The following is a 55909-nucleotide window of genomic DNA, read 5'->3' as shown; positions in this document are numbered from 1 at the left end:
TTGACCTTCCTTCTCCTTCTCCTGCTGCTCGGCCCGCACACGCAGGTTCTCCTCCACCTCGACGTGCCACTTCTCGTTGGCGGCAGTCGTGTCGACCTCGACCTCGAAGCGATCGACCATGTCGGGCGTCACGTCGGCGGCGTCGACGTAGAACTGCTGGTACCAACGGCGCATCTGGTAGACCGCGCCGTCCTCCTCGACCAACAGCGGGTTGTCGATGCGGGTCTTGTGCTTCCAGATCTCGACGTCCTGCAGGAAGCCCTTGCTGACGCCCTCGGTGAAGACACGCGCCAACTTGTCGGTGGTCTTCTCGTCGAGACCCTTGGGCTTCTCGACCATGACCCCCCACTGCAGCACGAACGAGTTCTGGCTGACCGGGTAGTGGCAGTTGATCAGGATCGACTCGGCCTTGAAGCCGCCGTAGTTGTTGTGCAGCCAGTTGATCATGAACGACGGGCCGAAGTACGACGCCTCGGAGTCGAGGTGCGCCTCGCCGTAGGTGGTGCCCATGTCGTTGATGTCGGGACGGCCCACGTTGTGCAGGTACTGGCTGGCGATGTGTCCCTCGAAGACGTTCTTGAAGAACGTCGGCAACCCGTAGTGGATGTAGAAGAAGTGCGCCATGTCGGTGACGTTGTCGATGATCTCGCGGCAGTTGGAGCCCTCGATCAGCATCGTGTTCCAGCGCCAGTCGGTCCAGTCGTCGTTCTCGAACTCGGGGATCTCGGGGATGCGGACCTCGGGCTGCGGCGGGTTGCCCTCGACGTCGTGCCAGACGAACAGGAGGCCGCCGCGCACGTCGGTGTCCCACGCGCGCGTGCGCGCCAGGCGAGGCGTCCGCTTGGCGTAGGGGACCAGCTTGCACTTGCCGTCACCACCCCACCGCCAATCGTGGAACGGGCAGGCGACCTCGTCGCCCTTGATGGTGCCCTGGGAGAGGTTGCCGCCCATGTGCCGGCAGTAGCCGTCCAGCACCTTCAGCTCACCCTGGGAGTCGGCGAAGACCACCAGCATCGTGCCGAAGATCTCGATGCCGTGGGGCTTGCCGTCCAGGTAGTCCTGCACGGGCCCCAGGCAGTGCCAGCCGCGCGCGTACCGGTCCGGCAGCGCGCCTGTGTCGATCTCTCTGACTCCGACGGCGCCGGTGGGTTCACTACTCACGGTGGGCCTCCCGTTTCTGTGGTTCTAACTAGAACACGTTACAGTTTTTGCCCCCGGTAGCGCAATGTGCGCAGTTCACCGAACGCTCTGGCCATTGCACTGAGGTATAACCACTCCATGCCGCTGTACTCGTTCGAAGGCCGATCGCCCGTGATCGACACCAGTGCCTTCGTCGCACCGACCGCCACGCTCATCGGGGACGTGCACGTCGAGGCGGGTGCGTCGGTCTGGTTCAACGCGGTCCTGCGCGCCGACTTCGCACCGATCATCATCCGGCAGGGCGCGAACGTGCAGGACTGCAGCGTGCTGCACGCCCCGCCGGGGATCCCCACCGACATCGGGCCCGGCGCCACGGTGGCGCACAGCTGCGTCGTGCACGGTGTCCACCTCGGCCCGGAGGCCGTGATCGCCAACCACGCGACCGTGCTCGACGGCGCCGTGATCGGCCGACGGAGTCTCATCGCCGCGCACTCGCTGGTGATCGGCGGCACGAAGATCCCCGACGAGGTGTTCGTCACCGGCTCACCTGCCAAGGTCCGCGGCCCCATCTCGGGGACGGGCGCGGAGCGATGGGTGAACATGACGCCCGCCACCTACCAGGCCCTGGCGGAGCGGTACCGCGCGGGCCTCGGCGAGATCCAGCAGCTGGGCGGGATCCAGCAGGTCTAGGCGGGCTTGTCGGCCGCCACCACCCACATCGAGTAGTACTGCGAACCGCCGCCGTACGCGTGGCCGAGTGCCTTGCGGGCGCCCTCGACCTGGTGCTCGCCGGCCTTGCCCATCACCTGGATGGCCGACTCGGCGAACCGGATCATGCCCGACGCGCCGATCGGATTGCTCGACAGGACCCCGCCGGACGGGTTGAACGGGATCCGGCCGCCGATCGCGGTCTCGCCCGCCTCGGTGAGCTTCCAGCCCTCGCCCTCGGCCGCGAATCCCAGGTTCTCCAACCACATCGGCTCGAACCAGGAGAACGGCACGTACACCTCCGCGACGTCGATCTCGTCGATCGGTGAGGTGATGCCGGCGTCGCGCCACAGCGCAGCGGACGCGTCGCGGCCGGCCTGCGGGTTCACCTGGTCCCGGCCGGAGTACGCGAGCGGCTCGGTCCGCAGGGCGGTCGCGTGGATCCAGGCCACCGGATTCCCGTCGGCGACACGGGCGTCCGCGATCTCCTCGTTGCCGATCACCATCGCGCACGCACCGTCCGAGGACGGGCAGGTCTCGTCGAACCGGATCGGGTCCCACAGCATCTGCGACGCCATCACCTTCTCCAGCGTGATGTCGGGCTGGTGCAGGTGCGCCAGCGGGTTCTTCGCCCCGTTGAGCCGATCCTTGACGGCGACCATCGCGCCGATGTGCGTCGGCGCACCCGACCGGCGGATGTAGGAGCGCACGTGGGGCGCGAAGTAGCCGCCCGCGCCCGCGCCGACGGGCTTGGTGAACGGCACCGGAATGCTCAGCGCCCACATGGCGTTCGACTCCGACTGCTTCTCCCACGCCATCGTGAGCACGCGCCGGTACTTGCCGGACTGCACCAGGCTCGCGGCGACGATCGCGGTGGATCCGCCGACCGAGCCGGCGGTGTGCACGCGGATGAGCGGCTTGCCCGTCGCGCCCACGGCGTCGGCCATGAACAGCTCGGGCATCATGACGCCCTCGAAGAAGTCGGGCGCCTTGCCGACCACCACGGCGTCGATGTCGTCGAACGTCGAGCCGGAGTCCTCCAGCGCCTTGTCGATGGCCTCGCGGACGAGGCCGTTCATCGAGACGTCCTTGCGCTTGGCGACGTACTTGGTCTGCCCGGTGCCCAGCACTGCGGCGTTCTGTCCTGCCATGAGTTACTTCCCCTCCAAGACTGCGACCAGGTTCTGCTGCAGCGCAGCCCCGCTGGTGGCGTGGGCCAGTACGCGAGACGCCGAGCCGTCGAAGACGTGCCGTGCGGCGAAGCCGATCCGCTCCAGTCCGGTCGAGAACATCGGGTTGGCGGCCAGCGCGCCGCCGGACGGGTTGATCCTCGTCGAGTCGCCCAGTCCGATCGCCTCGGTCAGGATCAACTGCTGGTGGGTGAACGGCGCGTACAGCTCGGCCACGTCGATGGAGCCGGTGTCACCACCGGTCGCGGCGGCCGCTGACGCGGCCGTCGACGGCGAGGTCGTCAGGTCGCGGGCGCCCAACACCGGTGTCTCGACGCGATGTTCGATGCCGGTGATCCACGCCGGTCGTTCGCGCATCTCCCTCGCGCGGTCGCCCGACGCGAGTACGATGGCCGATGCGCCGTCGGTGATCGGTGCGATGTCGTGACGGCGCAACGGATCTGCGAAGAACGGCCGGGACAGCAGCTCGTCGATGCTGGCGGCGGGCTGCTCCGAGTCGGTGCGACCGCCGGCGTTCATCGAGTCCAGCGCGACCTGGGCCATCTGCTCGGCGGTCCACTTGCCGGAGTCCAGACCGAACCGGGCCTGCAGGCCGGCCGTCGACACGGCGTCGGGCACCAGCGGCGCGACGGTGTAGGGGTCGGTCTGCATCGCGAGTACGCGGCGCAGTACGCCCGCCGACGACTTGCCGAAGCCGTACACCAGCGCGGTGTCGACGGCGCCGGTGAGGATCTTGATGTAGGCCTCGTAGAGCGCCCACGCGGCGTCCATCTCCACGTGCGACTCGTTGATCGGCGGCACCGCGCCGATCGAGTCGATCGCGGACAGGAACGAGAACGCGCGTCCGGCAAGGTAATCCGACGAGCCCGAGCACCAGAAGCCGATGTCGGTCTGCTCGATCCCGAGGTCGGCGTACAGCTCGGCGAAGCACGGCATCAGCATCTCGACGCCGTTGGTGGTGCCCTCCGTGCGGCGCACGTGCGGGGCGTGTGCGAAGCCGACCACGGCAACGTCACGAAAGGTCATAGGGGTGTCTCCTCATCGAGCATGCGCGCGTCGGCCGTGGAACTCACTGGTGATGCTTGTAGGTCTCGTAGTCCGCGTCGGGCTCACCCGTCGGCCGGAAGTAGTCGATGTTGTCGATGCCGAGACCCCACTCCTCCCGGGGCTTCCACACCGCCTCGACGCGCATGCCCATCCGGACGTCGGTGGCGTCGATCTCGGTGACCAGGTGCAGGAACGGGATGTCCGCGCCGTCGAGCAGGATGTACGCCGCGACGTAGGGGGGTTGGATGCGCTGGCCCGCGAACGGGATGTTGATGATGGCGAACGTCGTGACGGTGCCCTTGTCGGGCAGCTCGACGAACTCGGTCAGCTGCTGCCCGGTCGCCGGATCCGCCTCGCGCGCCGGGAAGTAGACCTTGCCGCCCTCGCCGGTGCGGGCGCCGACCAGCTTGCCCTCCTCGAGCGCGCGCAGGAACGTGCTCTCCGGCAGCGAGGCGGTGTGCTGGATCTCGATGGACGTCGGCACGACGAGCAGTGTCACCGGATCGCGGTCGTCGGCGACGTCCTCGACGGGCTCCTCGGAGTCACCCAGTTCGAAGTACGCGATGTCGGTGATCGAGCCGACGGGCTCGTCGGCCCAGTGCACGTGCACCCGCGCACCGGTTTCGATCGCGTCCGACCTGCCGGCGTCGACGGCGTGCAGCAGGGGAGTGTCGGCGCCGTCGAGTTTCACCAGCGCCCACGCGAACGGACGCTGAAGGGGCTGCCCCTCCAGAGGGCTCGGCTGCCACGTCCACGACAGCACGGTTCCGACGCTGGCCACCGGTACGATCTCCGTCAGCCGCTCGTAGGTGACGGGGTCGAACTCGGCAGGCGGCACCAGCACCCGACCGTCCGAACCGCGCACGCCGACGACGTGTCGTCCGCGCAGTTCCGTGAAGAACCGACCGAGGACCGGACCTACTGAACGGGTGTAGTCGAATGACAGTTTCAGCGGAGCCGAAAGAGGCGGCTCGTGCTCATCGATACTGGCCGGGCTGCTTTGGCTGGCGCTCACGGCATCGAGTAGAACAGGTTCTAACAATCGTCGCAAGGACGGGCCCGCGGGTCCGAGGAAGTTGGCGGAAATGAAGTTGGGTCTCCAACTCGGCTACTGGGGCGCGCAGGCGCCGACGAACCACGCGGAACTCGTCGCCACGGCCGAGGAGGCGGGATTCGACACCGTCTTCACCGCCGAGGCGTGGGGCTCGGACGCCTACACCCCGCTGGCGTGGTGGGGTCGGGAGACCACCCGGATGCGGCTGGGCACGTCGGTGCTGCAGCTCTCGGCCCGCACCCCCACTGCCCTGGGGATGGCGGCGCTGACGTTGGACCACCTGTCCGGGGGGCGGCACATCGTCGGCCTCGGCGTCTCCGGCCCACAGGTCGTCGAGGGCTGGTACGGCGCTACGTTCCCCAAGCCGCTGGCCCGCACCCGTGAGTACGTCGACATCCTCCGTCAGGTGTGGGCGCGTGAGGCGCCCGTGCGCAGCGACGGCCCGCACTATCCGCTCCCGCTGACCGGCGAGGGCACCACCGGCCTCGGCAAGAACCTCAAGCCCATCACCCACCCGCTGCGCGCGGACATCCCGGTGATGCTCGGCGCCGAGGGGCCCAAGAACGTCGCGCTGGCCGCCGAGATCTGCGACGGCTGGCTGCCCATCTTCTACTCGCCGCGCATCGGCGCCATGTACAACGAGTGGCTGGACGAGGGCTTCGCCCGGCCGGGTGCCCGCCGTACGCGCGAGACGTTCGAGATCTGTGCGACCGCGCAGGTGGTCGTCACCGACGACCGGCCGGAGGTCATGGAACTGATGAAGCCCCACCTCGCGCTCTACATGGGCGGAATGGGCGCCGAGGACACCAACTTCCACGCCGACGTCTACAGGCGCATGGGCTACTCCGAGGTCGTCGACGACGTCACCAAGCTGTTCCGCGCCGACCGCAAGGACGAGGCCGCCAAGGTCATCCCCGACGAGCTGGTCGACGACTCCGCGATCGTGGGCAACCTCGACTACGTGCGCGAGCAGATCACGGCGTGGGAGGCGTCGGGCGTCACGATGATGGTCGTCGGCGCGCGGTCGCCCGAGCAGATTCGCGACCTCGCCGCCCTCGTCTAGGGTCACCTTTCCTCGCGAGCAGACGCGAACTCCCCTGTTCGAGCGAGGATCAGGGGAGTTGACGTCTGCTCGCGGGTAGACACTTTCTTGCCATGTGTCTACTCCAGGTTCTAGCCTGGCCGCGTGACCGACGCCACACAACCCAGCTCCCATACCGTCGCCGGCGCCGTGGTGACGATGCCGGTACGGATCCGCCGCGCCACCCAGCACATGGCGATGTTCTCGGTGGACGCCGACGCCGCGCAACGGATGATCGACCACAGCGGCCTCACGGTGTGCCGGTACCGGCCCAACCGCGCCGTCGTCGTCCTGATGCTGATGCACTACGTCGACGGAGACCTCGGCAAGTACCTCGAGTACGGCACCAACGTCATGGTCAACCCGCCGGGGTCGAACGCGACCGGGGTGCGCGCGTTGCAGTCGGCGGGCGCGTTCATCCACCACCTGCCCGTCGACCAGGCGTTCACACTGGAGGCCGGCCGCAACATCTGGGGATACCCGAAGGTCATGGCGGACTTCGTAATTCGCGACGGCCACCGGTTCGGCTTCGACGTGACGATCGACGGGGAGTTCGCCGTCGGCATGGACTTCGCGCCGGGGTTCCGCGTCCCGTCCCGGTTCACCGGCGCACCGCAGACGCACCCGACCTACTCGCACCTCGACGGCGTCACCCGTGTTACCGACGGCGAGATGACGATGTCGGGCGTCCGCTACCGGCCCGGCGGCGCGACCGTTCGACTCGGTAACCATCCGTACGCGCGTGAACTCGCCGCACTCGGTTTCCCGAAGCGCGCCATGATCTCGAGTTCGGCCGATAACGTCGAAATGACCTTCGCTGACGCACAGGAGCTTCCGTGACCAGTCTGATCTCCACCCCCACGCCGACCGAGCGGCCCGACGTCGACCTCGCGGACGGCAACTTCTACGCCGACGGCCGCGCCCGCGACGCCTACCGGTGGATGCGTGCGAACCAGCCCGTCTTCCGCGACCGCAACGGGCTGGCCGCGGCGGCGAGCTATCAGGCCGTGCTGGACGCCGAGCGCAACCCCGAGCTGTTCAGCTCAACCGGTGGCATCCGGCCCGACCAGCCGGGCATGCCGTACATGATCGACATGGACGACCCGTCACACCTGTTGCGCCGCAAGCTCGTCAACGCGGGCTTCACCCGCAAGCGCGTCATGGACAAGGTGCCGTCCATCGAGCGGCTGTGCGACACGCTGATCGACGCCGTGTGCGAGCGCGGCGAGTGCGACTTCGTCCGCGACATCGCCGCGCCGCTGCCGATGGCGGTGATCGGCGACATGCTCGGCGTGCTGCCCGAGGAGCGCGACAAGCTGCTCCAGTGGTCCGACGACCTGGTGTGCGGCCTGAGTTCGACCGTCGACGAGGCGACCATCCAGAAGCTGATGGACACCTTCGCCGCCTACACGGCGTTCACGATGGAGACCATCGCGAAGCGCCGCGCCGAGCCGACCGACGACCTGTTCAGCATCCTCGTCAATAGCGAGGTCGAGGGCCAGCGGATGAGCGACGACGAGATCGTCTTCGAGACGCTCCTCATCCTCATCGGCGGCGACGAGACCACCCGGCACACGCTGTCCGGTGGCGCCGAACAACTGCTTCGCCACCGCGATCAGTGGGAGGCGCTGGTCGCCGACCCCGAGCTGATGCCCGGCGCCATCGAGGAGATGCTGCGCTGGACGTCGCCGGTGAAGAACATGTGCCGCACGCTGACGGCCGACACCGAGTTCCACGGCACCGAGCTGTTCAGCGGCGAGAAGATCATGCTGATGTTCGAGTCGGCCAACTTCGACGAGGGCGTGTTCGGCGACCCGGAGGACTTCCGCATCGACCGCAGCCCGAACAGCCACCTCGCGTTCGGGTTCGGTACGCACTTCTGCCTGGGCAACCAGTTGGCCCGCCTCGAACTGCGGCTGATGATCACCCGCATCCTGCAGCGGCTGCCCGACCTACGCCTGGCCGACGGCGCACGTGTACCGCTGCGGGCGGCGAACTTCGTCAGCGGTCCCGAGGGCATGCCGGTGGTGTTCACCCCGACGAAGCGGGTGCTCGACTAGCAAGTCGCCGAGTGTGAATCTGACGACGGAAGTGCAGGAAATCCGTCGCCAGATTCACACTCGCGACGTGAGCGGGCGCTACTTCATCTGGAAGTTCGGCGCGCGCTTCTCCTTGAAGGCCAGCGGGCCCTCCTTGGCGTCGGCGCTGAGGAACACGGGGATGCCGTTGGCGGTGTCGGGCTTGAACGCCTCCTCCTCGTGCAGGCCCTCCGCCTCGCGGATGGTCTTGAGGATCGCCTGGACGGCCAGTGGCCCGTTGTTGTTGATGACGTCGGCGATCTCGAGGGCCTTCTCGAGTGCGGTGCCGTCGGGCACGACGTAGCCGATCAGCCCGTACTGCAGCGCTTCGGCGGCGGTGATGTGACGGCCGGTCAACAGCAGGTCGCACGCGATCGTGTACGGGATCTGGCGCGGCAGCCGGACGGCGGAGCCGCCCATCGGGTACAGGCTCCACTTCGCCTCGGAGATGCCGAACTTGGCGCTCTCACCGGCGATGCGGATGTCGGTGCCCTGCAGGATCTCGGTGCCGCCGGCGATGGCCGGGCCCTCGACCGCGGCGATCAGCGGCTTGGTCAGTCGCCGGCCCTTCAGCAGGCCGTCGATGCGGGTGGGGTCGAATGCGCCGCTCTTGAACGAGTCGCCGGGGGGCGCCTTGGTGGCGTTCTTGAGGTCCATGCCCGCGCAGAAGTAGCCGCCGGCGCCGGTGAGGATGCAGGTGCGGATCTCCGGATCGCAGTCGACGCGGTCCCACGCCTCCACCATGATCGCGAGCATCTCGGTGGACAGCGCGTTGCGCGCCTCCGGCCGGTTGAGCGTCACGATGAGGGTGTGTCCGCGCTGCTCGATCAGGGCGTCGGGACTCTTGTCCGGCTCGGTCACGGGTAACTCGCCTTTCACCACTTGTCCAGGAGACTTGTCTGGAAATGTAACACGTTCTAGTTTAGGTGCTGTGGCCCTGAACATCGCCGATCTTGCCGAGCACGCCATAGACGCCGTGCCTGACCGTGTCGCCCTCATCTCGGGGGGCGAGAAGCTCACCTATGCCCAGTTGGAGGAGAAGGCGAACCGCCTCGCCCACTACCTGGCCGACCGGGGGGTGAAGAAGGACGACAAGGTCGGGCTGTACTGCCGAAACCGCATCGAGATCGTCATCGCGATGCTCGGCATCGTCAAGGTCGGCGCCATCCTGGTGAACGTCAACTTCCGCTACGTCGAGGGGGAGCTGAAGTACCTCTTCGACAACTCCGACATGGTGGCGCTGGTGCACGAGCGCCGCTACGCCGACCGGGTCGCGAACGTCCTGCCCGAGACGCCGGACGTCACGACCATCCTCGTCGTCGAGGACGGCAGCGACGACGACTTCGAGCGCTACGGTGGCGTCGAGTTCTACTCCGCGCTGGAGCAGGGATCGCCCGAGCGCGACTTCGGTCCGCGCAGCGAGGACGACATCTACCTGCTGTACACCGGCGGCACCACCGGCTTCCCCAAGGGCGTGATGTGGCGCCACGAGGACATCTACCGAGTCCTGTTCGGCGGCACAGACTTCGCGACGGGCGAGCCGATCGCCGACGAGTACGACCTGTCGAAGCAGGCCGCGGCGAACCCGCCGATGATCCGCCTGCCGATCCCGCCGATGATCCACGGCGCCACCCAGTCCGCCACGTGGATGTCGCTGTTCTCCGGCCAGACCGTGGTGCTGGCGCCGGAATTCGACGCCGACGAGGTCTGGCGGATGATCCACGAGCACAAGGTGAACCTGCTGTTCTTCACCGGTGACGCGATGGCCCGGCCGCTGCTCGACGCGCTGCTCGCGCACCAGGACGAGGGCAACACCTACGACCTGTCGAGCCTGTTCCTGCTCGCCAGCACCGCCGCACTGTTCTCCACCAGCCTCAAGGAGAAGTTCCTCGAGCTGCTGCCCGACCGGATCATCACCGATTCGATCGGTTCGTCGGAAACCGGCTTCGGCGGCACCAGCGTCGTGGCCAAGGGGCAGTCGCACACCGGCGGTCCGCGGGTCACCATCGACAAGAACACCAAGGTGCTCGACGAGGACGGCAACGAGGTCGCGCCGGGCTCGGGCGTGCGAGGCATCATCGCCAAGTGCGGCCACATCCCGGTCGGCTACTTCAAGGACGAGAAGAAGACCGCCGAGACCTTCCGGACGTACAACGGTGTGCGGTACGCGATTCCAGGCGACTACGCCGAGGTCGAGGCCGACGGCAGCGTGACGATGCTGGGCCGCGGCTCGGTGTCGATCAACAGCGGCGGCGAGAAGATCTACCCCGAGGAGGTCGAGGCGGCGCTCAAGGGCCACCCCGACGTCTTCGATGCCCTCGTGGTCGGCGTGCCCGACCCGCGCTTCGGCCAGCACGTCGCCGCCGTCGTCCACCCCCGTGCGGGTGCCCGGCCCACGCTCGCCGACCTGGACGCGTTCGTGCGCAAGGAGATCGCAGGCTACAAGGTGCCGCGCAGCCTCTGGCTGGTCGACGAGGTGAAGCGCTCGCCCGCGGGCAAGCCCGACTACCGCTGGGCCAAGGACACCACCGAGGAACGTCCGGCCGACGACGTCCATGCCAAGCACGCCGTCACTCAGGGAGCCGAGAAGTAGATGCGTACCGAACTCTGCGAACGCTTCGGGATCCAGTACCCGATCTTCGTCTTCACCCCGTCGGAGAAGGTCGCGGCCGCGGTGACGCGCGCCGGTGGGCTCGGCGTGCTGGGTTGCGTGCGGTTCAACCAGGCCGACGACCTCGAGAACGTGCTGCGGTGGATGGACGAGAACACCGACGGACTGCCCTACGGCGTCGACATCGTGATGCCCGCGACGGTGCCCACCGAGGGCACCAGCGTCGACATCAACAAGCTGATCCCGCAGACGCATCGCGAGTTCGTCGACAAGACCCTCGCAGATCTCGGAGTGCCGCCTCTTCCCGACGACGAAGAGAAGTCCGAAGGCGTGCTCGGTTGGCTGCACTCGGTGGCGCGCAGCCACGTCGAGGTGGCGCTGAGGCACCCGATCAAGTTGATCGCCAACGCCCTCGGCTCACCGCCGAAGGACGTCATCGACCAGGCGCACGCCGCGGGCGTACCGGTGGCCGCGCTGGCAGGCAGTGCGAAACACGCTCTGCGCCATGCCGAGAACGGCGTGGACATCGTCATCGCCCAGGGGCACGAGGCCGGCGGTCACACTGGTGAGATCGCGTCGATGGTCCTGGTTCCGGAGGTGGTCGATGCCGTCGACGGGAGCGCTGCGGTGCTCGCGGCAGGCGGCATCGGGTCGGGACGGCAGGTTGCGGCCGCGCTCGCGCTGGGCGCGCAGGGCGTCTGGATGGGTTCGGCATTCCTGACCGCCGCCGAGTACGACCTGGGTGTGCGCGGGTCCTCGGGCGTCTCGGTGATCCAGGAGGCCATGCTCGCCGCGACGTCGAGCGACACGGTGCGGCGAAAGATCTACACCGGCAAGCCTGCTCGGCTGCTGAAGTCCCGCTGGACCGACGCCTGGGACGCCGAGGGTGCGCCGGATCCGTTGCCGATGCCGCTGCAGAACATCCTCGTCAGCGAGGCGCACCAGCGGATGAATGAGGCCACGGATCCGACTGCGGTCGCGATGCCGGTGGGGCAGATCGTCGGACGGATGAATGAGATCCGGCCGGTCGCCGACATCATGGCCGAGCTGGTCAGCGGTTTCGACGACGCAAGTCGGCGGTTGGACGGCATCCGCGGCGACTAGCAGGCATCACACGAGAACGCCGCCAGGGTGGGCCCTGGCGGCGTTCGTCGTCGGTGGGTCGGGAAGGTGGGTCTAGAAGGTGATGGTCGTGTCGCTGTCGATCACGTCGGTGGCTGCGCCGACGACGTCCATCTGGTTCTCGAGCCCGTCGGCGTTGAGCTGCAGCACGTAGAGCCCGTCCGGGCCGGGGATGACGACGGTCTTCTGCGCGACGATCTTCGTCTTGCCCTCCGACTGCCACGTCCCGCCCAGCTGGTAGGCCGGGTACTCGCCCAGCGTGCTGGTGGCGCCCTCGTTCATCGCCTTGAAGCCCTCGAGGTTGTTCAGCTCGCCCGGGGCGAGGTCGAGGATCGTCTGCGGGTCCACGTTGCCGCTGAGCTTCGAGACGATGGCCACGATGCTCGGGGTGTACTCCGCGGCCTCGGGTCCGGTGTAGATGATGGCGCCGTACGCCCAGTCCGGCTTGTCCTCGCCCGCAGATTCCCAGCCGTCGGGCAACGGCAGGTCGATCGTCGGTGAGCCGGGATCGCCCATCGAGACCGGGCTCTCCGTGATGCCGTTCTCCTGGAGGTAGTTCGCGATCGTCGGATTCGGTCCGGTCGCGTCCTCCTCGCGGTCGGCGACCTTGGCCGTGGACGGTGCCGACGACTTGGCCGGCGACGACTTCGACGACGCGGTCGAGCTGTCGGCACTCGCGCTGGTCGACGTTGCCGTCTTGGTGTCCGAGCCGCAGCCGGACAGCACCAGTGCGAGTGCGGCCGCAACCGCGGCTGCACCGGTGAGCGCCGAAACTCTCATGTGTGAACTCCTCTTTAGGTGTATGACGTACTGACTGCTTACGACAAATGACGTCGACGGTCAGTATGCGGCGAAGCGTAGCTCAGATGTGATCTTGGTAGCTCAAGTAGAACTACTCGACGTTGGAGAAACGTTGGAGTGGCGTTCCGCTGAGGCGGATCGGCGGCCGCCGCTGTCCGATTCGTTCACGACATGACCGGGTCGGAGCGCATAGCGTCGCCGCCATGAACGCACCCATCCACTCCGTCGTCGTCGAGATCGTCGCCGCGGACATCTCCGACAGCCTGGCCTTCTACCGGCTCCTCGGCTTGGCGGTTCCCGAACCGGACGGGCCGCACGTCGAGGTTTCGCTGCCCGGTGGCAACACGCTCGCCTTCGACACCGAAGAGTGATCGCCGGCATGCACCCGGGATGGACGGCACCCACCGGTCCCGGACGCGTGGCCGTCGCCGTCGGCTTCGGCGCTCCCGCCGACGTGGACGCCGTCTACGAACGGCTCACCACCGCTGGACATCCGGGCTCGCTGCCACCCTTCGACGCCCCGTGGGGGCAGCGCTACGCGACCGTCCTGGATCCCGGCGGCACGTCGGTCGACCTGTTCGCGCCGCTGCCCTAGACGAGGGCGCCGAGCGGGACGCCCGAGAATTCCCGGGCGTCCCGATGCAGGTGCGGCTGATCGGCGTAGCCCGCCTCTGCGGCGACGAGGGCGGCGGGCAGGCCGTCGCGCATCATCCGCACCGCGCGCCGGAAGCGCAGGACTCGGCGCAGCATCGCCGGCCCGTATCCGTAGACGACGAGGCTCTGCCGCTGCAGGGTGCGGTTCGACCAGCCGACCTCGTCGGCCACGGCGCTGACCGGCGCGCCGATCGCAAGCCGCGCCGTCACGTGGTGAACGGCGCGCAGTGACCACGGCGACGTCTGCGGTCGGGCCGGCCGGGCCGCCAGGCCGAGCGCCACCTCGACGAGGTCGTCGCCGCGTGGCGTGCTGACGAGCTCGTCGAGCGGAACCCGCAGGTCGCGCAGCTCGTGCGCGGGAACCCCCAGCAGCCTGGGCAGGATCCCCGGCCGGAAGCGCAGGCCGACAACGGGTTCCGAGTCGGCGGGGCTGATCACCGGGCCGGTGTCGGGACCGGCGACGATCACCCGGCCGCGCATCAGCAGCAGGTCCATGCAGCCGTCGGGGAGCACCCGCACGTCGCCGGTGGGCACGTCGGACGTCCACGCCGTCTCGACGAGTTCGCGTAGCCGGCCGGTGGCGGGCGTCTCGCGGTACCCCACGCCTCGACGCTACCCCCGTCGTATCGGGTGTACCGGGTCGTCGCAGGTGGTGCCCTCGGCGGACAGCAGCCGTTTGAGGACCTTGAACGTCTCGGTGCGGGGCAGTGCCGTCCCGACCCGCACGTACGACGGCCACTGTTTGGGGCCGAGATCGGATTGCGCGGCCAGGAAGTCGTGGAACTGGTCGACGTCGAAGTCGTGACCATCGTGCAGGACCAGGGCGGCCATCACCTGATCGCCGACCACGGGGTCGGGAATGGGGTAGACGGCCGCCTCGACGACCGCGTCGTGGCGCAACAGGACCCGCTCGATCGGGGCGGTGCCGAGGTTCTCGCCGTCGACGCGCATCCAATCGCCGAGCCTGCCCGCGAAGTAGGCGTATCCGGCCTCGTCTCGGTACGCGAGGTCGCCGGAATGGTAGACGCCGCCGGCCATCCGCTCGTCCTGCGCGCCCTCGTCGCCGTAGTACCCGCGGAACCAGCCCGGCCCGGTCGGATTGACCAGTTCACCGATGACGCCGGGCGGACAGGGGCGCCCGGTCTCGACGTCGACGATGGCGACCTCATCGGTCAGTGGACCGAGGGACCCCTCGGGGGTGTCCGGCGTGCGCGCGATGGAGACGCCGCCCTCGGTGGATCCGAAGCCGTCGACGACGACGACGCCGAAGCGCTCGCCGAACCGCACCACGTCGCGCGGTGCACCCTCGTTTCCGTACAGGATCTTCAGCGGATTGTCGGCGTCGTCGTCACGCGCCGCCGTGGCCAGCACGTACGACAGCGGCTTGCCGACGTAGTTGGCGTAGGTCGCCCGGTAGCGACGGACGTCGGGGATGAACTGGGATGCGGAGAATCTGCGGCGCAACGCGATCGACGCGCCGGCCGCCACGGCGACGGACCAGCCCGCCATCACCGCGTTGGAGTGGAACAGCGGCATCGACAGGTAGCAGACGTCGGAGGCGCCCAAGCCGAAGCGCTCGGCGAGCATTCGTCCCGGGAAGGCCACCTTGTCGTGCGTGACGCGCACCGCCTTCGGCTCGCCGCTGGTGCCGGACGTGAAGATGAGCATGTACAGATCGTCGGGTGACGGGTCGATGAACGTCACCGGCGATCCGCCGTGGCCGGCCAGTTCCGTTGTCCACTGCGGGCTTCGGACGTCGATGACGGGAACGCCCGCCTCGGCGTCACCGAGGGCGTCGTCACCGTCGGTGAGCACCAGTTGGCAGTCGGCTCGCGCGACGTCACGCGCCAGTGCCGCACCCCGGCGCGTCGGGTTCAGGCCGACGGGCACCAGACCCGCCAGCCCCGCGGCCACCAGCACGCTGGAGAAGAACGTCGTATTGCCCAGCAGGACACCGACGTGCGGCGGCCGGTCGGGATCCATACGCGCCCGCAGCGCCGACGCGAGGTCGGCCGCCGACTGGACGTGGTCGCGCCACGTGACGTACTGATCGCCGTCGTGGATGCCGCGGTCGGTCACCTCGGCGAGCGGTGCCAGTAGGTCGGTGACCGTCGACGCCTCGGACACCGCGGGGAGTGGATCGGGCAAGGGCTCTACGCGGGTGTCTCGGCCAGGTCGCGGCCGATGCGCAGCAGAGCACCGGTCGCTCCGCCGACCGCGAACTCGGTCTGCTTGGCCGCCAGGAAGTACCGGTGGATGGGGTGGTCGGTGTCGATGCCGACGCCGCCGTGGACGTGCACGGCCGTGTGCGCCACGCGGTGACCCGCCTCGGCGGCCCAGAAGGCGGCGGACCCCACCTCGAGGTCGGACGGCAGATCCTCGGACACCCGCCACGCCGCCTGGGTGACCGTCAGCCGCAGGCCCTTGACGTCGATGTAGCCGTCGGCGAGACGCGCCGACACCGCCTGGAAGCTGCCGATGGGGCGGTCGAACTGCTCCCGTTCGCGGGCGTAGGTGGCGGTCAGTTCCAGCGCACGCTCGAGAACACCGAGCTGAAAGGCGCTGCGACCCAGCGTGCCACGCGTGATCAACCAGTCGAGCACCTCCGATCCGCCGACGAGGTGCTCGGCGTCGACGTTCACGCCCTGCAGGTCGAGCTGCGCGACGGAGCCGTGACCCGTCGTGACCAGCGACGTGACCTCGACACCCGGGTCCGACGCGGCGACGAGGAAAACCCGGACACCGTCGCCGGTCTCGGCGGGCACCAGGAAGGCGTCGGCCACCGGGCCGAACGGCACCAGCGCGCGGGTGCCCGTCAGGCGGAACCCGGAGCCACCGGCCTCCGAAGACGACGCCTGCACGGGCCCCTGGCCCATCTCGCCCTCGAGCGCGACGGTGAGGATCTTGGTTCCCGCGACTGCCGGTGCGGCCCACTGGGACTGCAGTTCACTCGAGCCGAACTTCGCGAGCGCGCCGGCACCGAGGACCACGGACTCCAGATACGGCACGGCTGCCATCTGACGGCCCAGTGCGGTGAGCACCGCTGCCTCCTCGACGACGCCGAAGCCGCCGCCGCTCAACGCCTCCGGTGCGGTGGTCGAGAGCGCGTCGGCGTCGACGAGCTTGGTCCACAGCGCTTCGTCGAACCTCTGCTCGAGTCCGTCGAGTTCGCGCTGATGCTCTGGCGTGCAGACCGATTCGGTGATGGTGCGGACGAGTCCGCCCAGGTCGGTTGCTGCCTCGGTGGGTGAAAAGTCCATGCCTAGTCTCCTGGTGTTCGTGGTCAGCGATTGACCCGGGGAAGCCCGAGGGCGACCATGCCGATGATGTCGCGCTGGATTTCGTTGGTGCCGCCGCCGAAGGTCAGGATCAGGCAGGACCGGTGCATCCGCTCGATGCGGCCCCTCAGCAGTGCGCCGGGGGAGTCGGTGCGGAGCGTGGCGGACGTGCCGAGTACCTCCATGAGCAGCCGGTAAGCCTCGGTGGCCAGCTCGGTGCCGTACACCTTCGCCGCCGACGCGTCCGCGGGCGAGGGGGCGGACTCGGTGGACGACGCGAGTTCCCAGTTGATGAGCTTGAGCACCTCGGCCTTGGCGTGCACGCGAGCGAGGTTGAGCTGCACCCACTCCGAGTCGATCAGACGCCTGCCGTGGGCGTCCTTGGTGTTCTGCGCCCATTCGCGGACGCCGTCTAGCGCGGAGTAGATCGGTTGGGCGGAGACCAGCGCCACCCGTTCGTGGTTGAGCTGGTTGGTGACCAGCTTCCAGCCGCCGTTCTCCTCACCCACCAGGGCCGACTTCGGAACCCGGACGTCCTGGTAGTACGTGGCGCTGGTGTCGACGCCGGACATGGTGTGCACCGGCGTCCAGGAAAAGCCCTCGGCGGTGGTCGGCACGATGAGCATCGAGATGCCACGGTGTTTCTTGGCGTCGGGATTGGTGCGCACGGCCAGCCAGACGTAGTCGGCGTAGGCAATCAGACTGGTCCACATCTTCTGGCCGTTGATCACGTAGTCGTCGCCGTCGTGCACCGCGGTGGTCCGCAGCGCGGCGAGGTCGGTGCCCGCGCCCGGTTCGGAGTACCCGATGCTGAAGTGCAGTTCACCGGCGGCGATCTTGGGTAGGAAGAACTTCTTCTGCTCGTCGGTGCCGAAGTGCATGATCGTCGGCGCCACGCTGTTGATGGTGAGGAACGGCACCGGGACGTTGGCGATGGAGGCCTCGTCGTTGAAGATCAGACCGTCCATCGGCGGACGGGCCTGACCGCCGAACTCCTCCGGCCAGCTCAACGTCAGCCAGCCGTCCCTACCCATCTGGGCGACGGTCTCGCGGTACACGTCGCCGCGGCCCATCTCACCGTCGCTCGCGCTGAGCGCCTCGGCACGCTCGGGCGTCATGAGCTTGGTGAAGTACGCGCGCAGTTCGCGGCGCAGATCCTCCTGCTCGGGGCTGTAGCCGATCCGCATCGTCCGATCCTCACTCTTGACGGGCACTGGTGCACGCGGCATTGTCTGGCCGCGTCCGGCGAACCGCTTCGGGGGTCCGTCGATCTACCCCGGTTGTAACACGTTCTAGTCTTGGAATCCAGGACATGCTTTACTGCCATCGTTCGAACGGGGACGTATGGTGGCCCGTTATGACCGGCGGGTCGTCCGCACCGGGCCTGCGAGGAGGTTGTCGTGCACGTTGAAGTTGACCGGGATCGCTGCGAGGGAAACGCGGTGTGCTTGGGTATCGCCCCCGACCTGTTCGATCTGGACGACGAGGACTATGCCGTCGTGAAGGCCGATCCCGTACCGGCAGGCCAGGAGGACGTGGCCGAGCAGTCCATCGCGGAATGCCCCCGCGCCGCGTTGCTCCGCAGAGACTAGAGGTATTCATAAAGTGACGATCGACGACGGCCGGAACGCACCGGCTGGGGACCTGTCCGGGCTGGTGGCCGTGGTGACCGGCGCTGCCGCCGGTCTCGGGCGCGCCGAGGCGATTGGCCTCGCGCGCCAGGGCGCCACGGTCGTGGTCAACGACATCGCGCCGGCCCTCGACCGGTCCGACGTCCTCGACGAGATCGCGGCCGCGGGTGGCAAGGGCATCGCGGTGGCGGGTGACGTCGGCGAGCGCGCGACGGCCGACGAGATGGTCGCGACCGCCGACGGTCTCGGTGGTCTCGCCATCGTCGTCAACAACGCCGGCATCACCCGGGATCGCATGCTGTTCAACATGTCCGACGAGGACTGGGACGCCGTGATCGCCGTCCATCTGCGCGGGCACTTCCTGCTGACGCGCAACGCCGCGACCTACTGGCGTGACAAGGCCAAGTCCAACGGGGGAACGGTCTACGGTCGCATCGTCAACACCTCGTCGGAGGCCGGGTTGGCGGGGCCCGTCGGGCAGGCCAACTATGGCGCCGCGAAGGCGGGCATCACCGCGCTGACCCTGACGGCGGCACGCGCGCTGGGCCGCTACGGGGTCCGCGCGAATGCGATCGCCCCGCGGGCCCGGACGGCGATGACGGCGGACGTCTTCGGCGACGCTCCCGAACTGGAGGACGGTCGGGTCGACGCGCTGTCGCCCGAGCACGTCGTCAACCTCGTGCGCTTCCTGGCGTCACCGGCGTCGGAAGCGGTCAACGGACAGCTCTTCATCGTCTACGGTCCAACCGTGACCCTGGTGGCCGCACCGACGGCCGAGAAGCGATTCACCGCCGACTCCGACTCGTGGTCGGCGGGTGATCTCGATGCGACGCTGGGTGCCTACTTTGCTGATCGTGACCCCGACCGCGGTTTCTCGGCCAGCGCGCTGATGGAGCAGGGAGACTGACAGTATCGGTTGTCAGGGCTCGACCAGCACTAGAACACGTTATAGAATGACTTAGGTCACACTGGCTTTGACCAGCGGGTTTAGCTGATTTTGAGCAGTTTCGCCGTTCTTTGACACTGCGAACACGTTCTAGTTACTATGACCCGACTCACTAAGAGCAGCGCGTAAACCAGGGGTGGGAAGGTCGTCGAGACGCTCGGTCTCGAAAGCTTCGCCAGAGGCCGTCCAGCCCCCGTCCCGAGAACGGAGTCGAGGTTGTTCGAACAGCTTGCGGCGCCGGCGCGGGCCGTGGGCGGGTTCGTGGAGATGTCACTGGACACCTTCGCCAAGATCTTCCGTCGGCCGTTCCAATTCCGGGAATTCCTGGATCAGACCTGGATGATCGCCAGCGTCTCGCTGGTGCCCACCCTCCTCGTGGCGATCCCGTTCACCGTCCTGGTGGCGTTCACGCTCAACATCCTGCTGCGCGAGATCGGCGCCGCCGACCTGTCCGGCGCGGGCACCGCGTTCGGCACGATCACCCAGCTCGGCCCCGTGGTGACGGTGCTCGTCGTCGCCGGCGCGGGCGCGACCGCGATCTGCGCCGACCTCGGCGCCCGCACCATCCGCGAGGAGATCGACGCCATGCGGGTGCTGGGCATCGACCCCATCCAGCGCCTCGTCGTACCGCGTGTCCTCGCGTCGACGTTCGTCGCGTTCCTGCTCAACGGCCTGGTGTGCGCGATCGGGCTTGCGGGCGGCTACGTCTTCTCCGTGTTCCTGCAGGGCGTGAACCCGGGCGCCTTCATCAACGGTCTGACCATCCTGACCGGCCTCGGCGAGCTGGTCCTCGCCATGTTCAAGGCGCTGCTCTTCGGCGTCTTCGCCGGTCTGGTCGGCTGCTACCGCGGTCTCACCGTGCAGGGTGGCCCCAAGGGCGTGGGCATCGCGGTGAACGAGACCGTCGTCTACGCGTTCATCTGTCTGTTCGTGATCAACGTGATCATGACGGCGGTCGGGGTCCGGGTGCTCGAAAGATGATGACCTGCGGGAAGAAGCGACTGTCATGAGTTACGACGCCACACTCCGGGTCCGGCGGTTCTTCCGCGGGCTGCCCCGCGTCGTCGACGGCGTGGGCGGGCAGGCGCTGTTCTACGGCGAGTCGGTCCGCTACATCCCGAACGCGCTGACCCGCTATCACCGCGAGACCGTGCGGCTGATCGCCGAGATGACCATGGGCACCGGCGCGCTGGTGATGATCGGCGGAACGGTCGGTGTCGCCGCGTTCATGACCCTGGCCTCGGGCGGCGTGATCGCGGTCCAGGGGTACTCGTCGCTGGGCAACATCGGCATCGAGGCGCTGACGGGATTCCTGTCGGCGTTCCTCAACGTGCGCATCGTCGCTCCGGTGATCGCGGGCATCGCGCTCGCGGCGACCATCGGGGCGGGCACCACGGCACAGTTGGGCGCGATGCGGGTGGCCGAGGAGATCGACGCCGTCGAGGCGATGGCCGTGCACTCGGTGTCGTACCTGGTGTCCACGCGCATCATCGCCGGGCTGATCGCCATCGTGCCGCTGTACGCGCTGTCGGTGCTCGCGGCGTTCTTCGCGGCGAGGTTCACCACGGTGTTCATCAACGGTCAGTCCGCCGGCCTGTACGACCACTACTTCAACACCTTCCTGGTGCCGAGCGACCTGCTGTGGTCCTTCCTCCAGGCCATCGTCATGTCCATCGCGGTGATGCTGGTGCACACCTACTACGGCTACAACGCCTCCGGCGGTCCGGTCGGCGTGGGCATCGCGGTCGGTCAGGCCGTGCGGACCTCGCTGATCGTGGTCGTCACCATCGTCCTGTTCATCTCCCTGGCCGTCTACGGCGCGTCGGGCAACTTCAACCTCTCCGGATAGGGCGGGGTACCGATGGCCAACCCCGACGCGAAGCGCAGCCACGTGCGGATCGCCGCGGCGATCCTGGCGCTCATCGTGCTGGCCGCCGTCGTGTTCACCTATCTCTCCTACACGGCGTACTTCACCAAGGTCGAGACGGTGACGGTGACGTCGGTGCGGGCCGGCCTGGTGATGGAGACCGATGCGAAGGTCAAGTACCGCGGCATCCAGATCGGCAAGGTCACCGATATCCAGTACGCGGGCAAGGATGCCAAGCTGACCCTCGCCATCGACAGCAGCCAGATGCGCTACGTGCCGTCGAACGCCACGGTGAAGATCGGTGGCACGACGGTGTTCGGCGCCAAGGCCGTCGAGTTCCTGCCGCCCCCCGACCCCAGTGGCGACTCATTGCGGCCCGGTGCCAACGTGGCGGCGAAAGACGTTCAGCTGGAGGTCAACACGCTGTTCCAGACGCTGACCGACACGCTGTCGAAGGTGGACCCGATCAACCTGAACGCCACCATCACCGCGCTCGGCGAGGGTCTGCGCGGCAACGGTGACGACGTGGGCGCGTCGCTGGCCGGCCTGAACTACTACCTGGAGCAGCTGAATCCGAAGCTGCCGACGCTGCAGCAGGACTTCCAGAAGACCGCCGTCGTCGCCAACGTCTACGCCGACGCCGCACCCGATTTGGCCACCGTCTTCGACAACGCCCCGACGGTCGCCCAGACCGTCATCGACGAACAGGACAACCTGAACGCCGCACTCCTGGCCGCGACCGGGCTGGCCACCAACGGCACCGCCACCCTGGAGCCGGCCGCCGACGACCTGATCGCAGCGGTTCAGCGCCTGCGGGCACCGCTCAAGGTGCTGGGCGACTACTCGCCGGAACTCGGGTGCATCATCCGGGGTACGAAGAAGGCGATCGACACGTTCGCCCCGATCATCGGCGGTATTCGCCCCGGGCTGTTCGTCGCGTCGAGTTTTCTGCCCGGTGCGCCCGCCTACACGTACCCCGAGAGCCTGCCGATGGTGAACGCCTCCGGCGGCCCGAACTGCCGCGGTCTTCCGGACGTCCCCAATAAACAGTACGGCGGATCCTGGTACCACACACCGTTCCTGGTGACCGACAACGCCTACATCCCGTACCAGCCGAACACCGAATTGCAGTTCGACGCGCCGTCGACGCTGCAGTTCCTGTTCCACGGGGCGTTCGCGGAACGGGACGATTACTGATGCAGTCGGGCAACAAGGTCTTCGTGAAGGTCGCGATCTTCACGGTGGTGATGGTGTTGGTCGCCGCCGGCCTGGTCGTGGTGTTCGGCCAGTTCCGCTTCGCCTCCGGCAACACCTTTCACGCCACGTTCACCGAGGCGTCGCGGCTCAAGTCCGGCCAGGACGTGCGCATCGCAGGCGTTCCCGTCGGCTCGGTCAAGAAGGTCGGCCTCAACCCGGACAACACGGTCGACGTCGAATTCGACGTCAACGACCGCTATCAGCTCTACACCTCGACGCGGGCCGTGGTCCGCTACCAGAACCTGGTCGGTGACCGGTACCTCGAGATCACCTCGGGCCCCGGCGATCTGCGCAAGCTCCCGGCGGGCGCCACCATCGGGCGGGAGAACACCCAGCCGGCCTTGGACCTCGACGCGCTCCTCGGTGGTCTGCGTCCGGTGCTCAAGGGGCTCGACGGCAGCAAGGTCAACGAACTCAGCAACGCCATCATCGAACTCCTGCAGGGCCAGGGTGGCGCGCTGTCCAACCTGCTCGCGTCTACCGGCTCGTTCACCCAGCGGCTCGCCGACCGCGACCAGCTGATCGGCGACGTGATCAACAATCTCAACACCGTGCTCGGCACGGTCGACGAGAAGGGCGAGCAGTTCGACGCCAGCGTCGACCAGCTGCAGCAGCTGATCACCGGCCTGGCGGAGAACCGCGATCCGATCGCCGGCGCGATCCCGCCGCTCGCGTCGGCTACCAGCGACCTGACCACGATGCTCGAGAAGAGCAGGCGGCCGCTGCAGGGCGTGATCGAGAACGTGCGGCCATTCGCCCAGCGGATGGACGAGCGCAAGGCCGATGTGAACAAAGTGATCGAGCCGCTCGCGGAGAACTACCTGCGGCTCAACGCACTCGGGGCGTACGGGTCGTTCTTCAACATCTACTACTGCTCCATCCGGATGAAGATCAACGGCCCTGCGGGCAGCGACATCCTCATCCCGTTCGGCGGTCCGCCAGATCCCTCGAAGGGGAGGTGTTCGGAGAATGGCTAGCCCCGATGGCGGCAACCCGTTGCGCACCGGCATATTCGGCATCACCCTGGTCGTCTGCCTCGTACTCGTCTCGTTCGGGTACACCGGCCTGCCGTTCTGGCCGCAGGGCAAGGACTACGAGGCGTACTTCACCGACGCCGGCGGCATCACGCCCGGCAACGACGTCAACGTCTCCGGCATCAAGGTGGGCAAGGTGTCGTCGGTGGAACTCGCCGGCGACGCCGCACTGGTGAAGTTCACCGTCGATCGTGGTGTGCGGGTCGGTGACCAGTCCCTGGTGGCCATCAAGACCGACACCGTGCTCGGCCAGAAGTCGCTGGGGGTCACGCCCGGGGGGACTGGCAACTCGACGGTGATCCCGTTGGGGCGCACCACCACTCCGTACACGCTCAACACCGCGCTGCAGGATCTCGGCGAGAACTCGCGGGAACTCGACAAGCCGCGGTTCGAAGAGGCGCTGCAGACGCTGACCGACACGCTGCACGACGCGACCCCGCAGCTGCGCGGCGCGCTCGACGGCGTGGCCAACCTGTCGCGGAGCCTGAATGCGCGGGACGAGGCTCTCGAACAGTTGCTCTCGCGCGCCAAGAAGGTGTCCGACACGCTGGCCCAGCGGTCCGGGCAGGTGAACCAGTTGATCACCGACGGCAACATGCTGTTCGCGGCTCTCGACGAGCGGCGCCAGGCGCTGAGCAACCTGATCTCCGGCATCGACGACGTGTCGCGACAGCTCTCCGGGTTCGTCGCCGACAACCAGCGCGAGTTCGCTCCCGCCCTCGAGAAGCTGAACCTCGTCGTGGACAACCTGCTGGAGCGCAAGGAACACATCGGTGAGGCGCTGCGCAGGCTGCCGCCGTACGCAACCACACTGGGCGAGGTCGTCGGTTCCGGTCCCGGCTTCCAGATCAACCTGTACGGTCTGCCGCCCGCGTCCATCTCGGAAGTGTTGCTCGACACCTACTTCCAGCCGGGCAAGCTGCCGGACAGCATCGCCGACTACCTCCGCGGGCTCATCTCCGAGCGCCTGATCATCAGGCCGAAGTCGCCATGACGCGTCACGAGGCACGGTCGAAGCGGGCCGGCTGGTGGGCGCCGACCCTGGCGGTCGCCCTGGTCGCGCTGATCGCCGCGGGCGTCTACACCGTGTGGCCCTCCCGTGGTGGTCACCAGGTGGTGGCGTACTTCCCGTCCGCAGTCGGCCTCTACAAGGGCGACGACGTCCGCGTGGTCGGCGTTCCGGTGGGGACGATCGACAAGATCGAGCCGCGCGCCCAGGACGTCAAGGTGACCATGACGGTCGACGGCGGCGTGAAGCTGCCCGAGGACGCCCGCGCGATCGTCATCGCGCCGAACCTGGTGTCCGCGAGATTCATCCAGTTCGCGCCCGCCTACACCGAGGGTCCGACCCTGCCGGACGGCGCGGAACTGGGGCTGGACCGCACCGGCGTCCCGGTCGAGTGGGACGACGTCAAGGAACAGCTCACCGAACTCAGTGCGCAGCTGGGTCCGCAGGACGGCATGCAGGGTCCGCTGGCGGGCTTCGTCGACCAGGCCGCGGAGACGTTCGACGGCAACGGCGATTCGTTCCGCAACGCGCTGCGCGAGCTGTCGCAGACCGCCGGCCGCCTGGGTGATTCGCGCACCGATCTCTTCGGCACCGTGCGCAACCTGCAGGTCCTGGTGAACGCGCTGGCCAACAGCAACGAGCAGATCGTCCAGTTCTCCAACCACGTCGCCTCGGTGTCGCAGGTGCTGGCGGACAGCTCGCAGGACCTCGACGTCACGCTCGGCACCCTGAACACGGCGCTGTCGGACGTGAAGGGCTTCCTGAACCAGAACAACACGGCGCTGATCGCCCAGGTCGACAAGCTGACCCAGTTCACGAACATCCTCACCGAGCACAGCGACGACATCGAGCAGATCCTGCACATCACGCCCAACGGTCTGGCCAACTTCTACAACATCTACAACCCGGCCCAGGGCACGGTGGGCGGTCTGCTGTCGCTGCCCAACTTCGCGAACCCGGTGCAGTTCATCTGCGGTGGCACCTTCGACGTCGGTGCGTCCCCGGACAACTTCAAGCGCGCCGAGATCTGCCGGCAGCGCATGGGTCCGGTGTTCAAGCGGCTCGCCGTCAACTACCCACCGGTGCTGTTCCACCCGATCAACAGCATCACCGCGTACAAGGGCCAGATCCTGTACGACACACCCGCGACGGAGGCGAAGGCCCAGACGCCGGTTCCGTACCTGCAGTGGCAGCCCGCGCCGGGCGTCACCCCGCCGACGCCCAGCCCGGACGGGATGATCAGCGACCTGATCCTGCCCCCGCCCGCCGTGGAGGGCCAGGTGTCACCCGCCGGAGCGCCGTCCGCGACACCGCCGATGGGTGCGGGTCCGCTGCCCGGACCCGCGCCGGGTTCCGACGCACCGCCGGCCGAGACGGGAGGTGGCTGATGCCCACCACGTTGCCTCGCAAGATCCTGCGGTCCGGTCGTCACGTCGTGGCACTGGGCACGGGTGCCACGCTGCTGTCGGGCTGTGCGTTCGGCGGCCTCAACTCCATGGACATGCCGGGAACCGCGGGCCATGGCTCGGGGGCCTACAGCATCACCGTCGAACTGCCCGACGTCGCGACGCTGCCGCAGAACTCGCCGGTCATGGTCGACGACGTCACGGTGGGCAGCGTGTCCGGCATCGACGCCGTCCAGAAGCCCGACGGCTCGTTCTATGCCTCCGTCAAGCTGTCGCTGCAGAGCAACGTCGAGCTGCCCGAGAACGCGCGGGCGACCGTGGCGCAGACCTCCCTGCTGGGTTCGCAGCACGTCGAACTCTCCGAACCTCCGGACGCGCCGCAGGGCCGGCTGGTGGAGGGCTCGAACATCCCGCTGTCCCAGACCGGCCGGTACCCGACCACCGAGGAAGTGCTGTCCTCGCTCGGCGTCGTCGTCAACAAGGGCAATCTCGGTGCGCTGCAGGACATCACCGACGAGGCCTACGCCGCGTTCGCGGGCCGGGAGGGCAGCCTCGCCGGCCTGATGCCGCGACTGGCCGAACTGACGAGTTCGCTCGACGCGCAGACCACCGACATCATCTCGGCCGCCGAGGGGCTCAACCGGTTCGCCGGGATCCTCGCCAAGAGCAAGGACAACCTCGGTCGCACCCTGGACACGCTGCCCGAGGCGTTGAAGGTGCTCAACGCCAACCGGACCAACCTGGTCGACGCGTTCACCGCACTCCGCACGTTCGGCAACGTGGCGTCCCGCGTGCTGTCGGGCATCCGGGACGACTTCGCCGCCGACCTCAAGGATCTCTACCCGGTGATCAAGGCGTTCAACGACAACGCCGACGACTTCATCACCGACCTCGAATTCCTGCCGACGTTCCCGTTCCACTACGACTATTTGAAGAACGCGGTGCGCGGCGACTACCTGAACGTGTTCGTGACGTTCGACCTGACCGTCCGGCGGTTGGGTGAATCCATCCTGACCACGTCGAAGGGCTTCGACCCCAACATGAAACGCCTCAGCGAGGTCATCAACCCGCCGGACTTCCTGACCGGCGCGATGGCCAACCTGTCCGGTCAGGCCGCCGACCCGTTCCAGATCCCCGCGGGATCGGCCACCCAGCACACGGAGGCCCTGCCGTGATGATCGACCGGTTGACCCGGATCCAGCTGGCGATCTTCGCGATCGTCACCGTGCTGTGCGTCGGCGCGATCTCCACCATGTACCTGCACGTGCCGTCGGCGCTCGGGATCGGGTCCTACGACATCAAGGCGAAGTTCGTCGCCGGCGGCGGGCTCTACCAGAACGCCAACGTCACCTACCGGGGCGTGACCATCGGCCGCGTCCAGTCCGTCGGTCTGGTCAATGACGGGGTCGTGGCCGAGATGCGGCTCAACTCCGACACTCCCGTGCCGGAGAACGTGACCGCGACGGTGAAGAGCGTGTCGGCGATCGGCGAACAGTACGTCGACCTGGTGCCACCGGAGGATCCGTCCAACGCCATGCTCGCGAACAATGCGTTCATCGACGTGAACCGCACCGCCATCGGCCAGGACATCGCGGACCTCCTCATCCAGGCCAACGATCTGGTGAACGGGATCGGCGACAGCCGGATCCAGGATTTACTGCGCGAGACGTTCAAGGCGTTCAACGGTTCCGGGCCCGAATTGGCGCGACTGATCCAGTCGGGCCGGGGCCTGATCGACGAGGCCAACGCCAACTACGGGGAGACGACGCAGCTCATCGATCAGGTCGGGCCGTTCCTGGACTCGCAGATCCGCAGCGCTGACGACATCCGGTCGCTGTCCGACGGATTGGCGCGCTTCACGGCCGAGGCCGCCGCCGCCGACCCGCAGCTCCGAGGGGTGCTGCAGAGCGTGCCGGGGGCGGCCGAGGCCGCGAACACGACGTTCGACGGGATCCGGCCGAACTTCCCGATGCTGGCCGCCAACCTCGCCAACGTCGGGCGCATCGGCGTCATCTACAACAAGTCGATCGAGCAGGCGCTGGTCATCTTTCCGGCGCTGATGGCCGCGCTGATCACCGTAGCGGGCGGTGTGCCCGCCGACGAGGGCGGCAAGCTCGACTTCAAGGTCGACCTCGGCGATCCGCCGCCGTGCTCGACGGGATTCATCCCGCCGACCCAGATCCGCACGCCGGCGGACACGACGCTGCGGGATCTGCCGACCGACCTGTACTGCAAGACGGCGCAGAGCGACCCGACCGTGGTTCGCGGTGCCCGCAACTACCCCTGCCAGGAGTTCCCGGGCAAGCGGGCGCCGACGATCCAGCTGTGCCGCGACCCGGTCGGCTTCGTGCCGATCGGCAGCAACCCGTGGCGTGGTCCGCCGGTGCCCTACGGCAGCGCGCCCATCACGGATCCGCGCAACATCACGCCGGCCAACAAGTTCCCGAACATCCCGCCGTCCGCGGACTACGACCCGGGTCCGCCCGCCGTGCAGTTGCCGCCGGGTGTCGTGCCGGGGCCGGGCCCCGCGCCCAATGCGCCGTTCCCGCTGCCGGTGCCGCCGAGCGACCCGGGACCGCCGCCACCGCCGCTGCCGTTCTACGCGCCGCCGGACCAGATCGTGCCGCCGTACGGTCGGTCCGCGCCGGGGGCGCCCGTGCCACCGCCTCCCGGCCCGTTGCCGGCAGAGGTCCCGCCGCCGGCCGAGGGGCTGCCGCCGGGTCCGCCGCTGCCCGCCGAGGGTGCTCAGCCGTTGGCCTCCGGCCCGAAGTCCACGACGTACGATTCGAGGACCGGCGTGTTCGCCGACCCCCGCGGCGGGACGGGTGTCCTCGCTTCGGGCGCAGACGAGTTCTCTCCCGCGGAGACGTGGGTCGACCTGATGATGGATCCAAGGCAGGCATGACGACAGATCACGTGGCTACGGACGACTCGACGACGGAGACGACCGGGCCCACCGAGGCGAGCGCAGCGACGGGCAACGCCTCGACGAAGACAGCCCGCCGGCGGGCGTCGCGGCCCACCGGCCCGGCCGCGGGCACCGTGGCACAGGCACCGACGGCAGTGCGGGTCCAGGCTCCCGAGCCGGCGCGGGTGCGCGTGTCGAAACCCGTCGTCGCGCCGCCGCGCAGGGCCGCGCATCGTGGCCTGGTGGCGGCGATCGGACTGGGCGTGCTGGCCCTGTTGGTGGCCGCGACGGGCGCGCTGGTGGGCGTGTTCGGCGTGCAGGAGCACCGGGCGGATGCCGCGGCGGCGCGTAACCAGCAGTTCGTCGACACCGCCACCAACACCGTGGTGAACATGTTCAGCTACGACCAGAACACCATCGACGACAGCGTGAACCGCTTCGTCAACGGAACGAGCGGCCCGCTCCGGGACATGTTGAGCCAGAACAACAACGTGGACAACCTGAAGGCGATGTTCCGGGACACCCAGGCCAGTTCGGAGACGGTGGTGACCGGCGCGGCACTCGAGAGGGTCGACGAGATCGCCAAGAACGCCTCGGTGATCGTGTCGGCCAGGACGACGGTGACGGACCTCGACGGCGTGAACAAGCCGTCGCAGCCCTACCGCTATCGGATCATCGTGCACGAGGACGACAACGGACACATGACCGGATACGACCTCAAGTACCCCGACGGGGGCAACTGATGGGCACCTGGACCACCCGGCTCCTGGTGGCGGCCGGCGTGCTGCTCGCGGTCGCCTTCGTGGTGCTCGGCGGGGCGGGCGGTTACCTGCTGTGGAACCGCGACCAGGCGAACGCCGAGGAACAGACCCGCGTGGCGCTGGGTCCGTGCACCGGTGACCTCGCACCACCGGATTGCGGGCTCGCCGCACAGCAGATCCCGAAGGTGTTCGCGTACGACTTCCAGACCGTGGAACGCAGCCTCACCGACGCCTACCAGTTCCTCACCCCGGGGTATCGCAGGGAGTTCGAGGAGCGCGCCACCCAGGACATCATCCCGCAGGCGCGCGAGCGTCAAGTGATCTCGCAGGCGAACGTCGTCGGCTCGGGTGTGCTTGACGCCCAGCGTGATTCGGCAAGCGTCATGGTCTTCATGAACCGCACCGTCACGGACAAGTCGAAGACGCCGGTCTACGACGGCAGCCGCCTACGGGTCGACTACGTCAAGGTCGACGGGCAGTGGAAGATCAACTTCATCACCCCGATCTAACGGACTCCGGTCGAGGCGAGCGCGTCGAGGAACGAGCGCGCCCAGCGGTCGACGTCGTGGGCGAGCACCTGCCTGCGCATCGCCCGCATGCGGCGTCGGCCCTCCTCGGGAGTCTGCACGAGTGCCGCCTCGATCGCGTCCTTGACACCGTCGAGGTGGTGCGGGTTGGTCAGGTACGCCTGCCGCAGTTCAGCTGCCGCGCCGGTGAATTCGCTGAGCACCAGCGCGCCACCGAGATCACTGCGGCACGCGACGTACTCCTTGGCCACGAGGTTCATCCCGTCGCGCAGGGGCGTCACGAGCATGACGTCGGCGGCGACGAAGAAGGACACCAGTTCGTCGCGGGGGATGGGCTTGTGGAGGTAGTGCACGACGGGATGTCCCACCCGGCCGTACTCGCCGTTGATGTGGCCGACCTGGCGCTCGATGTCCTCGCGCATGACCTTGTAGCTCTCCACGCGTTCACGACTGGGCGTGGCCAGCTGGATCAGCACGGTGTCGTCGCGGTCGGCCCTGCCGTCGGCGAGGAGTTCGGAGAACGCCTCGAGGCGGACGTCGATCCCCTTGGTGTAGTCCAGCCGGTCGACGCCCAGCAGGATCTTGCGCGGGTTGCCCAGTTCTGCGCGCAGTTCGCGGGCGCGCTGCCGGACGCGGCGATCGCGTGCCTTTCCGTCGAGTTCGGCGGAGTCGATCGAGATGGGGAACGCGCCGACCTTGACGGTCCGCGATCCCACCTGGACCTCGCCGAGCCGCGACCTGACCCCGACCGTCCCGCGGGAGGTGTTGGCGCCGACGAGGCGCCGCGCGAGGTAGAGGAAGTTCTGCGCGCCACCGGGAAGGTGGAAGCCGACCAGGTCGGCCCCGAGCAGTCCCTCGATGATCTCGGTCCGCCACGGCATCTGCATGAACAGCTCGATGGGCGGAAACGGGATGTGCAGGAAGAAGCCGATCGTCAGGTCGGGGCGCAGCTCGCGCAGCATCTTCGGTACGAGCTGTAGCTGGTAGTCCTGCACCCACACCGTCGCGCCGTCCGCGGCGGTGGCGGCGGTGGCCTCGGCGAACCGCCGGTTGACGTCGACGTAGCTGTCCCACCACTTGCGGTGATAGATCGGCTTGACGATGACGTCGTGGTACAGCGGCCACAGGGTGGCGTTGGAGAAGCCCTCGTAGTAGTCGGCGAAGTCGTCGTCGGACAGGCTGACGGGTTGCATCGTCAGGTCGTCCTCGACGATGGGCTCGGCGCCGCTGTCGGAGATGCCGGGCCACCCGATCCACGCGCCGCTACGGCGGCGCAGCAGGGGCTCCAGCGCCGTTACCAGGCCACCGGGGCTGCGCTTGTACGAGGTGGTGCCGTCGGGGTGCCGCTCCATGTCGACGGGCAGCCGGTTGGCCACCACCACGAAGTCTGCTGAACCGGTCCCGTCGGGCACTACGCGTCGATCTTCGCCGGCCCGATACCCAGCATGGACAGGAAGACGCGGCACTCGTCGGCGTCCGTGGCGTAGGCCGCCACGACGCGACGGGCCTGGCGTGCGGTGCTGTCGGCCAAGGGTTCGACGTCTTCGATCTCGGTGGGGTCGGGGTTCGTAGGCATGCCACAACTCTAGGCGACTCTGCAAAAGCAGAGGTGAGCGCCTGCTTCGGGAGCAGAGTCGCCCAGAGCGGACGGTTGCTAGGAGACGCCGTAGACGGTCGGGCTGCTCTCGACCGAGGACGTGGGCGGCACGTACTGCGGCGCGTCCTCGGCGAGGCCGATGCACTGGCCGCTGTTGCCACCGGTGCAGGGGATCCCGTCGATGGCCGGGACGTCCGGGTTGCCCGGGATGGAACTGAAGGGCGAGGCGCCCGAGTTCGGGACGGTGTGCGGGACGCAGGCGCCCGTGAACTGGTCCGCCTCCTCCCCGCCGGGGCAGTCGGCCAGCGGTGCCGACGGGTTGACCGGCACGGCGAACGCCGTGAGCGCCGGGGCCGCGGCGACGGCGAGTGCGAACCCGCCCGCAATGACCAGTCGTCGGGGGGAGAAACCGCCGCGCCCGCGGGTGGCACGCAATTCCATAGTCGCCATCGTCACGCTTCCTGTCGTTATTGACCGTGTCGTCGCGAGGATTCTATGGAAGCTCCGACGAATCTGCACAGATTCCACGAGTTCCCTGGCAGTGGCCTCGCGAGCAGGTGGCCGTGACGGGCGTTCGCGACTAGGGGCTCGAGCTGACCGACGAGCGTGGCACGGCGATCGGACCCTCGGACTGCTGCTCCTCGGAGAGGCCGATGCACTGGCCGGAATTGGCGCCGCTGCAGGGGATGCCGCTGACCGAGGGCAGACCGCCGGGCGAAGTCGACTGCACCTCGGGGGAATTGGGCACCAGGTCCGGCGTGCACGTCGTGGTGAAGGTGTCCTCGGTCTCCCCGTTGGGACACGCGGCGACCGACGGTGCGGGTGCCGGCGCGGCGAGGGCCGCGATGGCGGGCGCGGCGGCGACGGCGACGGCGAATCCGCCCACGGCGAGAAGGCGTCGGGCCGAGGTGAGTCCGCTCGGAGCGGGGGAGTCGAACGTCGCCATGGCGCGATGCCTTCCGTCGTCGTACGGCGACGCCGAAGACGGGCCGCCCGTGGCCGAAACGATACGCCGACGGCGGTCGACCCGCCGCCCGTTCTGGAGGAAAAGTGGTGCGTACGTGCCATTTCTGTGGAGGCGCTGACCGGCGCCTGTGCCATCGCTGACGACGCCTCGTGAGAAACGACGCTGTGCGAACTCCGCCGTGTGGTTCGATACGAGAACGTGTTCCAGTTTTGGGTCTGGCGCGTGACTCACTCGGGCGGAATGAAGGGTGCGACCATGCAACTCTCGTTGGAGGACCGGACGATTCTGGTCACCGGTGGCGGTAGCGGGATCGGCAAGGGCGTGGCGGAAGCGGTGGTCGCGGCGGGCGGTCACGCGATGCTGGTCGGGCGCAACGCCGACCGGCTCGCCGCCGCCGCCGAGGAGATCGGCGCTGGCACGGGCGAGGGCCGCGTCCGGTACGAGCCGGCCGACGTCACCGACGAGGACGAGGTGGCCCGCGTCGTCGACGCCACCACCGCGTGGCACGGCCGCCTCAACGGCGTGGTGCACTGCGCCGGCGGGTCGTTGACCATCGGACCGATCACCCAGGTCGACTCCGAGGGCTGGCGCCAGACCGTCGACCTCAACGTGAACGGCACGATGTACGTGCTCAAGCACTCCGCGCGGGAGATGGTGCGCGGCGGCGGTGGATCGTTCGTCGGGATCTCGTCGATAGCCTCGAGCAACACCCACCGGTGGTTCGCGTCGTACGGCCCCAGCAAGGCGGCTCTCGACCACCTGATGATGCTGGCCGCCGACGAACTCGGCGCGTCCTGGGTGCGGGTCAACGGCATCCGGCCCGGCCTGATCCGGACGGACATGGTCGCGCCCATCCTCGACTCGCCGGAGATCAGCGCCGACTACGCGAGTTGCACGCCGCTGCCGCGGCCGGGTGAGGTGACCGACGTCGCCAACGCGGCGCTGTTCCTGCTGAGCGATGCGGCGCAGTGGATCACCGGGCAGATCATCAACGTCGACGGCGGGCACGGGCTCCGGCGCGGCCCCGACATGTCGTCGATGCTGGCGCCGGTGTTCGGCGCGGACGCGCTCCGCGGAGTCGTGTCTTAGGCGCGGTCCGCCGTCGGGTCAGGCCTGGGACCGAGCCACCTGGTGCACCGCGTTGACGATGCCCTGGTAGCCCGTGCACCGGCAGAAGTTGCCCGAGAGGCCCTCGCGGATCTCGTCGTCGGTCGGCTGCGGATTGTCCCGCAGCAGCGCCGTGATGGAGGTGACGAAGCCAGGGGTGCAGAAGCCGCACTGCAGCCCGTGACAGGCCCGCAGGGCCGACTGCACCGGCGACAGCTCGCCGTCCGGCGATGCGATCCCCTCGACGGTCGTGACCTCCTGGCCGTCCACCTGGACGGCGAAGATCAGGCAGGACCGGACGGCCTGCCCGTCGAGCAGGACGGTGCAGGCGCCGCACGCGCCGTGCTCGCAACCGAGGTGCGTGCCGGTGAGGCCGCACTTCTCGCGCAGGAAGTCCGCGAGCGTCAGGCGCGGTTCGACGACGCCGCCGTGCGGGGTGCCGTTGACGGAGAGGTGGACGTCAGTCTCGTGCATCGAGTGCCTCCGTGATCGCATCGGTCCAGGCGCGGGACACCATCGCCGCGCCCACCCGGGTGCGGTAGGACGCGGAGCCCTGCAGGTCGTGGGGGACGTCGGCGAGCCCCGACATCGCGAGCGAGCCGATCTCGTCGGCCGACAGGTCGGCGACGGGGCGTCCGGTGGCCGCCTCCTCGGCAGCGGTGCCGCGCTCGGGTGTCGACCCCAGACCGAGCAGGCCGATGCCGCAGCGCGCGACGCGGTCCTCGTCGTCGAGTTCGACAGCGACGGTCGCACCGGCTATCGCGAAGTCACCGTGCCGGCGGGCGAATTCGTGCACGGCGAACCCCGTGCAGCCCGACCACACCGGGAACCGCACCGCGGCGAGGATCTCGTCGGGGGCCATCGAGTTCTCCCACAGTCCGGTGAAGAACTCCGCCGCCGGGATCTGCCGGTCGCCGCGGGCCGACGACGCCTCGATCGTCGCGTCGAGCGCCAGGGCGATCGCGGCGTACTCCGCGGCCGGGTCGGCGTGCGCTACGGCGCCACCGAGCGTTCCGCGGGTGCGGATCTGAAAGTGGCCGATGTGCGGGGTCGCGAGCGTCAGGAGCGGAACCGACTCGGCCACCTCGTCGTCGAGACCCACGAGTGCGTGCGGGGTGGCCGCGCCGATCACGACCTCGCCGTCGACGAGGTCGATGCCGCACAGGTCGTCGAGCCGTGAGATGTCGACGAGGTTCTCGAAGTGGGTGAGCCGCATCGCCAACATCGGCACCAGACTCTGGCCGCCTGCGAGGACCTTGGCGTCGTCGCCGTACTCGGCGAGCAGCTCGACCGCCTCCTTCACGGTGTCCGGCCGGTGGTACGCGAACGGGGCGGCCTTCACGAGAGCAGCCGGGACAGCGCGGCGAGCAGTTCGTCGGCCTTGATCGCGGCCGGGTGTGCGGCCCTGCTGCGGCGGCGGCCGAACAGGAAGCCCAGCGCGGCGCCGGCGGCCAGGCCCGCGACGACGGGTGCAGCCCGCTTGGCCAGCGGTGCGGCGACGACGGCAAGCAGGTTGACCGAGTCGGCGGCGGTGGGTTGCGCTGCGGCGACGGCGGATTCGGTGGTCGGTGCGGCGGTGGTGGGCGCGCCGCCCAGCAGTTCGGCCTCCAGGCTGCGGGCGAACTGCGCGATCAGGTTGCTCGACACGTCGGCCAGGACGCCGCGGCCGAACTGGGCGGCCTTGCCGGAGATCGCGAGGTCGGTGGTGATCTCGACGGAGGTGCTGGCGCCCTCGTCGGTGAGCTGGGCGGTGATGGTCGCGGCGGCGGTGCCGTTGCCGCGGGTCTCCTTGCCCTCGGCCCGCAGCACGATGCGCAGGCCGGACTCGTCCTTCTCCTTGTACGACGCAACGCCCTTGTACGACACCGTGATCGGGCCGACCTTGACCTTGACCGCACCGGTGAACTCGTCGCCGTCGACCGTCAGCAGGGTCGCGCCCGGCAGGCACGGCGCGACGCGTTCGACGTCGGTGAAGACCTCCCACGTCTTCGCGGCGGGCACGGCGACCCGGAAGTCATTCTTGAGTTCCACTGTCGGTGGTCCTTTCCATACGGGGTTTGATTCCCCGGTCGCTGCGCTCTTGCCCTCCGGAACCGCGCTCGATCAGATCCACGATGTGGGCCGGGGTCGCGGGCAGTTGGGTGACCGTCACGCCGAGCGGCGCGAGCGCGTCGTTGATGGCGTTGATGACCGCCGGCGTCGAGCCGATCGCACCGCCCTCGCCGCAACCCTTGTAGCCGCCCACGCCGGGGCCGGGGATCTCGACGTGGCCGTACTCGATCGTGGGCACCTCGGTGGCGGTGGGCAGCAGGTAGTCGACGAACGTCGACGACAGCGGGTTCCCGTCGGTGTCGTAGGAGAGCTGTTCGAGAAGCGCGCCGCCGATGCCCTGGACGGTGCCGCCCGCGATCTGCCCCTCGACGACGTTGGGGTTGATCATCGGGCCGACGTCCTCGCTGACGATGTAGCGCGTCAACGTGACGTGCCCGGTGTCGACGTCGACCTCGCACGTGCACGCATGGGTGGCGTTGGCCCAGTGGATCGGCGCGGTCGAGACGAAGCGTGCGGTGGCCTCGAGTTGCGACGCGAGGCCGGGCGGGAACTGCGTCGGCTCGTAGTGCGTGCGAAAGGCGAGGTCGCCGAACGTCATCGACTTGTCCGGATCGGTACGGGACGTGATGGTGGAGTTCGACAGTTCGAGGTCGGAGCCCTCCACGCCGAGCGCGTGGGCCGCGAGCGCGATGATCTGCCCGCGCAACGTGGTGCCCGCCTCGTTGACCGCGCCCGCCGTCATCGGTCCGCTGCGGCTGCCCTGCGTGCCTGCGCCGTACGGGGTGACGGCGGTGTCGCCCTGGATGGTGTGGACGTCGTCGACGTTGGCACCGAGCACGTCGGCGGTGAGCTGGACGACGGTGGTCTCGAGGCTGTTGCCGGTGGAGCCGCCGTTGACGTAGACGTTGACCGTGCCGCTCGGTTCGATGCGGATGGTGCAGCCCTCGTGACCCAGGTAGCCCTGCGCCGCGGCGGTCGGCTCGATGTAGGCCGAGTACCCCAGGCCGAGGTAGCGGCCCTGCTCGAGCGCCTCGGCCTGCGACTTCCGGAACCCCTCGTGGTCGAGGATCTTGACGGCCTGCTCGAAGGTGTCGGCGGGGGCGACGTGGTCGTAGGGCATGCCGTTGGGGTTGAAGTACGGCATCTCGTCCCCGCGCAGCACGTTGATGCGGCGCAGTTCGGCCGGGTCCATGCCCATCTTGCGTGCGCCGATGTCGAGCAGCATCTCCCGCGCCAGCGTCTCGTACTGCCACGGACCGCGATAGGCATGCAGCCCAGCGGTGTTCGAGAAGATGGTCTTGTAGTTGAAGCTCGCCTTCGGCACCCGGTACGGCCCGGGGAAGAACATCCCGATGGCCGCGGTGGTGAGCACCGGGTAGGGCGTCGGGTACGCGCCGACGTCCTGGAGGAAGTCGATGTCGACCGCCAGGATCCTGCCGTCGGCGTCGAATGCCATCCGAACGGTGCCGTCGACGTGACGTGACTGGCCCGCCGACATCAGGTTCTCGCGCCGGTCCTCGATCCACTTCAGCGCGGCGGGCACCTTGCGGGCAGCGAGCATGATGCACATGTCCTCGCGCATCGGGACGACCTTCTGCCCGAAGCCTCCGCCGGTGTCGCGCATGATGACCCGCACCCGCTGGGCCGGCAGACCCAGCAGGCGTGCGCAGAACGCGCGCAGTTCGTGCGGCGTCTGCGTGGACGCCCACACCGTCAGTTCGGCCGAGGCCGCCGACCACTCGACGACCATGCCCCTGGTCTCGATCGGCACCGGCACGTACATCTGCTGATACACGTTCTCCGACACCACCGTTGCGGCGGAGGCGAACACCTCCTCGTCGGGCGGCATCCCGCCGAGGCCGCCGGCGACGTTGTCCGGGTATTCGTCGTGGACGACGACGCCGGAGTCGGCCGATCTGCGGAAGTCGGCCAGGGCGGGGTGGGGTTCGTAGTCGACGTCGACGAGGTCGACGGCGTCCTCTGCGAGGTAGCGGTTCTCGGCAACGACGAGCGCCACCGGGTCGCCCACGAACTTCACGACGCCTTCGGCCAGTGGCGGTCGGGGAGTGTCTGCGACGTCCTTGCCCGCGACGGCGTGCCAGGCCTCGACGACGTCGCCGTTGAGGTCGGCGGCGGTGAACACGGCGCGCACCCCGGGGAGCGCGAGTGCCGCGGAGGCGTCGATGCCCTTGATGGTGGCGTGGGCGAAGGGGCTCCGGACGAAGCAGGCGTGCAGCATGCCGGGTCGTTGGACGTCGTCGACGAACGTGCCTTCGCCGGTGAGCAGTCGGTTGTCCTCGACGCGCGGCATCCGGGTGCCCGCATACCGGGCCGTGACGGCGCCGGACGTGTCAGCGGTTACCGGCGATTCGGTCGCCGGGGTCGCGGTGGAGGTCACGGCGTCAGCCCCTTGTGCTTTTACGTGTACGTGGTGCCCATCACATCGTGGTGCACGTGCCGTTATCGTACAAGAGAAGCGGAATATCAAAAAGTGAGAGTGGCGTTTCCGCTGCTTAGACGGTCGACTTGGCGGTGTCGTCGGCGCCGTCGTGGTGGATGCGGCCGCCGATGTCGGCCAGCGGACGGCCGCTGCCGCCCCAGCGGCGCGCCACGATCTCGCCGATGATCGACACCGCCGTCTCCTCGGGCGTGCGCGCGCCGAGGTCGAGCCCGATGGGACTGGACAGCCGGTCGAGTTCGGCGTCGGACAGGCCGACCTCGTGGAGACGCAGCAGCCGGTCCTCGTGGGTGGGCCGCGACCCCATGGCGCCGACGTAGCCGACGTCCAGCCGCAGAGCCACCTCGAGGACGGGCACGTCGAACTTCGGGTCGTGCGTGAGCACGCAGATCGCCGTGCGGCCGTCGAGTTCACCGCGGTCGGCCTGACCGCGCAGATACCGGTGCGGCCAGTCGACGACGACCTCGTCGGCGGCGGGGAACCGGGCCGCGGTCGCGAAGACCGGCCGGGCGTCGCAGACGGTGACCCGGTAGCCGAGCAGCGCGGCCTGCCGCGTCAGCGAGGCCGCGAAGTCGATGGCGCCGAACACGATCATGCGCGGACGCGGAGCGTGGCCGGCGACGAAGACCTCCATGCCCTCGCCCTGGCGCTCGCCGTCGGGCCCGTACGTCAGCACGTCGGTCCGGCCGGCGCCCAGCAGGCCCCTGGCGTCGTCGGCGACGGCGGCGTCGGCGCGTGCCGAGCCGAGCGTGCCTGCCACGGTGGCCGTGCCGACGACGAGCCTGCGGCCGACCCACGCGGAATCGGGGTGGGCGATCACGGTCGCGACGGCCACGGGCCGGTGCGCATCGATGTCGGCCGCGACGTCCTCCAGTTCGGGGAACGTCGCGCGCGACACCGGCTCGGCGAAGACGTCGATGATGCCGCCACACGTGAGCCCGACGGCGAAGGCGTCGTCGTCGGTGATGCCGTAGCGCTGCAGTTCCGGGCGGCCGGTCGCCACCACCTCGGCGGAGAGTTCGTAGACGGCCGCCTCGACGCAGCCGCCCGACACCGAACCCGCGACGGTGCCGTCCGGGGCCACCACCATTGCCGCTCCGGGTGCCCGGGGCGCGGACTTGATCGTGCGAACGACGGTGGCCAGGCCCGCCGTGCCCCCGGCCCGCCAGACCGCGAGCAGCTCATCCATCACGTCGCGCACAGCAGGAGTCTAGGTCTGCCGAGACGCCGCCGCCCGAGGGAACCTGAGCACCCGCCCAGCGCCGGGCGCAGGTCACGCATCCCGCCGACTCGCCACGGCTTTGTACTCTCGGTCTAGATCCGATCATCCGAAGGGAAGCATCCGTGAACCTGCCCGTCCTGGGGGAGCTGCCGCTGTCGGGCTTCGCGCACATGGGAGCGTTCCTGTTCCTCCTGGTGATCGCAGGCCTGGCGGTCCTGTACTTCTCGATCCAGCGCAGCAGGGCCCGGCGTCTCGCCCGGTTCGCGAGCAGGGACATGATCGTCAGCGTCTCGCCCACCCCGCAGAGCAGGTGGCGGCACGTCCCGGCCCTGCTGGTGGCGCTGTCGCTGGTGTTCTTCACCGTCGCGATGGCGGGCCCGTCGCTCGACCGCAAGATCCCCCGCAACCGCGCCGTCGTCATGCTGGTGATGGACGTCTCGACGTCGATGAACGCCACCGACGTCCCGCCCAGCCGGCTCAAGGCGTCTCAGGAGGCGGCCAAGAAGTTCGCCGACGAGCTGACCCCCGGGGTGAACCTCGGCCTGATCACGTTCGCGGCCAATCCGACGATGCTCAGTTCGCCGACGACCAATCACGACGCCACGAAGGTCGCCATCGACAAGATGCAGGTGGCCGAACGCACCGCGACGGGTGAGGCCATCCTCGCGGCCCTGCAGGCCGTCTCCACGGTCGGCGCGGTGATCGGCGGTGGCGACGAGCCCCCGCCCGCCCGCATCGTCCTGTTCTCCGACGGCAAGGAGACCACCCCGTCCAACCCCAACAATCCGCGCGGCGCCTTCACGGCCGCCCGGGCCGCCAAGGACAAGGGCATCCCGATCTCCACCATCGCCTTCGGGACGCCGGACGGGAAGGTGGAGGTCGACGGGTCGCAGGTCGACGTGCCCGTCGACGACACCACCATGAAGGAGGTCGCCCGGCTGTCGGGCGGCACCGCCTACCGGGCCGAGGACCTCGACGAACTCAACCAGGTCTTCCGCAACCTGCAGGACCAGATCGGCTACGAGACGGTGCGTGGCGACGCCAGCGCGGGGTGGCTGCGCCTCGGTGCGCTCGCGCTGGCGGTGGCGGCTATCGCGGCGCTCGTCATCAACCGTCGGCTGCCGCTGTAGGCGACCCGTTTCGGGCCGCTCGGCGTGGGGTATCACGTGTGCGCCCCAACCGGCGGAAGGACGACACCGTGGTATCTCACACCCCAGTCAGCACCGAGGTTCCCGCATCGGAAGCGGTGGCCTCGACCGGCCTGCTGTTGATGTTCGCCGCGGTGATCGGCGTGGTCATGGGCGTCTCCCTGCTCGGCATGGGCTCGGCGGCCGGCGCCACCGCCGTGATCGTGGCCGCGATGCTCAGCTTCGCCGCCAGCATCGTCTGCTTCGCCGTCGACGCCCGTCGCGTCGAGGCCGCCGAGGCGGGACTCCCGTTCCCCAGCATGCTGCGCCGCTGACCTTCACTTGGTCCGCTCGGTCTTGCGCCGAACAGGAGAGTCACGTCGTGATGTTCTCCGATCCGCGACGTGACTCTCCGGTTCGACACACCTCGGCTCATGCGCGCTGGCACGGCTCGGCAGGGTCAGTCACCCACCCGCTGCCACAGGCAGTCTCCGCTCATGTCGATGTCGAGTAGCCGCGGGATCACCTCGAGATCGAGACGCTGACCCTTGCCGCCCTCGTCGATCCGAGGTGGACCGTCGACCTCGCCGTAGGTGACGGACACCTGCTCCGCCCGGCAGCGGTCGTCGTCGGTCAGTGGGGTCGCCGTCCAGTGGCCGGGTTCGAGCGCGGGGTTCTGCACCGCGCCGCCGCGCAGCGTCATCGGCTTCTCCGAACTCACCCAGCGACCGCTGAACGGGTATGGGTCGGACACCGTCTGCCACCGACCGTCGACACACAGCAGTGGCGCCGCGGCGCCTGCGAGTAGCGTCATCGCGCCGGACACCTGGGCAGCGCAGGCCGTATCCGGTTGCGGCGCAGCGGGTTGGGCACCGGCGATCGGGACAGTCATGAGCGCCGACGTCATGGCGAGTGTGACGAGAGTCGACCAGCGCACGGGGCTACACCTTCGTCAGATCGGTTCTCATGAGCATGACGTTGTACTCCGACCACAGGGACAGGTTCCAGTAGAGGTCGGTACCCGTTCCCATCGTGGACGGCGACCACGGGTGCATCATCGGTGCGTAGATGCCTCCGGGCTGTTGCGCGAGGAGGACCGTCGGTTCCGTCCAAGGGCCTTCCGGAGTGTCCGACGTGCGCAACACGATGCTGTTGGACTGGTCGCCGTGCATCGCGACGTACTTCTGCAGTGTCTTGTTGTACTGCACGGACATCTCGCTCACCTGGCCGCCGGGTTTCGTCAGCCCGCACGTGCCGCGCTCGGCCCCGCCGAACACGGGGGTCGCCTTCGCGGGTTGGTTCCGATACCAACCAGCGGGGGTTGCTCCCCAGCCGAACCAACCCCCCGGATCGCCCTTGCTGTAGTAGTCGTACTTGGACACGTCGAGGATGTCCTTCTCGGCGACGCGAGAGAGGTACGCCGCGCCCTGACGACCGTTGGGCGTGCCATAGGAGTACACGTAGCCGTCCCCGGGACGGACCAGGGCTGCCTGCTGAAAGTTGGCGTTACCGCTGAGCGGATCGTTCATGCGTACGGATTGCGGTGCGATGTACCAGTTCTCGCCATTGTCGGTCGAGTAGGCCATCGCCGAGTAGTTCGTCGACCACTGGCCCGCGGCGCCCCACTGCTTGACCGACATGAAGCTGAGGTACTGCGTGGCGCCGAACTGCGTGCCGGGTGTGGGGACCGAGATGCCCGCGGTGGGGATCAGCGTCACGCCGGGCGGGAGTCCCGAGGGGAGGCGCTCCGGCAGGATGATCTGCCGGGCATAGTTCTCCTCCCACAGCGGAGATCCACCGAACATGTTCCCGTTCAGCCACTGCCCGTCCGGCACGCTCAGCCCGTCCGCCAGGGTGAGGTCCGAACTCCGGAACAGCGTGTTCAACCGCCAGGTGCCCGTCATGTTGGGCCCGCCGAAGGTGTCTCCGAACGCGATCAGGACCTGGTGCTCGTTGATAGGTGTGTCCGGATCGTCGGCGATCCCGTTGTCCCACATCGTGCCCACGTCGGTGCCCCAGATGCCGTAGCGCGCGTAGGTGTCGTTCGGCTGGAAGTTGCCGGTCACCCAGTCCACGAAGCTGGTCGAGGGACTCAGTTGCGCACCGGGCGTGGGAAACCGGGGGCGGGCGGGTACGGCGTCGGCTACCGCGCGCGCCGCAACCGGTGTCTCGGAGTCCAGACTGGTGGCGACGACGGCTGCTGCATCGGTGCGCGACGACGCGTCGGTCATGCTCGACACGAAGCCGTCGATCTCACGGCGCGCGAACGCCAGCAGGGTCCACGCCATCGGCGATTCGGGGGGCGCGATCGGTGCGACGCCGACGGCGGGACCCGCAATCCAGTTCGCGACGCCCGCCACGACGCCCATGACCACATCGGCTGCCTTCGCCACGGATTCGGGGGCAGTCGTGAGCGCGGACTGGGCGACGGGTGCCGCGCGCCGGGTGCTGGCCGCGGGTTCGACCTCGGGAGTGTCGGCCTCGACGGTCGACCGTGAAGCCGTCGTCGGTCCCGCGACATCGGCCGCCGACCCGGCAGCACCGCCGGACGTCGTCGTCGTCGGACTAATGCCGCGATCACTCGACGACCTCGCGGGTCTGGACCTGATGCTCGGCTTCCCAGAGGAGGTGGCGTCCGAGGCGGGCCCGGATCTCGGTTGTGAGCTGCCGGTCGGGGTGTCCGACGTGGCGCTTCCCGAGACACCGGTGTTCGTCCGGGCGCTCACGGTTCCGGTAGTCACCGGCTTGGGTGTCCGGTCCGTGCGGGCGGCGCCGGCAGTGGACGTCTGCGGGGAGGTCGACTTCGGACCCGCGGGACTCGGGGCGCCGTGGGTCGCGCCGGGTGCGCCGGTCGCCGAGGCGCCGGGTGCGCTGACCGATGCATCGGATCCGCTCCCGTCGTCGGCGCGAGCGACCCCATGTCCTGTTACGAGCGCGGTACCCACGCCCAGCGCGATTGCCAGCCCGCCGACACGGCCCACATGCGTTGCAGCACCCATTCCACTTCCCCGTTCGTGACGTTCCGGGGCGCCGTCGAACCTCACGGTCACCATCTGCAACGCCAGTAAACCCTGAACTGTCGCTCGCGTCATTATTCGTCGCGGGGTGGCGAGGCGTTACTCCGCGGGCGGCGGAGCGCATCGGGTGTCGACCCCGGCGGACCGCGGTGCCGCCGATATGGTCGGTGTTCGTTCGTCGAGGAGGTGTGTCATGTCCGAGGCCGGTATCTGGGTGACCTGGGGTCTTCCCACGCGTGGACGCGAGCGGCAGGCCCTGGCGCTTCTAAAGGAGTCCTTGACCGGATACCTGGACACCCTCCGCGACGCGGGCCGGATCGAACGCTTCGACACCGCCATCCTGCGACCGCAGAGCGCCGAACTCGGCGGCTTCATCCTGATCCAGGGCACCTCCGACCAGATCGACGCCTTGCGTACCGATGAGGGTTTCAAGGTATGGGCGACGCAGATCCAACTGGTCGCCGACCGCGTCGGCATGGTCGACGCCTGGGTGGGGGACGGGCTGGGGGAGGCCTTCGCCATGTACGACCAGGCGCTGCGCCGGCTGGACTGAGTCAGCCACTCAGGTTCTGCACCGAACTGGAGAGTCATGTCGTGATCCGCGCCCGATTCGCGACGTGACTCTCCAGGTCGGCGCAGAACGGCTCACGCGCCGACGAAGCGGTCCCGATAGCGGTGGAACCGGGCGGCGACGTCCGCGGGGTCGAGTCCGAGGTCGTCGAGCCGGTAGTCGACGCCGCCGTGCCGGCCGCGGGGGTGCTCCGCACGGAAGGCCGACATCGCGCGGCGCGCACGATCGTCGTAGGGCTGGTCGGCGAGTTCGTAGATCGACGCGACCGTCCCCTCCTCGTCGGCCATGAAGCGGTCGAACTCCACGTCGATGGACTGTCCCGGCGGCAGGACGTCGCGGTCGCGTAGGCAGCCATTCAGCAGATCGTCGGCGCGGTCGAGCCAGTAGCGCGAGACGGCCACGGGATCTGGCGCGTCGCAAGCCATTCGGGAGGCATAGCAGATCATCGTCGCCATCGACCGCGTCACCTCGACGGGATCGCGGTGGGTCACGACGAACGTGGCGTCGGGGAACGTCGCGCGCAGTGCCGGGAACTGCTCGAGGTGCTGCGGTGACTTCAGCACCCACCGCCGCCCGCCGCGCAGCCACTGCAACGCCTGCAGCGTGCGCTTCAGGTAGGCGTAGGACGCGGACTGGTCGTGTGAGCGGTAGTGCGCCGCGAAGTCCGGCACCTGGTAGGTCGTCTCGAATAGCATCCCCGACACGTCGTTGGCCAGGAGCTGGATCTCCTCGTGGGCGTGGTCGACCGTCATCTCGTGCATCCGCTTGAACTCCGGCATCGACGCGTCGATCAGGTCGAGGCCAGCCTGGCAGCGGTCGCGGCGACTCTGGTCGTCGACGTCACCTGGTGCGGGGAACGGTTCGAGGCTCTCCCAGTAGGGCAGGTGGCGCAGCGCCGGATCGGCGGCGATCAGGTTGTGCAGGTGGGTCGTTCCGGTGCGGGGCAGCCCGCAAATGACGATGGGCCGCTCGATCACGACGTCGGTGATCTCGGGGTGTGCCGCGACGAGCGCCTCCAGACGCAACCGGTTGACCAGGTTGCCGACCAGCTGCTCGAAGACCATCGCCACGCCCACGTCGGAGAGGCCGGCCTGGGCGACCAGCGACGTGCACAGGACGTCGAGCCGCTCGCGGAAGGACGGGTCACCCCAATCCCGTAGTCCCGAGCGGTCACTCGCCGCAGCCATCAGGACGTCCGGCGCCAGCGACAGCGTCGCTCCGTAGGCCGCCAGGCCCTCGCGCATCGGGCGCGCCGCCTCGGGGTAGCGCGGTGTCGCCAGATCGGTGAGCCGGATGACGTCGGGTCGCCGCTGCTGCGTCGTCACGACGAGAGTTCCGCCACGTCGACCACGCGACACGTGGGCCGGTCGGGTGTCACGTCGGGCAGGAACCAGCGCAGCCAGATGAGGCCTCGCGGCCGGCCGGCCGTCGACACCCAGTTCGGCTGTCCGGGGTCCCGGTCGCTGATCACGATGCGCCAGGATCCGTCGGCCTCGTAGGAGACCTCGGCGCCGTTGATGGTGGTGCGCTCCGAGGTGAAGTCGAAGGTGTGCAGGAACGGGTTCCACAGGCACAGGTTCCAGAACGCGCAGTCCGGTGAGGTGCCCTCGACGACGAGCGCCTGCCCGGGACCGAGGTCGAAGGCGCCCATGGCGTACGCGGCGTCGCCCGCGGCCCAGCCGTAGGTCTGACTCGGTACCGGATAGGGGTCGTGGATCGAGTTGGGCGGCTCGAGGCGGGTCGGCAGGAACGAGAGTTGTTCCGCCAGCCATGTTCTCGCTGCCGTGAAGCGCCGGGTCAGGTCGGCGCGGTCGTCGTGGCGGCGCAGCGCAGGGTCGACTGCCTCGATGACCCATGTGGGTCTGCGGTCGGTGGCGCGGTGGTTGACGTAGTCGCGTGTCAGCGCGAACACCGCGTCGGGCTCGAGTACCAGGCCGGGCCCGTCCAGCGGCGCTGGGCCGAGGGTGAACTCGAAGTTCCCGTCGTCGTCGACGTCCAGGGCGCGGTCGTTCAGGGTGCCGACGATGCGGTCGGAGTAGCGACCGTCGTCGGGGCCGCCGTAGACGGTCATCGACAGGTACACCGCGTCGCCGCGATTGCCGCGGACGCGGTAGGTCCGGCTCGGGTCGATCGGGGCGAGTTGGTAGTAGGCGTCGGAGTTGTCGCCGCCCCACTTGAGGAACGGTGCGATGACGTCGACCAGGCGTGGACGTTCCTTCTCGTTCCACACGTAGGCGTCGACGGCCACGCGCAGCAGGCTGAATGCGAGGCGGTAGCCGTCGAGGACGTCGGCCTCGTCCAGGGGTGGATCGGCGGCCAGCATCTTGGTCTCGACCGCGCGGACCTCGTCGAGCAGGCCCGAGAACGCCTGCGAGAGTGGGTCGTCGGTCATGGCTGCTCCTCGGGTCGGATGGCTGCGCCCTTCGTGGCGAGGGCGCAGAGTCGTTCGGCGACGTCGGTGACGTCGTCGCGGCGTTGGACCTGGACGGCGTAGAGGGCGGTGCCGACGAGGACGTCCCAGAGCATGTCGACGTCGACGTGGGGTGCCACGACGCCCTGGTCGATGCCCGACTCGACGATGACGCCGAACCTCCGCCGGGTGTCCTCGTCGAGGAGTTGTTGGGTGCGGATGGAGAGTGCCGGGTCGCGGTGGCGGTCGGCGAGGATGCCCATCGTCGCGCCGGCGACGACGGGGTCGCGCCAGAACTCGCAGACTCCGCGCACGAAGTGCCCAAGGTCGGTCGCGAAGTCGCCGGTGCCGGTGAGGATGTCGCCGCCCTCCGCCGCGCCGAAGACGGCGTCGAACACGACGTGCGCCTTGGACGGCCAGCGACGGTAGACGGTGGGCCTGCTGACGTCTGCCTCGCGGGCGATGGCGTCGATCGAGATCTGGTCGTATCCAGCCGTCGCCAGTAGCGCTCTGGTCGCGGCGAGGATCGACCGCTGCGTGCTGGGATCGCGGGGCCTACCGAGCGTCACGGGTTTATCGTTACACTCTGTAACGTAAAGCGCAGGGGTTCGGCGAACGTCGACCTTTCCTCGCCCATCCGATCCACGGGCGACGGAAAGTCGACGTTCGATGTCTCGGGCGTGGCACCGTGGAGGACATGACCTCCGCCGCAGCGCCGCTCGCGATCGCCGACCTCTACCACGTCGGCCTCGTCGTCCCCGACGTCGGCGAGGCGACGGGACGTCTGACGGCGGTCTCCGGTTACACGTGGACGAAGCCCGTCGAGGCCGAGCTGACCGTGACGACCCGCGACGGCGACGTCGTGATGCCGTTCCGCTTCGTCTACTCGATCGAGGCGCCGCACCTCGAGGTGATCCAGGAGGTGCCGGGCACGATCTGGACCGCGAACCCCGATCGGTCGGCTCACCACCTCGGCTACTGGACCGACGATCTGGGCGCGAGCTGCCGGGCGCTCGAAGGCAACGGCTACCGACTCGAGGCACGTCCCGCGGGCGCCGAACTCACCTCGTTCGCGTACCTGATCGACGAGGCCGGCGTTCGCATCGAACTCGTCGACCGGGCCCTGTTCCCCGACTGGCCGGGGTTCCTGGCGATGATGGCCGCGTAGCCGTCAGCCCAGCGACACCGTAACGGGGCCGCCCGTGGGATCGACGCCGTCGAGGATGCCGGCGGGAACGCGGAAGACGCGGCCGGGCGACGCCGCCCAGGGCAGCGTGCGGCGGCCCACCTCTCGGCCGTCCTGCCGGGCGACGACGCGCGGGATGCGGACGAGCGAATCGGTCCACAGCAGCAGGCGACGTCGCGCGGGAGCGTCGTCGCCGGGACGCAGGATGCCGGGAGTGATCCACCGCAACGGCGCCGCGGCGAGCAGGCGCACCCCGGCCACCGGCGTCGGGGCGCCTCCCAGGAACTCGCGCACGGCGGTGACGACGTGTCGCCCGTCGAGGGCCGCGACGTCCGCGGTGTCGACGGGATGCAGCAGGTTGCCGATCGCGAAGACTCCGGTCCTGTTGGTGCGCAGGGCCGTATCGGTGAGTGGCCCCGACGTGCCGGGGTCCATGTCGAGGCCGGCGCTGCGGGCCAGTTCGTTGTCGGGAATCCAGTCACCGGTGAGGATCAGCGTGTCGCAGTCGACGATGCGCCGGCGGCCGGTGTCGAGGTGCTCGATCTCGACGGCCCGCAGGGCGGGCCTGCCGATGATGCGCGCGACCCGGGTGCGGGTGGCGACGTCGACGCCCAGGAACGGGGACCTGCCGGCGAGGGTGAACGCGGCGTAGGACTCGGGGGAGGGGTACGTCGTCATCATCAGCGCCGTCTCGCAGCCGACGTGCTTGAGCGTGAGAACCGCCGAGTAGCTGACCAATTCGGCGCCGACGATCACCGCACGCCGTCCGACGCCACGGCGCTGGACGTGCACCAGGTTCTGCAGGTGTCCGGTCGTGTAGACGCCGGATCCACGGTCGCCCGGGATGAGACGTGCGGACAGTGGCCGCTCGCGCGCGCCGGTGGCGAGGATGACGGCGCGGGCGTCGATCCGCCGGCGCCCCGACGGTGAGGTGACGTCGAGCGCGGTGTCGCCCGCCCACCCCGTGACCATCGAGCGGGTGTGGACGTCGGCCCCGGCGGTGGTCGCCGCGTCGGCCAGCCTGCGGGCGTAGGCGGGCCCGCCGATGAACGTCTTCAGGTCGCGCATGCCGTAGCCGAGATGATCGCTGTGACGGGGGATCCCGCCCGCAGCCGCTTCTCGTTCGAGGACCACGACGCGGAGATCGGGAGCGAGCGCTGCCGCGGCGGTCAGTCCGGCCGGCCCGCCTCCGACGATGGCGACGTCGACATTCATCGGGCCGGCACCTCCCGGTCGAGGACTGCCTGCACCTCGGCGCCGCAGTAGAAGCCCTGGCACCGGCCGTTCATCACGCGGGTCCGGCGCCGCAGGCCCTCGAGTCCACCGGCGGGGATCGTCGACCGGCAGGCGTCGCGCAGCTCGCCCGCGGTCACGCGCTCGCAGAAGCACACGATCGCCCCGTACTCGGGGTCCGCGGCGATGCGCGCGTCGTCCTGGTACGGCCGGATGAACGCCTCGCCGAGGTTCGGCATGCGCGGCGGCTCGGGCAGATTCGCGCGTGGCGCCATGTCGAGGCCGGCCTCGGCGAGCGTGCCGAGGACGTGCTCGGCGATCGCCATGCCCGCCGTCAGCCCCGTGGACCGGATACCCCCGACGAGCAGATAGCGTCGCGCCTCGTCGGCATCGATCAGGTAGTCGCTGTGGTCGATGGCCGCCCGCAGCCCGGCGTAGGTGGCGGTGACCTCCTCGTCGAGCAGGCGCGGCATCAGCGCCCGCCCCTTCTCCAGGAGGAACGCCAAGCCCTTCTCGGTGGTGGCGGTCGCGGCGCGGTCCTCGATGTCCTCCGACGTCGGGCCGAGCATGACGTTGCCGTAGATGGTGGGGCTGACGAGGACGCCCTTGCCCCGCGACGTCGGCACCGGCAGCACGATCGTGTCGACGAGGCGTCGGGCGAGCTTGTCGTAGACGATCAGTTCGCCGCGGCGCGGCGTGACGGTGAAGCGCGAGTGACCGAACAGGGCGTCGACGTGATCGGCGCCCAGGCCCGCGGCATTGACGACCCATCTCGCGGTCACCGGGCCGGACTCGGTGTGCAGCGCGGTGGTGGACTCGTGCTCCTCGATACCCGTGACGCGGTGGCGGGTCAGCAGCGTCGCACCGCGGTTGACCGCATCGGTGGCGAGCGCGAGGTTGACCGTCCAGGTGCAGATGATCGACTCGTCGGGGACGGTGAGTCCGCCGAGCGCGCCGTGCCCGAGATTGGGGACGGCGTCGTATACCGCTGCGGCACCGACGATCTCGCAGTGGTGGTAGCCGTTGGCCTCGGCCTTGTCGCGCAGCGTCGGCAGTGCGGCGAGCTGCTCGTCGTCCCAGGCGACCAGGATGGCGCCGGTGTGCTCGATGGGGATGCCGGTCGGGCCTGCGTACTCGGTGAGCAGGTGGTGGCCGCGTCTGACCAGTTCGGACTCCAGCGTGCCGGGCGTGGCGTCGAATCCGGTGTGCAGGATGGCGGTGTTGGCCTTGCTGGTGCCGTCACCGACGTCGTCGCGAGCTTCGAGCAGGGCGACGGTGAGGTTCTGGCCGGACAGTTCGCGTGCGATGGCCGATCCGACGATGCCCGCGCCGATGACGGCGACGTCGTAGCGAGGGCTCACGGTGTCCTCCCGTAGGTGGTGGCGGCGAGTGCGCGCCATGACGATCGGAAGTCGTTGGCACGAGTGCAATCCCAATGCGGCTCGAAGGTCGACGACGGCGCCCAGTGCGGGACGACCTCGCTCAGGGGTCTGCCGGGGTGCAGGCTGAGGTCGGCCAGCGCCGCCGCGCCGAGTGCGGTGGCATGCGGGGAGGGGTAGACGTCGACGGGGACCTGCAGCACGTCGGCGACGGACTGCATCAGCACGGCCGAGCGGGTGAGGCCGCCGTCGGCCCGCAGGCGGGTCAGCGGAGCCCCGACGGAGTCGATCGCGCCGGCCAGTTCGGCGATCTGCGCGGCGATGCCCTGCAGTACCGCCAGCACCAGGTGGCCACGCTCGGTGGACAGCGTCATGCCCGAGAAGGACGCGGTGGCACCGGCCTGCCACCACGGGGCCGCGAGGCCCGCGAGCGCGGGTACGCACAGCACGCCGCCGTTGTCCCGGGCTGCGACGGAGTCCAGTTCCTCTGCGCCGGAGACGATGCCAAGGGATGCGAGCCAGCGGATCGCGGATGCCGCCGTGTACACCTGACCGTCGACGCAGTAGGTGTTCTCGCCACCGACCCGCCACGCCACCGACGTCGTGAGGCCGGAGTCGGAGAGTTGCGGCGTGGTGCCGACGTTCCCGAGCAGGAAGGCGCCGGTGCCGAACGTGCACTTGGCGGTCCCCGCCTCGAGGCACGACTCCGCGAGCAGCGCGGCCTGCTGATCGACGACGATGCCGCCCACGGGGGTCTCGGTCCCGAACGCGGACGTCGTCCCGATGATTGCGTCGTTCGCGACGACGTCCGGGAGGAGTTCACCGTCGAGGCCGAAGATCGCGAGAAGATCGCGGCTCCAGACGGTCTCGCCGAGGCCGAAGAGCAGCGAGCGGCTCGCCGTCGTGACGTCGGTGACGAACTCGCCCGTCAGCTGGTGCAGCAGCCACGTGTCCGACGTGGTGACGACGCCGTCGCGTTCGACGTTGCGGCGCAGCCACGCCATCTTCGGCGCCGAGAAGTACGGGTCGAGCACCAGTCCGGTCCGCGACGCGAGTTCGGCGGCGTGTCCGGAGAGTTCGGCGCAGATCGACTCGGCACGCCGGTCCTGCCACACGATCGCCTGGGTGAGGGGCCGGCCGGTGGCCGGGTCCCAGGCGAGGACGGTCTCGCCCTGGTTGGCCAGTGAAACCGCGTCGATCGGTCGGCCCGCCTGGGCGACCGCGGCGCGACCAGCGTCGAGGACGGAGTCGAGGAGTTCGTTCGGGTCCTGCTCGACCCCGCCACCCTCGAGGTATCGGGGGTGCACCGGGACCTCGGCGACGCCGCACACCCCCTGCTCGGGGTCGACGACGATGGCCTTGGTACCGGAGGTGCCCTGGTCGATGGCGAGAACCGTCATGTCGCGGATTCGGCGATGAGCGACGGCGACGCGGCGTCGATGACGACACCGCCGGCCTCGCGGACGGCCGCGGCGACGGCCGGGGACGTGCAGTCGTCGGTGATCAGACCGCTGACCGAGCCGAGGCCGCACACGCGGTGCGGGCCGACCCGGCCGAGTTTGGAGGAGTCGGCCAGGACGTAGCTGGCGGCGCTGTTCGCGATGATCGTCCGCCGCACGTCGACCTCGTCGAGGTGGTAGTCGGTGAGGCCCGCGGCGGCATCGACGCCGCCGGACCCGATGAAGGCCACGTCGGGGTACACGTCCGAGAAGAGCGCTCGCGCATGGGCTCCGCTGCACGCGAGGTCGCCTCCGCGGATACGGCCACCGGAGACCAACACGTCCACGCCCGCTCTGCCCGCGAGTTCGACCGCCACCAGGAGTGACGGCGTGATCACCGTGCCGCGGAACGTCGCGGGGATGGCGCGGGCCACGTCGACCGCCGTGGTGCCGACGTCGATGGCCACGGTCTGTCCGGGTTCGAGGAGCGCGACGGCGACGCGCGCCATGGCGACCTTCGCCTGCTGGTGGATCACGGTCCGTTCGACGAAGGGCGGCTCTTCGACGCTGTCGCGTCGCAGGACGCGGGCTGCGCCGCCGTGCACCCGGCGCAGTGCCCCGCGCTCCTCGAGCAGGGCGAGGTCGCGACGCACCGTTTCGGCGGACACCCCGAGCCGGGTCGCCAGTTCGTCGGTGCTCACCGTGTGGGCACGCTCGACCAGCTCGACGATGACGTCGTGGCGTGCGATGGGGAGCATCCGGCACCCTTCCGAGCAGTCGTGACCGACGATGACCGTAATTGTGGGAGTGTGACCGGACGGCGTCAACCCGGGGGCGCGAGTAACGGATCGGTTCGGTCGACGACTATCAGGGCATGGGGATCAAAACCGCATGCGTCGTACTCGGTCTGGCCTGCGGGCTCGTGTCCCCGGCGCATGCGTCGGCGGCGCCGGCGTGCGGTGTCGACCTCGCCGCGCCCGAGATCGCCCGGGCCGTCGGCACGCTGCCCCCGTATCCGGGGACGGATTGGGCGTGGAGTGCCGAGTACGCGTCGGGGAACTTCGACCGCTGCGCGACCCTGTCCACGGCGCTGGTCTCGGTGGCGGGTGCGACGGGCAGTTCGCCGATCGCTGCGCTGATGTTCCACGACGGCGACTACCTCGGGACCGCCACGTCGAGGTCATTCGGTTTCACGTCGCTGAACACCGCCCGCACCACCGACGACACGGTGGTGCTGAACTACAAGACGCCCGGCGCGTGCAACGCGTGCCCGCCCGCCGCCGTCACGAGCGTGCGGTATCGGTGGCAGGGCGACCACGTCGAGATGCTCGACCCGGCGCCACCGTCGTAGAGCGTTTAGCGATCTGGCAAACCGGTGATCCGTGCCGCATGGAACAGCAGAGCACGCCGCCTCCCACGCCCAAGGACGCCACCGAGGCGACCGAGGAGCAGCGCGAACTGCAGGACGAGCTGGACCACCAGAAGGGTGTGGATCCCGACGGTCCGGGCCTGCAGCAGAGCCGCCGGCAGCTCGCCGACGAGACGTAGTCCACGTCGGCCCCGCGTGTGGAGCCTCCTGTCAGGATTGAACTGACGACCTTCCGCTTACAAGGCGGGTGCTCTACCACTGAGCTAAGGAGGCATGCGGCGTCAAGCGTATCGGTTCACGGGTGTGACGACCGATCGGGGGAACCGGCCGGCGATCGAGCCATCCGCCCGTCGGCCGACGCCGCACGACGCGTCACCGCGGAATCCGCGGAATCCGCGGGCTCGCGCCGGAGGCCTTCGGGTGCAGCCCGTTTCAGTCGTCGTGCTCGATCACGCGCTGCGAGGTCACGGGTCGCGGTGCGGAGCGGCGCCCGGATCGGCGGCCCGGCAGCGGGATGCGATCGGCGATGTTGCTCAGCGGGTTGACGACCTGGCTGAGCGTGATGACGGCTTCGTGTAGTGCATCGATGGTGGGGGCGAGCGCCTCGAGTCCGGGCGCCAGCCTGTTCAACGTGTCCGCGACGGTGGCCAGTTTGAGCAGCGGTCCGTCCTCGGCGGTGATGGTGTCCAGGAGGCCGCCCTCGGCGAGGAGCTTGTCGGCCACCCCGTCCTCGCGCAGCACCCGTTCGATCAACCCGTCGTTCGCGAGCAGCTGGTCGGCCAGCCCGCCCGGTGCGATGACCCGGGACAGGGCCCCGTCATCGGTCGTCATCCGGTCGAGCAGTCCGCCCTCCGCCGTGACCTGGTCGACGAGTCCACCCGGCGCGAGCGCGCGAGACACCGCGCCGGTGTCGGCGGTCAGCCTGTCGAGCAGGCCGCCCTCCGCGGTCAGCTGATCGACGATGCCGCCCGGACGCAGCAGCCGGTTGAGCGGGCCGTCGGGGGCGAGTGCCCGGCCCAGCGGCGCGTCGTCGTCCATCAGACGGGCCAGTCGGTTCGCCCGGTCGACGGCCTCGTCGAGTCCCAGCATCTTCGCCATGGACGTCGTTCCGCCGATGGGGGCCGACGCCTCGGACAGCCCGTGCTGGACTGACTTGATGGTGGCGCCGGCGATGCCGAGCCCTGTGTCGGCAACGGCGAGTCCGAGGCGTGCGGGTGCAGTGGCCAGGTCGAACACGGTTCTGCCGAAGCTCATGGGTCCGAGTCTATGGCCGGGGTCACAGAGTCGTCACCGCGCCCACGTGGCGGAATGCCAGGGTTGACTGAGAGGATTCACAGGAAGCTCACAGTGCCTGCGCAGTTCCCTTTTCAGCGAGACAGAGGACATTGAACCCATGGCAATGCCAGCACTCACTCCCGAGTCCATTCCCGAAGCCAGGGTTCTCGTCGTCGACGATGAAACCAACATCGTCGAGTTGCTCTCGGTGAGCCTGAAGTTCCAGGGCTTCGAGGTGCACACGGCGTGCAGTGGTCCCGCCGCCCTCGACAAGGCGCGTGAGATCAAGCCAGACGCCGTCATCCTCGACGTGATGATGCCCGGCATGGACGGCTTCGGCGTGCTACGTCGACTGCGGGCCGACGGGATCGACGCGCCCGCGCTGTTCCTCACCGCGCGAGACACGTTGCAGGACAAGATCACCGGGCTCACGCTGGGCGGTGACGACTACGTCACCAAGCCGTTCAGCCTCGAGGAGGTGGTCGCCCGGCTGCGGGTCATCCTGCGCCGCTCGGGACGTGGCGTCGAGGAGCCCCGCACTGCGCGACTGTCCTTCGCCGACATCGAACTCGACGAGGACACCCACGAGGTGTGGAAGGCCGGCGAGCCCGTCTCGCTGTCGCCCACGGAATTCACCCTGCTGCGGTACTTCATCATCAACGCCGGCACGGTGCTGTCGAAGCCGAAGATCCTCGACCACGTGTGGCGCTACGACTTCGGCGGCGACGTCAACGTCGTCGAGTCCTACGTCTCGTACCTGAGGCGCAAGATCGACACCGGCGACAAGCGACTGCTGCACACGCTGCGCGGGGTCGGCTACGTCCTCCGCGAGCCGCGGTGATGAGCGCCTGCGCGAAGAACGTTGAGACGCTGATGAGCGCCTGCGCGAAGAACGTTGAGACGCTGATGAGCGCTTGCGCGAAGAACGTTGAGACGCTGATGAGCGCTTGCTCGAAGAACGTTGAGACGCTGATGAGCGCTTGCTCGAAGAACGTCCCGGCGTAGTGCGAACTCGTCCCGCGCTCCTCGGCCGGCGCCCACACTAGGACCGTGACGATTCAGCACGGGCGGGGCGTTCCCCTTCGCGTGGGGTTGGTGGCCGCGACCCTGGTCCTGGTGACTCTGGGGCTGCTCGCGTCCGGGGTGGCGGTGACGTCGATCATGCGGCACAGCCTGGTCAACCGCGTCGACCAGACGCTGCTGGACGCGTCACGTGGGTGGGCGCAGGCGCCTCGGCGGATGCCGTCCAATCCGATGGAAGGGCCCAACCCGGGCCGTCCGCCGACGGACTTCTACGTGCGCGGCATCGATCCCGACGGCCGGGTCTGGATGGCCGTCAACGATCGCGACGCCGAACCCGCCCTGCCCGACGACAACGACGTCGGCCCCG

57 protein-coding genes, 1 tRNA gene and 1 pseudogene (2 of these 59 running past the window's edge) are annotated in these 55909 nt (G+C 69.0%); 29 read left to right on the top strand and 30 right to left on the bottom strand.

Annotated elements, in window-relative coordinates; translation table 11 throughout:
• Nucleotides 1-1161, bottom strand: partial view of a 3-ketosteroid-9-alpha-monooxygenase, oxygenase component gene (locus tag G6N64_RS00895; RefSeq protein ID WP_163795196.1) — the 5' portion only. The gene continues 9 nt to the left of window position 1, outside the view; 1161 of the gene's 1170 nt are visible here — the first part of the coding sequence; it begins with the start codon at nucleotides 1159-1161; its stop codon lies beyond the left edge, outside the window.
• 117 nt (nucleotides 1162-1278) lie between these two features.
• Here G6N64_RS00895 and G6N64_RS00890 point away from each other — a divergent pair, with 117 nt between their 5' ends.
• Nucleotides 1279-1830, top strand: a complete 552-nt coding sequence (locus tag G6N64_RS00890) for a gamma carbonic anhydrase family protein (RefSeq protein ID WP_163795195.1) — start codon at nucleotides 1279-1281, stop codon at nucleotides 1828-1830.
• Here the strand turns inward: G6N64_RS00890 and G6N64_RS00885 are convergent.
• From G6N64_RS00885 to G6N64_RS00875, 3 genes are read right to left on the bottom strand one after another with little or no spacing between them, the layout of a single operon-like run.
• Nucleotides 1827-2999, bottom strand: a complete 1173-nt coding sequence (locus G6N64_RS00885; RefSeq protein ID WP_163795194.1) for a thiolase family protein — start codon at nucleotides 2997-2999, stop codon at nucleotides 1827-1829. The two genes, G6N64_RS00890 and G6N64_RS00885, sit on opposite strands and share 4 nt — an antisense overlap.
• A gap of 3 nt (nucleotides 3000-3002) precedes the next feature.
• On the bottom strand, nucleotides 3003-4064 hold the full coding sequence (locus G6N64_RS00880) for a thiolase family protein (protein ID WP_163795193.1): 1062 nt from the start codon (nucleotides 4062-4064) through the stop codon (nucleotides 3003-3005).
• A gap of 43 nt (nucleotides 4065-4107) precedes the next feature.
• Nucleotides 4108-5100 carry a Zn-ribbon domain-containing OB-fold protein gene (locus G6N64_RS00875; protein WP_163795192.1) on the bottom strand — a complete coding sequence of 331 codons (993 nt, stop codon included), beginning with the start codon at nucleotides 5098-5100 and terminating at the stop codon, nucleotides 4108-4110.
• Nucleotides 5101-5170: 70 nt separating this feature from the next.
• Between G6N64_RS00875 and G6N64_RS00870 the strand changes: the two genes are divergently transcribed.
• From G6N64_RS00870 to G6N64_RS00860, 3 genes are all read left to right on the top strand, one after another.
• On the top strand, nucleotides 5171-6202 hold the full coding sequence (locus G6N64_RS00870) for an LLM class F420-dependent oxidoreductase (RefSeq protein ID WP_163795191.1): 1032 nt from the start codon (nucleotides 5171-5173) through the stop codon (nucleotides 6200-6202).
• A gap of 177 nt (nucleotides 6203-6379) precedes the next feature.
• Complete coding sequence (locus G6N64_RS00865; protein WP_163801348.1) at nucleotides 6380-7060, top strand: acetoacetate decarboxylase family protein; 681 nt, start codon at nucleotides 6380-6382, stop codon at nucleotides 7058-7060.
• Between the two features lie 8 nt (nucleotides 7061-7068).
• Nucleotides 7069-8280: a cytochrome P450 gene (locus tag G6N64_RS00860; protein WP_163801347.1), complete on the top strand. Its 1212-nt coding sequence runs from the start codon at nucleotides 7069-7071 to the stop codon at nucleotides 8278-8280.
• 78 nt (nucleotides 8281-8358) lie between these two features.
• Here G6N64_RS00860 and G6N64_RS00855 read toward each other — a convergent pair whose 3' ends face one another.
• Complete coding sequence (locus tag G6N64_RS00855; protein ID WP_163795190.1) at nucleotides 8359-9159, bottom strand: crotonase/enoyl-CoA hydratase family protein; 801 nt, start codon at nucleotides 9157-9159, stop codon at nucleotides 8359-8361.
• 70 nt (nucleotides 9160-9229) lie between these two features.
• Here G6N64_RS00855 and G6N64_RS00850 point away from each other — a divergent pair, with 70 nt between their 5' ends.
• Nucleotides 9230-10891 (top strand): medium/long-chain-fatty-acid--CoA/3-oxocholest-4-en-26-oate--CoA ligase, encoded by a 1662-nt coding sequence (locus G6N64_RS00850; RefSeq protein WP_163795189.1) that lies wholly within the window; start codon nucleotides 9230-9232, stop codon nucleotides 10889-10891.
• Nucleotides 10892-12013 carry an NAD(P)H-dependent flavin oxidoreductase gene (locus G6N64_RS00845; protein ID WP_163795188.1) on the top strand — a complete coding sequence of 374 codons (1122 nt, stop codon included), beginning with the start codon at nucleotides 10892-10894 and terminating at the stop codon, nucleotides 12011-12013. It abuts the gene before it with no gap.
• A 72-nt stretch (nucleotides 12014-12085) separates the two neighbouring features.
• Here G6N64_RS00845 and lpqN read toward each other — a convergent pair whose 3' ends face one another.
• Nucleotides 12086-12811, bottom strand: a complete 726-nt coding sequence (lpqN, locus tag G6N64_RS00840; protein ID WP_163795187.1) for an envelope biogenesis lipoprotein LpqN — start codon at nucleotides 12809-12811, stop codon at nucleotides 12086-12088.
• A gap of 224 nt (nucleotides 12812-13035) precedes the next feature.
• Between lpqN and G6N64_RS00835 the strand changes: the two are divergent.
• Nucleotides 13036-13427 (top strand): annotated as a pseudogene (locus G6N64_RS00835) (VOC family protein).
• Here the strand turns inward: G6N64_RS00835 and G6N64_RS00830 are convergent.
• From G6N64_RS00830 to G6N64_RS00815, 4 genes are read right to left on the bottom strand one after another with little or no spacing between them, the layout of a single operon-like run.
• A complete protein-coding gene (locus tag G6N64_RS00830; protein WP_246230879.1) occupies nucleotides 13424-14089 on the bottom strand; it encodes a helix-turn-helix domain-containing protein in 666 nt (221 codons plus the stop codon). The pseudogene G6N64_RS00835 and the gene G6N64_RS00830 sit on opposite strands and share 4 nt — an antisense overlap.
• 9 nt (nucleotides 14090-14098) lie before the next feature.
• On the bottom strand, nucleotides 14099-15634 hold the full coding sequence (fadD17, locus tag G6N64_RS00825; protein ID WP_276018360.1) for a long-chain-fatty-acid--CoA ligase FadD17: 1536 nt from the start codon (nucleotides 15632-15634) through the stop codon (nucleotides 14099-14101).
• A gap of 5 nt (nucleotides 15635-15639) precedes the next feature.
• Nucleotides 15640-16746 (bottom strand): acyl-CoA dehydrogenase family protein, encoded by a 1107-nt coding sequence (locus tag G6N64_RS00820; RefSeq protein WP_163795186.1) that lies wholly within the window; start codon nucleotides 16744-16746, stop codon nucleotides 15640-15642.
• 23 nt (nucleotides 16747-16769) lie between these two features.
• Nucleotides 16770-17951, bottom strand: a complete 1182-nt coding sequence (locus G6N64_RS00815) for an acyl-CoA dehydrogenase family protein (protein ID WP_163795185.1) — start codon at nucleotides 17949-17951, stop codon at nucleotides 16770-16772.
• Nucleotides 17952-18164: 213 nt separating this feature from the next.
• Here G6N64_RS00815 and G6N64_RS00810 point away from each other — a divergent pair, with 213 nt between their 5' ends.
• The 12 genes from G6N64_RS00810 (at nucleotide 18165) to G6N64_RS00755 (ending at nucleotide 30092) form a co-directional block, all read left to right on the top strand.
• Complete coding sequence (locus tag G6N64_RS00810; RefSeq protein WP_163795184.1) at nucleotides 18165-18356, top strand: ferredoxin; 192 nt, start codon at nucleotides 18165-18167, stop codon at nucleotides 18354-18356.
• Nucleotides 18357-18369: 13 nt separating this feature from the next.
• Nucleotides 18370-19302: a 3-oxoacyl-ACP reductase gene (locus tag G6N64_RS00805; RefSeq protein WP_246230878.1), complete on the top strand. Its 933-nt coding sequence runs from the start codon at nucleotides 18370-18372 to the stop codon at nucleotides 19300-19302.
• A 255-nt stretch (nucleotides 19303-19557) separates the two neighbouring features.
• Nucleotides 19558-20322 carry an MlaE family ABC transporter permease gene (locus G6N64_RS00800; protein ID WP_163795183.1) on the top strand — a complete coding sequence of 255 codons (765 nt, stop codon included), beginning with the start codon at nucleotides 19558-19560 and terminating at the stop codon, nucleotides 20320-20322.
• A gap of 25 nt (nucleotides 20323-20347) precedes the next feature.
• Complete coding sequence (locus G6N64_RS00795; RefSeq protein ID WP_163795182.1) at nucleotides 20348-21190, top strand: MlaE family ABC transporter permease; 843 nt, start codon at nucleotides 20348-20350, stop codon at nucleotides 21188-21190.
• Nucleotides 21191-21202: 12 nt separating this feature from the next.
• On the top strand, nucleotides 21203-22405 hold the full coding sequence (locus G6N64_RS00790; protein ID WP_163795181.1) for an MCE family protein: 1203 nt from the start codon (nucleotides 21203-21205) through the stop codon (nucleotides 22403-22405).
• Nucleotides 22405-23442 (top strand): MCE family protein, encoded by a 1038-nt coding sequence (locus G6N64_RS00785; RefSeq protein WP_163795180.1) that lies wholly within the window; start codon nucleotides 22405-22407, stop codon nucleotides 23440-23442. The genes G6N64_RS00790 and G6N64_RS00785 overlap by 1 nt, the downstream gene beginning before the upstream one ends.
• Nucleotides 23435-24493 (top strand): virulence factor Mce family protein, encoded by a 1059-nt coding sequence (locus tag G6N64_RS00780; protein WP_163795179.1) that lies wholly within the window; start codon nucleotides 23435-23437, stop codon nucleotides 24491-24493. The genes G6N64_RS00785 and G6N64_RS00780 overlap by 8 nt, the downstream gene beginning before the upstream one ends.
• Nucleotides 24490-25896, top strand: coding sequence for an MCE family protein (locus G6N64_RS00775; RefSeq protein WP_163795178.1), 1407 nt, complete (start codon nucleotides 24490-24492; stop codon nucleotides 25894-25896). Before G6N64_RS00780 ends, G6N64_RS00775 begins: the two co-directional genes overlap by 4 nt.
• Nucleotides 25896-27089, top strand: coding sequence for an MCE family protein (locus G6N64_RS00770; RefSeq protein WP_163795177.1), 1194 nt, complete (start codon nucleotides 25896-25898; stop codon nucleotides 27087-27089). The genes G6N64_RS00775 and G6N64_RS00770 overlap by 1 nt, the downstream gene beginning before the upstream one ends.
• On the top strand, nucleotides 27089-28819 hold the full coding sequence (locus G6N64_RS00765) for an MCE family protein (RefSeq protein ID WP_163795176.1): 1731 nt from the start codon (nucleotides 27089-27091) through the stop codon (nucleotides 28817-28819). Before G6N64_RS00770 ends, G6N64_RS00765 begins: the two co-directional genes overlap by 1 nt.
• Before the next feature lie 11 nt (nucleotides 28820-28830).
• Nucleotides 28831-29565: an Rv1363c family protein gene (locus G6N64_RS00760; RefSeq protein WP_246230877.1), complete on the top strand. Its 735-nt coding sequence runs from the start codon at nucleotides 28831-28833 to the stop codon at nucleotides 29563-29565.
• Nucleotides 29565-30092 carry a mammalian cell entry protein gene (locus G6N64_RS00755; RefSeq protein ID WP_163795174.1) on the top strand — a complete coding sequence of 176 codons (528 nt, stop codon included), beginning with the start codon at nucleotides 29565-29567 and terminating at the stop codon, nucleotides 30090-30092. Before G6N64_RS00760 ends, G6N64_RS00755 begins: the two co-directional genes overlap by 1 nt.
• On the opposite strand, the gene G6N64_RS00750 is transcribed toward G6N64_RS00755, so the two are convergent.
• The 4 genes from G6N64_RS00750 to G6N64_RS00740 form a co-directional block, all read right to left on the bottom strand.
• The gene (locus tag G6N64_RS00750; RefSeq protein ID WP_246230876.1) at nucleotides 30089-31522 is read right to left on the bottom strand and encodes an alpha,alpha-trehalose-phosphate synthase (UDP-forming); all 1434 of its coding nucleotides are present in this window, start codon (nucleotides 31520-31522) and stop codon (nucleotides 30089-30091) included. The two genes, G6N64_RS00755 and G6N64_RS00750, sit on opposite strands and share 4 nt — an antisense overlap.
• The gene (locus G6N64_RS29855; RefSeq protein ID WP_174266732.1) at nucleotides 31522-31686 is read right to left on the bottom strand and encodes a hypothetical protein; all 165 of its coding nucleotides are present in this window, start codon (nucleotides 31684-31686) and stop codon (nucleotides 31522-31524) included. Before G6N64_RS29855 ends, G6N64_RS00750 begins: the two co-directional genes overlap by 1 nt.
• Before the next feature lie 78 nt (nucleotides 31687-31764).
• Nucleotides 31765-32157 carry an intersectin-EH binding protein Ibp1 gene (locus tag G6N64_RS00745; RefSeq protein ID WP_163801343.1) on the bottom strand — a complete coding sequence of 131 codons (393 nt, stop codon included), beginning with the start codon at nucleotides 32155-32157 and terminating at the stop codon, nucleotides 31765-31767.
• Nucleotides 32158-32287: 130 nt separating this feature from the next.
• Complete coding sequence (locus G6N64_RS00740; RefSeq protein ID WP_163795172.1) at nucleotides 32288-32653, bottom strand: intersectin-EH binding protein Ibp1; 366 nt, start codon at nucleotides 32651-32653, stop codon at nucleotides 32288-32290.
• A gap of 276 nt (nucleotides 32654-32929) precedes the next feature.
• On the opposite strand from G6N64_RS00740, the gene G6N64_RS00735 reads away from it, so the two are divergent.
• A complete protein-coding gene (locus G6N64_RS00735) occupies nucleotides 32930-33763 on the top strand; it encodes an SDR family oxidoreductase (protein WP_163795171.1) in 834 nt (277 codons plus the stop codon).
• A gap of 18 nt (nucleotides 33764-33781) precedes the next feature.
• Here G6N64_RS00735 and G6N64_RS00730 read toward each other — a convergent pair whose 3' ends face one another.
• From G6N64_RS00730 to G6N64_RS00710, 5 genes are all read right to left on the bottom strand, one after another.
• The gene (locus G6N64_RS00730; RefSeq protein ID WP_163795170.1) at nucleotides 33782-34255 is read right to left on the bottom strand and encodes a (2Fe-2S)-binding protein; all 474 of its coding nucleotides are present in this window, start codon (nucleotides 34253-34255) and stop codon (nucleotides 33782-33784) included.
• Entirely contained in the window at nucleotides 34242-35123 is an 882-nt protein-coding gene (locus G6N64_RS00725; protein WP_163795169.1) for an FAD binding domain-containing protein, read from the bottom strand. The genes G6N64_RS00730 and G6N64_RS00725 overlap by 14 nt, the downstream gene beginning before the upstream one ends.
• Complete coding sequence (locus G6N64_RS00720) at nucleotides 35120-35812, bottom strand: SRPBCC family protein (RefSeq protein ID WP_163795168.1); 693 nt, start codon at nucleotides 35810-35812, stop codon at nucleotides 35120-35122. Before G6N64_RS00720 ends, G6N64_RS00725 begins: the two co-directional genes overlap by 4 nt.
• A complete protein-coding gene (locus tag G6N64_RS00715; RefSeq protein WP_163801342.1) occupies nucleotides 35796-38144 on the bottom strand; it encodes a xanthine dehydrogenase family protein molybdopterin-binding subunit in 2349 nt (782 codons plus the stop codon). Before G6N64_RS00715 ends, G6N64_RS00720 begins: the two co-directional genes overlap by 17 nt.
• A 202-nt stretch (nucleotides 38145-38346) precedes the next feature.
• Complete coding sequence (locus tag G6N64_RS00710; RefSeq protein WP_163795167.1) at nucleotides 38347-39492, bottom strand: XdhC family protein; 1146 nt, start codon at nucleotides 39490-39492, stop codon at nucleotides 38347-38349.
• A gap of 143 nt (nucleotides 39493-39635) precedes the next feature.
• On the opposite strand from G6N64_RS00710, the gene G6N64_RS00705 reads away from it, so the two are divergent.
• Both G6N64_RS00705 and G6N64_RS00700 read left to right on the top strand, forming a co-directional pair.
• Nucleotides 39636-40643: a VWA domain-containing protein gene (locus tag G6N64_RS00705; protein WP_163795166.1), complete on the top strand. Its 1008-nt coding sequence runs from the start codon at nucleotides 39636-39638 to the stop codon at nucleotides 40641-40643.
• Between the two features lie 68 nt (nucleotides 40644-40711).
• Entirely contained in the window at nucleotides 40712-40975 is a 264-nt protein-coding gene (locus tag G6N64_RS00700; RefSeq protein WP_163795165.1) for a hypothetical protein, read from the top strand.
• Between the two features lie 125 nt (nucleotides 40976-41100).
• Here the strand turns inward: G6N64_RS00700 and G6N64_RS00695 are convergent, their stop codons facing one another.
• Nucleotides 41101-41577 (bottom strand): hypothetical protein, encoded by a 477-nt coding sequence (locus tag G6N64_RS00695; RefSeq protein ID WP_163795164.1) that lies wholly within the window; start codon nucleotides 41575-41577, stop codon nucleotides 41101-41103.
• Nucleotides 41578-41581: 4 nt separating this feature from the next.
• Nucleotides 41582-43033 carry a glycoside hydrolase family 183 protein gene (locus G6N64_RS00690; protein ID WP_343044047.1) on the bottom strand — a complete coding sequence of 484 codons (1452 nt, stop codon included), beginning with the start codon at nucleotides 43031-43033 and terminating at the stop codon, nucleotides 41582-41584.
• A gap of 16 nt (nucleotides 43034-43049) precedes the next feature.
• On the opposite strand from G6N64_RS00690, the gene G6N64_RS30590 reads away from it, so the two are divergent.
• Both G6N64_RS30590 and G6N64_RS00685 read left to right on the top strand, forming a co-directional pair.
• On the top strand, nucleotides 43050-43658 hold the full coding sequence (locus tag G6N64_RS30590; RefSeq protein ID WP_308206633.1) for a hypothetical protein: 609 nt from the start codon (nucleotides 43050-43052) through the stop codon (nucleotides 43656-43658).
• 192 nt (nucleotides 43659-43850) lie between these two features.
• On the top strand, nucleotides 43851-44210 hold the full coding sequence (locus G6N64_RS00685; RefSeq protein ID WP_163795162.1) for a hypothetical protein: 360 nt from the start codon (nucleotides 43851-43853) through the stop codon (nucleotides 44208-44210).
• A 92-nt stretch (nucleotides 44211-44302) separates the two neighbouring features.
• Here the strand turns inward: G6N64_RS00685 and G6N64_RS00680 are convergent, their stop codons facing one another.
• From G6N64_RS00680 to G6N64_RS00670, 3 genes are read right to left on the bottom strand one after another with little or no spacing between them, the layout of a single operon-like run.
• The gene (locus G6N64_RS00680) at nucleotides 44303-45553 is read right to left on the bottom strand and encodes a sulfotransferase family protein (RefSeq protein WP_246230875.1); all 1251 of its coding nucleotides are present in this window, start codon (nucleotides 45551-45553) and stop codon (nucleotides 44303-44305) included.
• Nucleotides 45550-46620, bottom strand: coding sequence for a DUF1214 domain-containing protein (locus G6N64_RS00675; protein ID WP_163795161.1), 1071 nt, complete (start codon nucleotides 46618-46620; stop codon nucleotides 45550-45552). The genes G6N64_RS00680 and G6N64_RS00675 overlap by 4 nt, the downstream gene beginning before the upstream one ends.
• Nucleotides 46617-47207: a TetR/AcrR family transcriptional regulator gene (locus G6N64_RS00670; protein WP_163795160.1), complete on the bottom strand. Its 591-nt coding sequence runs from the start codon at nucleotides 47205-47207 to the stop codon at nucleotides 46617-46619. The genes G6N64_RS00675 and G6N64_RS00670 overlap by 4 nt, the downstream gene beginning before the upstream one ends.
• A gap of 128 nt (nucleotides 47208-47335) precedes the next feature.
• On the opposite strand from G6N64_RS00670, the gene G6N64_RS00665 reads away from it, so the two are divergent.
• Entirely contained in the window at nucleotides 47336-47806 is a 471-nt protein-coding gene (locus tag G6N64_RS00665; RefSeq protein WP_163795159.1) for a VOC family protein, read from the top strand.
• A 3-nt stretch (nucleotides 47807-47809) separates the two neighbouring features.
• Here the strand turns inward: G6N64_RS00665 and G6N64_RS00660 are convergent, their stop codons facing one another.
• The 4 genes from G6N64_RS00660 to G6N64_RS00645 are packed head-to-tail and all read right to left on the bottom strand — an operon-like array spanning nucleotide 47810 to nucleotide 52633.
• Nucleotides 47810-49039, bottom strand: a complete 1230-nt coding sequence (locus G6N64_RS00660; protein WP_163795158.1) for an NAD(P)/FAD-dependent oxidoreductase — start codon at nucleotides 49037-49039, stop codon at nucleotides 47810-47812.
• The gene (locus G6N64_RS00655) at nucleotides 49036-50457 is read right to left on the bottom strand and encodes an NAD(P)/FAD-dependent oxidoreductase (protein ID WP_174266731.1); all 1422 of its coding nucleotides are present in this window, start codon (nucleotides 50455-50457) and stop codon (nucleotides 49036-49038) included. The genes G6N64_RS00660 and G6N64_RS00655 overlap by 4 nt, the downstream gene beginning before the upstream one ends.
• Nucleotides 50415-51836, bottom strand: a complete 1422-nt coding sequence (locus G6N64_RS00650; protein WP_163795156.1) for an FGGY family carbohydrate kinase — start codon at nucleotides 51834-51836, stop codon at nucleotides 50415-50417. The genes G6N64_RS00655 and G6N64_RS00650 overlap by 43 nt, the downstream gene beginning before the upstream one ends.
• Nucleotides 51833-52633 carry a DeoR/GlpR family DNA-binding transcription regulator gene (locus tag G6N64_RS00645; protein ID WP_163795155.1) on the bottom strand — a complete coding sequence of 267 codons (801 nt, stop codon included), beginning with the start codon at nucleotides 52631-52633 and terminating at the stop codon, nucleotides 51833-51835. The genes G6N64_RS00650 and G6N64_RS00645 overlap by 4 nt, the downstream gene beginning before the upstream one ends.
• Nucleotides 52634-52749: 116 nt before the next feature.
• Between G6N64_RS00645 and G6N64_RS00640 the strand changes: the two genes are divergently transcribed.
• Entirely contained in the window at nucleotides 52750-53226 is a 477-nt protein-coding gene (locus G6N64_RS00640; RefSeq protein ID WP_163795154.1) for an LppP/LprE family lipoprotein, read from the top strand.
• A 38-nt stretch (nucleotides 53227-53264) separates the two neighbouring features.
• Nucleotides 53265-53423: a hypothetical protein gene (locus G6N64_RS29850; RefSeq protein WP_174266730.1), complete on the top strand. Its 159-nt coding sequence runs from the start codon at nucleotides 53265-53267 to the stop codon at nucleotides 53421-53423.
• A gap of 19 nt (nucleotides 53424-53442) precedes the next feature.
• Here the strand turns inward: G6N64_RS29850 and G6N64_RS00635 are convergent.
• Nucleotides 53443-53517, bottom strand: a tRNA-Thr gene (locus tag G6N64_RS00635).
• 159 nt (nucleotides 53518-53676) lie between these two features.
• Nucleotides 53677-54498, bottom strand: coding sequence for a hypothetical protein (locus G6N64_RS00630; RefSeq protein ID WP_163795153.1), 822 nt, complete (start codon nucleotides 54496-54498; stop codon nucleotides 53677-53679).
• A 139-nt stretch (nucleotides 54499-54637) separates the two neighbouring features.
• Here G6N64_RS00630 and G6N64_RS00625 point away from each other — a divergent pair, with 139 nt between their 5' ends.
• Complete coding sequence (locus G6N64_RS00625; RefSeq protein WP_163795152.1) at nucleotides 54638-55360, top strand: response regulator transcription factor; 723 nt, start codon at nucleotides 54638-54640, stop codon at nucleotides 55358-55360.
• Between the two features lie 209 nt (nucleotides 55361-55569).
• Nucleotides 55570-55909 carry the beginning of a sensor histidine kinase gene (locus G6N64_RS00620; protein ID WP_281361475.1) on the top strand. The gene runs 1094 nt beyond the window's last position, so only the first 340 of its 1434 coding nucleotides appear in the window; its start codon is at nucleotides 55570-55572; its stop codon lies beyond the right edge, outside the window.

This window comes from Mycolicibacterium sediminis (assembly GCF_010731735.1).
Taxonomy (GTDB): domain Bacteria; phylum Actinomycetota; class Actinomycetes; order Mycobacteriales; family Mycobacteriaceae; genus Mycobacterium; species Mycobacterium sediminis.
Note: the sequence above shows the minus strand (reverse complement) of the source record. Positions and strands in the feature narration are given on the sequence as shown.

Excerpts from the sequence above, each read along its gene's own strand:
- G6N64_RS00890 (WP_163795195.1), top strand. The coding sequence starts at position 1,279 with ATGCCGCTGTACTCGTTCGAAGGCCGATCGCCCGTGATCGACACCAGT.
- G6N64_RS00885 (WP_163795194.1), bottom strand. The coding sequence starts at position 2,999 with ATGGCAGGACAGAACGCCGCAGTGCTGGGCACCGGGCAGACCAAGTAC.
- G6N64_RS00880 (WP_163795193.1), bottom strand. The coding sequence starts at position 4,064 with ATGACCTTTCGTGACGTTGCCGTGGTCGGCTTCGCACACGCCCCGCAC.
- G6N64_RS00870 (WP_163795191.1), top strand. The coding sequence starts at position 5,171 with ATGAAGTTGGGTCTCCAACTCGGCTACTGGGGCGCGCAGGCGCCGACG.
- G6N64_RS00865 (WP_163801348.1), top strand. The coding sequence starts at position 6,380 with ATGCCGGTACGGATCCGCCGCGCCACCCAGCACATGGCGATGTTCTCG.
- G6N64_RS00845 (WP_163795188.1), top strand. The coding sequence starts at position 10,892 with ATGCGTACCGAACTCTGCGAACGCTTCGGGATCCAGTACCCGATCTTC.
- lpqN (WP_163795187.1), bottom strand. The coding sequence starts at position 12,811 with ATGAGAGTTTCGGCGCTCACCGGTGCAGCCGCGGTTGCGGCCGCACTC.
- G6N64_RS00820 (WP_163795186.1), bottom strand. The coding sequence starts at position 16,746 with ATGGACTTTTCACCCACCGAGGCAGCAACCGACCTGGGCGGACTCGTC.
- G6N64_RS00815 (WP_163795185.1), bottom strand. The coding sequence starts at position 17,951 with ATGCGGATCGGCTACAGCCCCGAGCAGGAGGATCTGCGCCGCGAACTG.
- G6N64_RS00795 (WP_163795182.1), top strand. The coding sequence starts at position 20,348 with ATGAGTTACGACGCCACACTCCGGGTCCGGCGGTTCTTCCGCGGGCTG.
- G6N64_RS00790 (WP_163795181.1), top strand. The coding sequence starts at position 21,203 with ATGGCCAACCCCGACGCGAAGCGCAGCCACGTGCGGATCGCCGCGGCG.
- G6N64_RS00785 (WP_163795180.1), top strand. The coding sequence starts at position 22,405 with ATGCAGTCGGGCAACAAGGTCTTCGTGAAGGTCGCGATCTTCACGGTG.
- G6N64_RS00780 (WP_163795179.1), top strand. The coding sequence starts at position 23,435 with ATGGCTAGCCCCGATGGCGGCAACCCGTTGCGCACCGGCATATTCGGC.
- G6N64_RS00775 (WP_163795178.1), top strand. The coding sequence starts at position 24,490 with ATGACGCGTCACGAGGCACGGTCGAAGCGGGCCGGCTGGTGGGCGCCG.
- G6N64_RS00770 (WP_163795177.1), top strand. The coding sequence starts at position 25,896 with ATGCCCACCACGTTGCCTCGCAAGATCCTGCGGTCCGGTCGTCACGTC.
- G6N64_RS00765 (WP_163795176.1), top strand. The coding sequence starts at position 27,089 with ATGATCGACCGGTTGACCCGGATCCAGCTGGCGATCTTCGCGATCGTC.
- G6N64_RS00755 (WP_163795174.1), top strand. The coding sequence starts at position 29,565 with ATGGGCACCTGGACCACCCGGCTCCTGGTGGCGGCCGGCGTGCTGCTC.
- G6N64_RS29855 (WP_174266732.1), bottom strand. The coding sequence starts at position 31,686 with ATGCCTACGAACCCCGACCCCACCGAGATCGAAGACGTCGAACCCTTG.
- G6N64_RS00745 (WP_163801343.1), bottom strand. The coding sequence starts at position 32,157 with ATGGCGACTATGGAATTGCGTGCCACCCGCGGGCGCGGCGGTTTCTCC.
- G6N64_RS00740 (WP_163795172.1), bottom strand. The coding sequence starts at position 32,653 with ATGGCGACGTTCGACTCCCCCGCTCCGAGCGGACTCACCTCGGCCCGA.
- G6N64_RS00735 (WP_163795171.1), top strand. The coding sequence starts at position 32,930 with ATGCAACTCTCGTTGGAGGACCGGACGATTCTGGTCACCGGTGGCGGT.
- G6N64_RS00730 (WP_163795170.1), bottom strand. The coding sequence starts at position 34,255 with ATGCACGAGACTGACGTCCACCTCTCCGTCAACGGCACCCCGCACGGC.
- G6N64_RS00715 (WP_163801342.1), bottom strand. The coding sequence starts at position 38,144 with ATGCCGCGCGTCGAGGACAACCGACTGCTCACCGGCGAAGGCACGTTC.
- G6N64_RS00685 (WP_163795162.1), top strand. The coding sequence starts at position 43,851 with ATGTCCGAGGCCGGTATCTGGGTGACCTGGGGTCTTCCCACGCGTGGA.
- G6N64_RS00675 (WP_163795161.1), bottom strand. The coding sequence starts at position 46,620 with ATGACCGACGACCCACTCTCGCAGGCGTTCTCGGGCCTGCTCGACGAG.
- G6N64_RS00665 (WP_163795159.1), top strand. The coding sequence starts at position 47,336 with ATGACCTCCGCCGCAGCGCCGCTCGCGATCGCCGACCTCTACCACGTC.
- G6N64_RS00660 (WP_163795158.1), bottom strand. The coding sequence starts at position 49,039 with ATGAATGTCGACGTCGCCATCGTCGGAGGCGGGCCGGCCGGACTGACC.
- G6N64_RS00655 (WP_174266731.1), bottom strand. The coding sequence starts at position 50,457 with ATGGCGCGCACTCGCCGCCACCACCTACGGGAGGACACCGTGAGCCCT.
- G6N64_RS00650 (WP_163795156.1), bottom strand. The coding sequence starts at position 51,836 with ATGACGGTTCTCGCCATCGACCAGGGCACCTCCGGTACCAAGGCCATC.
- G6N64_RS00645 (WP_163795155.1), bottom strand. The coding sequence starts at position 52,633 with ATGCTCCCCATCGCACGCCACGACGTCATCGTCGAGCTGGTCGAGCGT.
- G6N64_RS00640 (WP_163795154.1), top strand. The coding sequence starts at position 52,750 with ATGGGGATCAAAACCGCATGCGTCGTACTCGGTCTGGCCTGCGGGCTC.
- G6N64_RS29850 (WP_174266730.1), top strand. The coding sequence starts at position 53,265 with ATGGAACAGCAGAGCACGCCGCCTCCCACGCCCAAGGACGCCACCGAG.
- G6N64_RS00630 (WP_163795153.1), bottom strand. The coding sequence starts at position 54,498 with ATGAGCTTCGGCAGAACCGTGTTCGACCTGGCCACTGCACCCGCACGC.
- G6N64_RS00625 (WP_163795152.1), top strand. The coding sequence starts at position 54,638 with ATGGCAATGCCAGCACTCACTCCCGAGTCCATTCCCGAAGCCAGGGTT.